At 71.2% G+C, this 56,664-nt stretch carries 48 protein-coding genes and 2 pseudogenes (2 of these 50 only partly in view); 19 read left to right on the forward strand and 31 right to left on the reverse strand.

Going from position 1 to position 56,664, the window contains the following annotated elements:
- The 8 genes from AC2XR2_RS34770 to AC2XR2_RS34805 all read right to left on the reverse strand — a co-directional run.
- Window positions 1–349: the 5' portion of an ABC transporter ATP-binding protein gene (locus tag AC2XR2_RS34770; RefSeq protein WP_330263668.1), read on the reverse strand. It extends 647 nt beyond the left edge of the window; the window shows 349 of its 996 coding nt (coding positions 1–349); it begins with the start codon at window positions 347–349; its stop codon lies beyond the left edge, outside the window.
- 139 nt (window positions 350–488) lie between these two features.
- Window positions 489–3,353 (reverse strand): glycoside hydrolase family 2 TIM barrel-domain containing protein, encoded by a 2,865-nt coding sequence (locus AC2XR2_RS34775; protein WP_491517203.1) that lies wholly within the window; start codon window positions 3,351–3,353, stop codon window positions 489–491.
- Between the two features lie 27 nt (window positions 3,354–3,380).
- Window positions 3,381–4,247, reverse strand: a complete 867-nt coding sequence (locus AC2XR2_RS34780; RefSeq protein ID WP_491517204.1) for a carbohydrate ABC transporter permease — start codon at window positions 4,245–4,247, stop codon at window positions 3,381–3,383.
- The gene (locus AC2XR2_RS34785) at window positions 4,244–5,212 is read right to left on the reverse strand and encodes a carbohydrate ABC transporter permease (RefSeq protein ID WP_381300084.1); all 969 of its coding nucleotides are present in this window, start codon (window positions 5,210–5,212) and stop codon (window positions 4,244–4,246) included. The genes AC2XR2_RS34780 and AC2XR2_RS34785 overlap by 4 nt, the downstream gene beginning before the upstream one ends.
- 20 nt (window positions 5,213–5,232) lie before the next feature.
- Window positions 5,233–6,498, reverse strand: a complete 1,266-nt coding sequence (locus tag AC2XR2_RS34790) for an ABC transporter substrate-binding protein (protein WP_449349360.1) — start codon at window positions 6,496–6,498, stop codon at window positions 5,233–5,235.
- Between the two features lie 231 nt (window positions 6,499–6,729).
- A complete protein-coding gene (locus tag AC2XR2_RS34795) occupies window positions 6,730–8,574 on the reverse strand; it encodes a glycoside hydrolase (protein ID WP_491517205.1) in 1,845 nt (614 codons plus the stop codon).
- A 35-nt stretch (window positions 8,575–8,609) separates the two neighbouring features.
- Window positions 8,610–9,860 carry an ROK family transcriptional regulator gene (locus tag AC2XR2_RS34800; protein WP_491517206.1) on the reverse strand — a complete coding sequence of 417 codons (1,251 nt, stop codon included), beginning with the start codon at window positions 9,858–9,860 and terminating at the stop codon, window positions 8,610–8,612.
- A 116-nt stretch (window positions 9,861–9,976) separates the two neighbouring features.
- The gene (locus tag AC2XR2_RS34805) at window positions 9,977–11,230 is read right to left on the reverse strand and encodes an FAD-binding protein (protein ID WP_491517207.1); all 1,254 of its coding nucleotides are present in this window, start codon (window positions 11,228–11,230) and stop codon (window positions 9,977–9,979) included.
- Window positions 11,231–11,429: 199 nt separating this feature from the next.
- Between AC2XR2_RS34805 and AC2XR2_RS34810 the strand changes: the two genes are divergently transcribed.
- The 3 genes from AC2XR2_RS34810 (at window position 11,430) to AC2XR2_RS34820 (ending at window position 15,810) form a co-directional block, all read left to right on the forward strand.
- Window positions 11,430–12,407 (forward strand): hydroxyacid dehydrogenase, encoded by a 978-nt coding sequence (locus AC2XR2_RS34810; RefSeq protein ID WP_491518554.1) that lies wholly within the window; start codon window positions 11,430–11,432, stop codon window positions 12,405–12,407.
- A 272-nt stretch (window positions 12,408–12,679) separates the two neighbouring features.
- Entirely contained in the window at window positions 12,680–14,002 is a 1,323-nt protein-coding gene (locus tag AC2XR2_RS34815; RefSeq protein WP_491517208.1) for a radical SAM protein, read from the forward strand.
- Window positions 14,003–14,331: 329 nt separating this feature from the next.
- A complete protein-coding gene (locus AC2XR2_RS34820; protein WP_491517209.1) occupies window positions 14,332–15,810 on the forward strand; it encodes a cellulose-binding domain-containing protein in 1,479 nt (492 codons plus the stop codon).
- Window positions 15,811–15,921: 111 nt separating this feature from the next.
- Here AC2XR2_RS34820 and AC2XR2_RS34825 read toward each other — a convergent pair whose 3' ends face one another.
- From AC2XR2_RS34825 to AC2XR2_RS34850, 6 genes are all read right to left on the reverse strand, one after another.
- A complete protein-coding gene (locus tag AC2XR2_RS34825) occupies window positions 15,922–16,599 on the reverse strand; it encodes a GntR family transcriptional regulator (RefSeq protein ID WP_449349356.1) in 678 nt (225 codons plus the stop codon).
- Window positions 16,600–16,702: 103 nt separating this feature from the next.
- Entirely contained in the window at window positions 16,703–17,704 is a 1,002-nt protein-coding gene (locus tag AC2XR2_RS34830) for a proline racemase family protein (RefSeq protein WP_491517210.1), read from the reverse strand.
- 13 nt (window positions 17,705–17,717) lie between these two features.
- Entirely contained in the window at window positions 17,718–18,611 is an 894-nt protein-coding gene (locus AC2XR2_RS34835) for a dihydrodipicolinate synthase family protein (RefSeq protein WP_491517211.1), read from the reverse strand.
- A gap of 30 nt (window positions 18,612–18,641) precedes the next feature.
- Window positions 18,642–20,057: an FAD-dependent oxidoreductase gene (locus tag AC2XR2_RS34840; RefSeq protein WP_491517212.1), complete on the reverse strand. Its 1,416-nt coding sequence runs from the start codon at window positions 20,055–20,057 to the stop codon at window positions 18,642–18,644.
- Window positions 20,050–20,349 (reverse strand): (2Fe-2S)-binding protein, encoded by a 300-nt coding sequence (locus tag AC2XR2_RS34845; protein WP_449349352.1) that lies wholly within the window; start codon window positions 20,347–20,349, stop codon window positions 20,050–20,052. The genes AC2XR2_RS34840 and AC2XR2_RS34845 overlap by 8 nt, the downstream gene beginning before the upstream one ends.
- Window positions 20,346–21,503, reverse strand: coding sequence for an NAD(P)/FAD-dependent oxidoreductase (locus AC2XR2_RS34850; protein WP_491517213.1), 1,158 nt, complete (start codon window positions 21,501–21,503; stop codon window positions 20,346–20,348). Before AC2XR2_RS34850 ends, AC2XR2_RS34845 begins: the two co-directional genes overlap by 4 nt.
- A gap of 126 nt (window positions 21,504–21,629) precedes the next feature.
- Between AC2XR2_RS34850 and AC2XR2_RS34855 the strand changes: the two are divergent.
- Window positions 21,630–21,911: pseudogene (locus AC2XR2_RS34855) on the forward strand (CoA transferase); the annotation flags it as partial.
- 417 nt (window positions 21,912–22,328) lie between these two features.
- Here the strand turns inward: AC2XR2_RS34855 and AC2XR2_RS34860 are convergent.
- From AC2XR2_RS34860 to AC2XR2_RS34870, 3 genes are read right to left on the reverse strand one after another with little or no spacing between them, the layout of a single operon-like run.
- The gene (locus AC2XR2_RS34860; RefSeq protein ID WP_491517214.1) at window positions 22,329–23,828 is read right to left on the reverse strand and encodes an MFS transporter; all 1,500 of its coding nucleotides are present in this window, start codon (window positions 23,826–23,828) and stop codon (window positions 22,329–22,331) included.
- A 36-nt stretch (window positions 23,829–23,864) separates the two neighbouring features.
- On the reverse strand, window positions 23,865–24,887 hold the full coding sequence (locus AC2XR2_RS34865) for an NAD(P)/FAD-dependent oxidoreductase (protein WP_491517215.1): 1,023 nt from the start codon (window positions 24,885–24,887) through the stop codon (window positions 23,865–23,867).
- A gap of 40 nt (window positions 24,888–24,927) precedes the next feature.
- Window positions 24,928–25,863, reverse strand: a complete 936-nt coding sequence (locus tag AC2XR2_RS34870; protein WP_491517216.1) for an alpha/beta fold hydrolase — start codon at window positions 25,861–25,863, stop codon at window positions 24,928–24,930.
- A 314-nt stretch (window positions 25,864–26,177) separates the two neighbouring features.
- On the opposite strand from AC2XR2_RS34870, the pseudogene AC2XR2_RS34875 reads away from it, so the two are divergent.
- Both AC2XR2_RS34875 and AC2XR2_RS34880 read left to right on the forward strand, forming a co-directional pair.
- Window positions 26,178–26,303 (forward strand): annotated as a pseudogene (locus AC2XR2_RS34875) (TetR/AcrR family transcriptional regulator); the annotation flags it as partial.
- A gap of 158 nt (window positions 26,304–26,461) precedes the next feature.
- Window positions 26,462–27,256, forward strand: coding sequence for a maleylpyruvate isomerase family mycothiol-dependent enzyme (locus AC2XR2_RS34880; RefSeq protein WP_491517217.1), 795 nt, complete (start codon window positions 26,462–26,464; stop codon window positions 27,254–27,256).
- Window positions 27,257–27,621: 365 nt separating this feature from the next.
- On the opposite strand, the gene AC2XR2_RS34885 is transcribed toward AC2XR2_RS34880, so the two are convergent.
- The 6 genes from AC2XR2_RS34885 to AC2XR2_RS34910 all read right to left on the reverse strand — a co-directional run bounded on the left by AC2XR2_RS34885 (window position 27,622) and on the right by AC2XR2_RS34910 (window position 33,569).
- Window positions 27,622–28,137 (reverse strand): DUF302 domain-containing protein, encoded by a 516-nt coding sequence (locus AC2XR2_RS34885; protein ID WP_381303002.1) that lies wholly within the window; start codon window positions 28,135–28,137, stop codon window positions 27,622–27,624.
- Between the two features lie 53 nt (window positions 28,138–28,190).
- The gene (locus tag AC2XR2_RS34890) at window positions 28,191–29,069 is read right to left on the reverse strand and encodes an alpha/beta fold hydrolase (RefSeq protein ID WP_491517218.1); all 879 of its coding nucleotides are present in this window, start codon (window positions 29,067–29,069) and stop codon (window positions 28,191–28,193) included.
- A gap of 114 nt (window positions 29,070–29,183) precedes the next feature.
- Window positions 29,184–29,534: a UBP-type zinc finger domain-containing protein gene (locus AC2XR2_RS34895; protein WP_381303000.1), complete on the reverse strand. Its 351-nt coding sequence runs from the start codon at window positions 29,532–29,534 to the stop codon at window positions 29,184–29,186.
- Complete coding sequence (locus AC2XR2_RS34900; RefSeq protein WP_491518555.1) at window positions 29,531–30,988, reverse strand: ATP-binding protein; 1,458 nt, start codon at window positions 30,986–30,988, stop codon at window positions 29,531–29,533. Before AC2XR2_RS34900 ends, AC2XR2_RS34895 begins: the two co-directional genes overlap by 4 nt.
- An 11-nt stretch (window positions 30,989–30,999) precedes the next feature.
- Entirely contained in the window at window positions 31,000–32,718 is a 1,719-nt protein-coding gene (locus AC2XR2_RS34905) for an NAD(P)/FAD-dependent oxidoreductase (RefSeq protein WP_491517219.1), read from the reverse strand.
- A gap of 35 nt (window positions 32,719–32,753) precedes the next feature.
- Window positions 32,754–33,569: an oxidoreductase gene (locus AC2XR2_RS34910; protein ID WP_491517220.1), complete on the reverse strand. Its 816-nt coding sequence runs from the start codon at window positions 33,567–33,569 to the stop codon at window positions 32,754–32,756.
- 139 nt (window positions 33,570–33,708) lie between these two features.
- Here AC2XR2_RS34910 and AC2XR2_RS34915 point away from each other — a divergent pair, with 139 nt between their 5' ends.
- Complete coding sequence (locus AC2XR2_RS34915; protein WP_449349343.1) at window positions 33,709–34,332, forward strand: TetR/AcrR family transcriptional regulator; 624 nt, start codon at window positions 33,709–33,711, stop codon at window positions 34,330–34,332.
- A gap of 195 nt (window positions 34,333–34,527) precedes the next feature.
- Here the strand turns inward: AC2XR2_RS34915 and AC2XR2_RS34920 are convergent, their stop codons facing one another.
- A complete protein-coding gene (locus AC2XR2_RS34920; RefSeq protein ID WP_449349342.1) occupies window positions 34,528–35,340 on the reverse strand; it encodes a hypothetical protein in 813 nt (270 codons plus the stop codon).
- 328 nt (window positions 35,341–35,668) lie between these two features.
- On the opposite strand from AC2XR2_RS34920, the gene rsgA reads away from it, so the two are divergent.
- The 3 genes from rsgA to AC2XR2_RS34935 all read left to right on the forward strand — a co-directional run bounded on the left by rsgA (window position 35,669) and on the right by AC2XR2_RS34935 (window position 38,806).
- Entirely contained in the window at window positions 35,669–36,760 is a 1,092-nt protein-coding gene (rsgA, locus tag AC2XR2_RS34925) for a ribosome small subunit-dependent GTPase A (protein ID WP_491517221.1), read from the forward strand.
- A 181-nt stretch (window positions 36,761–36,941) separates the two neighbouring features.
- Window positions 36,942–38,327: a DNA-3-methyladenine glycosylase 2 family protein gene (locus tag AC2XR2_RS34930; RefSeq protein WP_491518556.1), complete on the forward strand. Its 1,386-nt coding sequence runs from the start codon at window positions 36,942–36,944 to the stop codon at window positions 38,325–38,327.
- Window positions 38,324–38,806 (forward strand): methylated-DNA--[protein]-cysteine S-methyltransferase, encoded by a 483-nt coding sequence (locus AC2XR2_RS34935; protein WP_330263649.1) that lies wholly within the window; start codon window positions 38,324–38,326, stop codon window positions 38,804–38,806. The genes AC2XR2_RS34930 and AC2XR2_RS34935 overlap by 4 nt, the downstream gene beginning before the upstream one ends.
- On the opposite strand, the gene AC2XR2_RS34940 is transcribed toward AC2XR2_RS34935, so the two are convergent.
- Window positions 38,803–39,174, reverse strand: a complete 372-nt coding sequence (locus AC2XR2_RS34940; protein WP_491517222.1) for a PPOX class F420-dependent oxidoreductase — start codon at window positions 39,172–39,174, stop codon at window positions 38,803–38,805. The genes AC2XR2_RS34935 and AC2XR2_RS34940 overlap by 4 nt on opposite strands.
- Before the next feature lie 67 nt (window positions 39,175–39,241).
- Window positions 39,242–39,724, reverse strand: coding sequence for a DUF456 domain-containing protein (locus AC2XR2_RS34945; protein WP_330263647.1), 483 nt, complete (start codon window positions 39,722–39,724; stop codon window positions 39,242–39,244).
- Window positions 39,725–41,559: 1,835 nt separating this feature from the next.
- On the opposite strand from AC2XR2_RS34945, the gene AC2XR2_RS34950 reads away from it, so the two are divergent.
- Window positions 41,560–42,534 (forward strand): protein phosphatase 2C domain-containing protein, encoded by a 975-nt coding sequence (locus AC2XR2_RS34950; RefSeq protein WP_491517223.1) that lies wholly within the window; start codon window positions 41,560–41,562, stop codon window positions 42,532–42,534.
- A 54-nt stretch (window positions 42,535–42,588) separates the two neighbouring features.
- Window positions 42,589–44,331 (forward strand): pyruvate dehydrogenase, encoded by a 1,743-nt coding sequence (locus AC2XR2_RS34955; protein WP_491517224.1) that lies wholly within the window; start codon window positions 42,589–42,591, stop codon window positions 44,329–44,331.
- Here AC2XR2_RS34955 and AC2XR2_RS34960 read toward each other — a convergent pair.
- Window positions 44,328–45,704, reverse strand: coding sequence for a helix-turn-helix domain-containing protein (locus tag AC2XR2_RS34960; RefSeq protein WP_491517225.1), 1,377 nt, complete (start codon window positions 45,702–45,704; stop codon window positions 44,328–44,330). The two genes, AC2XR2_RS34955 and AC2XR2_RS34960, sit on opposite strands and share 4 nt — an antisense overlap.
- Before the next feature lie 205 nt (window positions 45,705–45,909).
- Between AC2XR2_RS34960 and AC2XR2_RS34965 the strand changes: the two genes are divergently transcribed.
- The 3 genes from AC2XR2_RS34965 (at window position 45,910) to AC2XR2_RS34975 (ending at window position 48,305) form a co-directional block, all read left to right on the forward strand.
- The gene (locus tag AC2XR2_RS34965) at window positions 45,910–46,527 is read left to right on the forward strand and encodes a hypothetical protein (protein ID WP_491517226.1); all 618 of its coding nucleotides are present in this window, start codon (window positions 45,910–45,912) and stop codon (window positions 46,525–46,527) included.
- Window positions 46,528–46,624: 97 nt separating this feature from the next.
- On the forward strand, window positions 46,625–47,089 hold the full coding sequence (locus tag AC2XR2_RS34970; RefSeq protein WP_491517227.1) for a hypothetical protein: 465 nt from the start codon (window positions 46,625–46,627) through the stop codon (window positions 47,087–47,089).
- A gap of 793 nt (window positions 47,090–47,882) precedes the next feature.
- The gene (locus AC2XR2_RS34975) at window positions 47,883–48,305 is read left to right on the forward strand and encodes an ATP-binding protein (RefSeq protein ID WP_356464877.1); all 423 of its coding nucleotides are present in this window, start codon (window positions 47,883–47,885) and stop codon (window positions 48,303–48,305) included.
- 82 nt (window positions 48,306–48,387) lie between these two features.
- On the opposite strand, the gene AC2XR2_RS34980 is transcribed toward AC2XR2_RS34975, so the two are convergent.
- On the reverse strand, window positions 48,388–49,425 hold the full coding sequence (locus AC2XR2_RS34980) for a DUF2637 domain-containing protein (protein WP_491517228.1): 1,038 nt from the start codon (window positions 49,423–49,425) through the stop codon (window positions 48,388–48,390).
- 316 nt (window positions 49,426–49,741) lie between these two features.
- On the reverse strand, window positions 49,742–50,611 hold the full coding sequence (locus AC2XR2_RS34985; protein ID WP_491517229.1) for a (2Fe-2S)-binding protein: 870 nt from the start codon (window positions 50,609–50,611) through the stop codon (window positions 49,742–49,744).
- A 154-nt stretch (window positions 50,612–50,765) separates the two neighbouring features.
- Here AC2XR2_RS34985 and AC2XR2_RS34990 point away from each other — a divergent pair, with 154 nt between their 5' ends.
- Complete coding sequence (locus AC2XR2_RS34990; protein WP_381302986.1) at window positions 50,766–51,578, forward strand: GntR family transcriptional regulator; 813 nt, start codon at window positions 50,766–50,768, stop codon at window positions 51,576–51,578.
- A 541-nt stretch (window positions 51,579–52,119) separates the two neighbouring features.
- Here the strand turns inward: AC2XR2_RS34990 and AC2XR2_RS34995 are convergent.
- A complete protein-coding gene (locus AC2XR2_RS34995; protein ID WP_330263638.1) occupies window positions 52,120–52,893 on the reverse strand; it encodes a hypothetical protein in 774 nt (257 codons plus the stop codon).
- Between the two features lie 127 nt (window positions 52,894–53,020).
- Window positions 53,021–54,694 (reverse strand): PucR family transcriptional regulator, encoded by a 1,674-nt coding sequence (locus AC2XR2_RS35000; protein ID WP_491517230.1) that lies wholly within the window; start codon window positions 54,692–54,694, stop codon window positions 53,021–53,023.
- A gap of 343 nt (window positions 54,695–55,037) precedes the next feature.
- On the opposite strand from AC2XR2_RS35000, the gene AC2XR2_RS35005 reads away from it, so the two are divergent.
- The 3 genes in view from AC2XR2_RS35005 to AC2XR2_RS35015 are tightly spaced (at most 2 nt apart) and all read left to right on the forward strand, a layout consistent with a single transcriptional unit that may run on beyond the window.
- Window positions 55,038–55,928, forward strand: coding sequence for an FAD binding domain-containing protein (locus tag AC2XR2_RS35005; RefSeq protein WP_381302984.1), 891 nt, complete (start codon window positions 55,038–55,040; stop codon window positions 55,926–55,928).
- The gene (locus AC2XR2_RS35010) at window positions 55,928–56,464 is read left to right on the forward strand and encodes a (2Fe-2S)-binding protein (protein WP_381302983.1); all 537 of its coding nucleotides are present in this window, start codon (window positions 55,928–55,930) and stop codon (window positions 56,462–56,464) included. Before AC2XR2_RS35005 ends, AC2XR2_RS35010 begins: the two co-directional genes overlap by 1 nt.
- A 2-nt stretch (window positions 56,465–56,466) precedes the next feature.
- Window positions 56,467–56,664 carry the 5' portion of a xanthine dehydrogenase family protein molybdopterin-binding subunit gene (locus AC2XR2_RS35015; protein WP_491517231.1) on the forward strand. 2,184 nt of this gene lie beyond the right edge of the window, so the window shows 198 of its 2,382 coding nt (coding positions 1–198); it begins with the start codon at window positions 56,467–56,469; its stop codon lies beyond the right edge, outside the window.

Raw genomic sequence — 56,664 nt, forward strand, 5'->3', positions numbered from 1 at the left:
GCACCGGCAGGTCCCACCACAGTTGGGTGCGCTGGCCGAAGACCGCGCCGATGTTACGGGCGTTGCGTTCCCGTTCCTGGTACGGCACCACGCCCGCCACCCGGGCCTCGCCGGAGGTGGGCGTGAGGATGCCGGTGAGCATCTTGATGGTGGTGGACTTGCCCGCGCCGTTCGGGCCCAGCAGGGCGAGGAGTTCGCCGGGCGCCACGTCGAAGGTGATGTCCGAGACCGCGTGCTTGGCGACCCGCTCGGGGTTGACCAGGGAGCGCAGGGTGCCGGCGAGGCCGGGGCGGCGGACGGTGGTGTGGAAGGTGCGGGACAGGCCGCGGACCTCGATGCTTCCGGGCATGCTGTGAACTCCGTTGCTGGGAACAAGAGTTGCGGCCGGCCGGCTTGGAGGGCCGACCGGCCGCGGGTACACCATGACCGTCCCAGAATGTCGATCAATCGGGCAATGGATTAATCGATCCTTGAATTGGACTAATCGATCACCCGGAGATCTCCGAGAAGACGAACGAGAACTCCGCCGGCTCGGCGAGCAGGTGGTACTGCGGCAGCACACCCGGACCGCAGGACGCGGTACCGATGCCGTGGTGGCGGTGGTCCAGGTTGACCCACACCGTCTCACCGGCCGTGAGGTCGGTCAGGTGCGTCGCCGCGTCCAGCTGCTCGGTCGTCCAGCGCCGGGCCGTGAAGGAGAACTCCGGGTCGCCCTCGATCCTGAGGCCGCCCAGCTCCACCCAGCGCACGTCGGCGCGGGCGCCGTTCTCCTGCGGGCGCAGGTACGGCGTCTGGAGCTCGTCCACGCTCGCGCTCCAGCGGCCGACCATGGAGGCCGCCCGGGTGTCCGGGTACGCCTCGCCGGGACCGCCGCCGTACCAGCGCACGTCGTCGGCCGCGGACAGCCCGAGCCGCACGCCGAGCCGGGGCAGCGGCACCTTCCACTCGCCCTCGGGCGTCACGGACACGGTCAGCTGCAACCGCGAGCCGTCCGAGGTCCACCGGTACTCGGCGGCCAGGCCCACCTCGCGGGCGGCGGGCGCCACCCGGGTGCGGACGACCAGCGCCTGGGACTCCAGCTCCACCCCGACCAGGCGGTGCCGCATCCGGTGCAGGCCCAGGGTCCGCCACAGCGTGCTGTAGCGCAGCCCGGACTTCCACTCGGTGCCGTCGTCGTTGTCGGTCGTCGCCCGCCACACGTCCAGCCGCGGGTTCTCGACGGCGACCCCGCCGATCGTCCGCAGCGCGCCGGTACGGGCGTCGAAGGCGGCCGGGCCGAGCGTGATCAGCTGCTCACCGCGCTCGGGCCGGGCGGAGGGTGCGACGGAGGGCCGTACCCCCGAGGAAGCGGGGAACTGTCCCCACGCGATGACGTGGTCCTTCGGCGCCCAGGCGGTGTCGCCCGCGAGGAGCGCCCGTACGGTCCACTGCGCCTCCCCGGAGGCGTGCGCGGGCGGCTCGGGCAGCTTCACCTCCGCCGACTGCCCGGGTGCCAGCGCGGGCACCGCCAGCGTGCCCGCCTCGACCGTCTCGCCGTCCACCTGGTACGACCACTCGAAGGCGAGGCCGGACAGGTCGGCGAAGTCGTACTTGTTCGTCACCCGGACCGTGCCGTCGGCGCCCTCGAAGGACACCGGCTCGATGACCTTCTTGTACTCCAGGAGGCCGGGGGAGGGCGTGCGGTCCGGGAAGATCAGGCCGTCGCAGACGAAGTTGCCGTCGTGCAGCTCCTCGCCGAAGTCGCCGCCGTAGGCGTAGCCCAGCTCCGGGTGCCTGACGCCGTGGTCGATCCACTCCCAGATGAAGCCGCCCTGGAGCCGCTCGTACTTCTCGAAGAGCTCCTGGTAGTCGGCGATGCCGCCGGGGCCGTTGCCCATGGCGTGGCCGTACTCGCACTGGATGAACGGCAGCTCGCGGCGCCCGAGGGTGCCGCCGTCCAGCTTTCTGCCGATCTGCTCGACCTCGGCGTGGTCGGCGTACATGCGGGAGTAGACGTCGGTGTCCCGGCTGTTCCAGTCGCCCTCGTAGTGCACCAGGCGGGAGGAGTCACGGCCGTGGATCCACTCGGCCATCGCGGTCAGGCCGCGGCCGGTGCCGGCCTCGTTGCCCAGGGACCAGAAGACGATCGAGGGGTGGTTCTTGTCCCGCTCGACCATGCGGGCCGCGCGGTCCAGGAGGGCCGGGGTCCAGCGGTCGTCGTCGACGGGGTTGTCCCGCCACTCCTGCTCGGTGAAGCCGTGGGTCTCCAGGTCGCACTCGTCGATGACCCACAGGCCGTACTCGTCGCACAGGTCCAGGAAGGCCGGGTGCGGCGGGTAGTGCGAGGTGCGCACGGCGTTGATGTTGTGCCGCTTCATCAGCAGCACGTCCTCGCGCATGGTCTCCAGGTCGAGCGTACGGCCCTTCTCCGGGTGCCACTCGTGCCGGTTGACGCCCTTGAACAGGACCGCCTTGCCGTTGACCTTGATCAGGCCGTCCTCGAGCGCGACCGTGCGGAAGCCGATCCTGAGCGGGATCCGCTCGCCCTCCGTGACCAGCTCGCCGTCGTAGAGCCGGGGGCTCTCGGCGCTCCACGGCGCCACCAGGGCCGTGACGGACTCACCGGTCGCGACATCGATGTCGAGGGCGGGCACCAGCACCCGCCCGTCGACGTCGGAGTCGACGCGCAGGGTGCCCTCGCCCGTGAGGTGGTCGTAGGAGGCGTGTACGAAGAAGTCCAGGGCGCTGCCCGCCGGGCGGTGCAGGAGCGTCACCTCGCGGAAGATGCCCGGCAGCCACCACTGGTCCTGGTCCTCCAGGTAGGACCCGGCCGACCACTGGTGCACCCGGACCGCGAGGACGTTGCCCTTCGGCTTCAGCAGATGGCCCACGGCGAACTCGTGCGCGAGCCGGGAGCCCTTGAACTCGCCGATGTCCGTCCCGTTGAGCCAGACCCGGGCGCACGACTCCACGCCGTCGAACCGGACGACCGCGCCGCCCTCCGAGGGCCAGTCCTCCGGCAGGTCGAAGACCCGCAGGTGGTCGCCGGTCGGGTTCTCCGTCGGCACGTGCGGCGGGTCCACCGGGAACGGGTAGAGGTGGTTGGTGTAGATCGGCAGCCCGAAGGCGCCGTCGCCCTGGAGGACCCAGTGCCCGGGGACCGCGACCTCGGCCCAGCCGGCGGCGTCGTATCCCTCCTCGGCGAAGGATTCGTCCTCGGCGTCGGCGGTCGCCGACAGGCGGAAGCGCCAGGTGCCGTCGAGGGACAGGGTCTTCGCGTCGGAGGAGGCGTACCAGGCGCGGGGCGGGAGGGCCCCGCTGCCGGGTGAGACGTCCTCGACGTAGTCGACGGCCGGGGTCGTGCGGAAAGACATCGGTCTCCAGGTCTTGAGAGAGGGGCCTCAGCCCTTGATGCCGGTCTGCGCGATCCCCTGGACCAGCCAGCGCTGGAGGAAGAGGAACACGAACACCAGGGGCAGGATGGAAATGGCCGTGGCCATGAAGATCAGGTGGAAGTTGACGGTCTGGTTGGTCATGAAGGAGGACAGCGCGATCTGTACCGTCCAGGAACTCGGGTCCTGGCCGATGACCAGGGGCCACAGGAAGGAGTTCCAGGCGCTGATGAACGTGATCGTGGCGATGGCCGCGAAGAAGTTCAGCGAGTTGGGTACGACGATCCGCCAGTACGCGCCCCAGTAACCGAGCCCGTCCACGCGTGCCGCCTCCTCCAGCTCCTTCGGGAATCCCAGGAAGTACTGCCGGAACAAGAAGCAGGTGAAACCGCTGAACAGACCCGGGATGATCAGGCCACGATACGTGTCCACCCAGCCCAGCGAGGAGACCAGCACGAAGCTCGGGACGAAGGTCACGGCCGTCGGGACCATCAGGGTGGCGAGGACGGCGTAGAAGACCTTGTTGGCGTGCTTGTAGGGGATGCGGGCCAGGCCGTAGCCGGCCAGCGAGCAGACCAGGAGGGTGCCCGCGGTGGTCGAGACGGCGACGACCAGCGAGTTCATCATGGACTTGCCGAACTCGACCGTGGGGTCGTTGAACAGCTCGGAGATGTTGCCCCACTGGAAGGAGGGCAGCACCTTCCAGTTCTCGCCGGTGATCTCCAGGTCCGTGGACAGGGCGTTGCGGAAGATCAGGTAGAACGGGATCAGGAACAGCACGGCGGCGACGCCTACGGCGATGTACAGCCCCGTGTTGCCGAAGACGCCCCGGCCCTTGTCGCGCTGCTTGCCGGCCGGAGGAGTGGTGGTGGTCACTTGGAGTCCTCCCCCCTTCCGAAGCCCATGAACTTGCCCTGGATCAGGGTGACGAGGCAGATCAGCAGCGACAGGATGACCGCGCCGGCGCTGCCCGCGCCGTAGTCCTGGCTGGTGCCGAGGGCGGTCTTGTAGAGCTCCATGAGCGGGGTCTGGGCCCAGGTCGCCTTCTGCCCGATGATGTTGAAGAACTCGTCGAACGCCTGGTAGGCCGCGATGAGCAGCAGCAGGATCACGGCGGTCGAGGTGGCGCGCAGCTGCGGCAGCGTGATGTACCGGAAGGTCTGCCAGCCCGGCTTGGCGCCGTCGATGGCGGCGGCCTCGTACAGCTCGGCCGGGATGTTCTGGAGCGCGGCCAGGAACAGGATCATGTAGAACCCGGACTGGATCCACAGTCGCAGGGTCACGATGACCAGCCAGTACCAGGGCGGGCTGGGGTTGGCCAGGTAGGCGATGTTGTCCACGCCGAACCAGCCGAGGACGGTGTTCATGAGGCCGAAGCGGACACCGCTGAAGATGGACATCTTCCAGATCAGCGCGGCGGCCACGTAGGACACGGCGGTCGGCAGGAAGAACACCGAGCGGAAGAACGCCCGCATGAACCGCAGCCGGTTGACCAGCAGCGCGAGCCCCAGCGAGAGCGCCCAGGTGGTCGGCACGATGAACGCGGCGAACACGGTGAACGTCAGCAGGGAGTCCGGGAACTCGCTGTTGGTCAGGATCTGCGTGTAGTTGTCGAAGCCGACGAACTTGCTCGGCGTCACGGTGTACCGCGCGTCGAAGAAGCTGAGCCAGATGCTCCAGAAGATCGGCACGAAGACGAAGATCACCAGGCCGATGAGGAACGGCCCGGTGAAGAGCCAGAAGTTGACGGTCGCGTTGCCCCGCAGGCCCCGCCGCGGCCGGGCCGGGGAGGCCTTGGCCGGGGCGGGCTGGGCGACCCCGCGCGTGGTGGTGGTCGACATGACGTGTACTTCCCGGCGGCCTAACCGAACAGCTTCTTGAGCTCGACGTTGACCTTCTTGTCGCAGGTGTCGAGCGCCGCCTCCGGGTCGCCGTTCTTACGGACGGAGGACGAGATCACCTCGGCGAACGCGGTCTGCATCGTCTGGTCGTAGGCGATGTTGTCGAAGTGGCCGTAGTCGGTGAAGAGCTTCACGCCCTCGGCCGGCAGGCCCGACTTCAGCTTGGTGGCGGACTCGGCGATGGAGGTGCGCGGCGGGATGTGGAAGCCGTACGAGGTCGCCCAGTCCTCCTGGTACTTCTTCTGGTCGATCCACAGCCACTTGACGTATTCCTTGGCCGCGTCGACGTTCTTGCCCTTGGCGTTGACGAAGATCGACCAGCCGCCGTTGTAGACGGACTGCTTGCCCGCGGACCCGATCTTCGGGAACGGGAAGATGCCGAGGTCGTCGCCGAGCGCCTGCTGCATGGCCGGCATGGACCACATGCCGCCCCACTGCATGGCGCACAGGCCCTGGTTGAGCGAGGACGGGTCCCAGAAGTCGGTCGGGGCGTCCAGGAGCACGTTGCCGCTGGTGAACAGCTGGCGCAGCTTCTTGAGGCCCTCGACGACGCCGTCCGTGTGGTAGGCGATCTCGTTCTTCTCGTTGATCGTGTCGGCGCCGGCGGACCAGATGATGACGTTCTGGATCGCGGTGAAGTCGTTGCCGAGGAACGCGCCCTTGACCTTGCCGGTGGTGAGCTTGGCGGCGGCCTCGATCAGCTCGTCGAGCGTGGTCGGGACCTCGACCTTGGCCTTCTCGAACATCGACTTGCGGTAGTAGAAGAACTGCGGGTCGTCGATCATCCGTATCCCGTAGATCTTCCCGTCGACCGTGTGGGACTTGATGTCGTTCGGGTTGAAGTCGTCCTTGACCGGGTCGATCAGGTCGGTCAGGTCGGCCACCTGGCCGCTCTTGACGAGCTGGAGCTGCGGGTGGAACTCGAAGACGTCGGGCGCCTTCTTGGTGAGCAGGGCCGCGAAGAGGGCGGACTCGAAGTTGTTGCCGGTGATCCAGTTGGTGCTGACGTCGGCCTTCTTGTACGCCGCCGCGTACCGCTTGATGGCCTGCTCGGTGCCCGCCTCGCCGTAGGCGTGGAAGTACTGGGTCAGGGCGGTGCCCGAACCCGAGCCGCCTCCACGGCCGTTGTTGCCGCCGCACGCGGCCAGTCCGCCGGCGGCGGCCAGACCCATCGCGGCCTGCAGAACGTTTCGACGGTTCCAGTTGATGTTGCTCGATGCCGACATGCTGACGTCCTTGTCTCGAATACGGCTTGCGGCTCTGCGCCTTGGCTCTGCGGCTCAGTGCCAGGTGGCTCAAATGCTGTAGCGGTGCGGGGACGTTAACCTTCGGCTAAGGCTTCGGCAAGGGGTTGGACGAAGTCTGTACGAAGCGTTGTAAGCGTTCGGGATACCGGACGCTCCGGGGTCACGGGCCGCCGCACCAGCGGCCCGCAACCCCTTTGCGGATGGGATGTGTTACTGCCTGGACCAGGCCTGGTTGGCCCCGCCGTTGCAGGTCCACAGGCCGACCTTGCTGCCGTCGGCGGTGGCTTGTCCGCCGACGTCCAGGCACTGGCCGGACGTCTCGCTGACGACCTGGCCGTTGGAGTTCAGCAGCCATCGCTGGCTGCCGTCACGGGTGGGCTCGGGGCTTGTCACGAGCCCCGAACTCCCCGCCGTCAGATAGCCGTTCGCGCCCTTCAGGCGGCCCTTCGCGTCGTACGACCACACCTGCTCGGCGCCGCCGGTGCAGCTGCTGATCGCCGCCCCCGAGGGGTCCGCGGTCAGGCACTTGCCGGACTGCCTGCCCTGGAGCGCGCCGGTGACCGCCGAAGTGCCGTGGCCCTTCTGGTCGAGGACGTACGTCGTGATGGACCGGGCCGGCAGGGTCGCCGACGCCGTGCCGCCCTCGACCGCGGGCTTGGCGACGTTCGCCCAGCTCTCGGTCGCCGAGGTCCGCACGGCCTTGCTCGCGCGCACCGGCGCCTTGCTGTTGAAGTGCAACTGGAGGGCCGTGTCGGTGGTGTTGTGGTTGTTGACCACCACCACCCACTTGCCGTGGTCGTCGTAGGTGGACACCTCGACGCCGGCCGGCACCCCGGTCACGTTGTGGGCGACCGAGCCGGGCCGGACGAACTTGCTGTACTGGCCCAGCGCGTAGTAGCGCTTGGTGAAGTACAGGGTCTGGTTGCCGTTGGTGGCGTAGTCCGGGTCGTAGTAGATCAGACCGTCGTTCCAGCCCTCGCTGTTGCGGGCGAGCGGATCGCTGCCGATCATCTCCGACAGGGCAACCCACCACTGGAACGCCGAGTCGTGCGCGGTCGCGAAGTCCTTGTAGATGATCCGGGACAGGTTCAGACCGCCGTCGATCGTGGGGTCGTACTCCTGCGCCCAGCCCGTGCCGCCGTTGCCGAAGCAGCAGATCTCCGTGGACCAGGACTGCTTGCCGACCGACCTGGACGTCTCGTAGATCTTCGCGCGCTGGTCGTCGCCCGGGTTGTTGTACGTGTGGTGGGCGAGCTTGTCGACGTACTGGGCGGTGCCCGGCTGCGAGATCCACTGCGGGACCTCGGTGTTGAAGTTCACCGTGGAGCTGGACTCGTCCGCGATGATCCCGGTCCGCTGGTGCCGGGCCTGCTGCTCGGCGCCCAACGCCCGCACGATGTCGTCGCGTTGGTCGACCGGGACCAGCATGCCCTCCTGGCCGCAGTCACCGAAGCTGTTGGTCGGCTCGTTGAAGGGGCTGATGTAGTCGAACTTCACGCCCTGCTCGGCGAAGTGGGCGGTGACGTCGGCGACGTACTTCGCGTAGTCCTGGGTGTTCTCCGCTTTCAGATAGCCGCCGCAGCTCAGACCGTTGGTCTTCCACTGCGCGGGCGCGCTGTTGACGAAGGCGATCAGGTCCTTGACCCCGTACTTGGCGGCCGCGTACAGGAACGTGCGGCCCGCCTTGTCCTTGCTCCAGTCGTACGACCCGTCGTCGGTCAGAAAGTCCTCGGGGGCGCGCGGCGCGTAGGTGACGCCGGTGCCGCCACCGCCGATGTTGTAGCGGTAACTGCTGAGCGCCAGGCCGTCCTTGGAGAACAGCAGCTTCGCCACCCGGGCCTGGACCTTCGGGTCGAAGTTCTTCAGGTCGTTGACCCACCAGGCGCCCGAGGCACCGATGTTGTCGATGGTCTGGGCGGCGTGCGGGGACACCTCGGCCACCGTGGGGGTGGCGGCCGAAGCGGGCGGGGCGGATATCAGGGGACCGGCGACGGCCAGCGCGGCTGCGGCTGTCAGCAGGGCCGATCTCCTGCGGTGGGGGTGAGTCACGTGCATCCCTTCCGTCGTCATGAAGGCGGTGCTGTGTACGGCTACTGGCGAGCGTTGTGAGCCTTGCTCGGCACAGGGGTGGTGCGCTTTGTTGCGGACCTCTGCCCAACCGACTGGAGCGCCCCTTCGAGCGCGAACGTCGCTGCGCCCAGGCACACCGGGTCCGTGGGGATCGGGGAGAGGACGATCTCGGTGGCGGCCATCGGCCGGGGCAGCGCGTGCCGGGCGACGGCCTCGCGCACCTCCGCGACCAGGGGCTCGCCGAGCGCGGCCGCGACCCAGCTGGCGAGCACGACCACCTCGGGGTTGAACAGGTTGACCAGGTGCGCGATGGAGGCGCCGAGGTAACGGGCGGTGTGCCGGACCACCTCGACCGCCACCGGGTCCCGGGTGAGCATCCCCCGGGCGAGCGCCGCGACGGTCGCCGTCTGGTCGCCCGGGTGCAGCAGTTCGCTGTCCGGGCTCAGCTCCCGCAGGTTCAGCATGATCCCGGGGGCGCCCACGTACGACTCCACACAGCCGTGGTTGCCGCACCGGCACAGGCGTCCGTCCAGGACGATCGTGTTGTGGCCCCACTCGCCCGCGCTGTTGGAGACACCGCGGTGCAGTGCCCCGCCCAGGATCAGTCCGGCGCCGACGCCGGTACCGAGGTTGACCACCACGGCGTTGACGCTGCCGCGCGCGGCCCCGAACCACAGCTCGGCCACCGCGGAGGCGCGCAGCGGGTTGTCCAGGTACAGCGGGTAGGCGATGTACTCGGAGAGCAGGTCGAGGAGCGGCACGTCGTGCCAGTCCCAGTTGGGCGCGTACTCGGAGATGCCGGTCGCGCGGTCCACCTGGCCCGGCACGCTGACACCGACACCGAGCACGCGGGCGCCCTCGATGCCGGCCTGCGCGACCACCGAGCCGACGGCGGCGGCGACATGCGCGACCACCTGCTCGGGCAGGCTCTCGCCGGGGCGGACGTCCTCCTCGGCGCGGGCCAGGACGTTCAGCGCGAGGTCGAACAGCTCGACATGGACGTACGTCTCCGCGATGTCCACGCCGATCAACGCGCCCCCCGACGCGTTGACGGCCACGAGCCCCCTGGGACGCCCGCCGGCCGACTCCTCGAACCCGACCTCCGTGATCATGCGCAGGTCGAGCAGCTCGCCCACGAGCGTGGCGACGGTGGCCAGGCTCAGCCCGGTGGCCGCCGCCAGCTCCTGCCGGGAGGTGGGCGACTCGGCGATGATCTGGCGCAGCACCTCGTAGCGGTTCGCGGTGCGGATGTCACGTGAAGTGCGCTTCACCAGGGCCGACCCCCATCCCTTCAGCTCGGGCCGGGACGACAGTGGCACCGGCGCGGCGCAAGGCTATGGTCTGCGGGGGACTTTGTACAAGGGGTTAGGAAAGGGGTTTTACAAAGTCAGTCGGCGAGTACGGCCCGGACGAAGGCGTTGGCGAATTTTGCCCCGGGGTCCAGCTCGCGCGCCAGCTCGCGGAAATCACCGAGCCGCGGGTAGCGCCCGCGCAGCGCGTCCGCCGGCGTGGTGAAGACCTTCCCCCAGTGCGGCCGGGCGTCGAAGGGGTCCAGAACCTCCTCCAGTCGGCGCACCACCGGGAGCACGGCCGCGGTGTCCTCGATCCACGTGAAGTGCAGGGCCACCGTGTCCCGCCCGTAGGAGGGGCTCAGCCACTGCTCGTCGGCGGCCACGGTCCGCACCTCGCAGATCTGGAGCACCCCGGCGACCGTCTCCCGGATGCCGTCGATCGCGTGCAGCGCGTGGAGGGCGTGCTCGCGCGGCAGCAGGTACTCCGACTGGAGCTCCGCCCCGCTGCTCGGCGTGAACTCGGCGCGGAAGTGCGGCAGTCGGTCGTGCCAGGGCCCCGGCACCCCGAACTGCTCGGTGCAGTTGACCGCGGGCATCCCCGGCACCGGGTGCATCTTCTCCGTGGCGGGCGCGGCCCACGGGAAGTCCGCGAGCGGCTGGTCCGTGCGCCGCTTGACCCACACCTGCCGGAAGCCGGGCGCCCGCCAGTCGGTGAACAGGCTGACGCTGTACGCCGCCGACATCACCGCCCCGAAGACCGCCGAGTCCAGCCCGGCGAGGGCGAGTTCGGTGAAGACGTACTGCTCGACGTCGAAGGCCGGAACCAGGTCCAGGGTGAGCGCGGTGACGACACCGAGGGCACCGAGGGAGGTGACGGCACCGCCGAAGCGCTCGTCGCCGCGGCCGAGGGTCAGCGTGGAGCCGTCCGCGGTGACCAGCTCCACCTCGCGCACGGCCGAGGACAGCGGGCCGTTGCCGACCCCCGAGCCGTGGGTGCCGGTCGCCACCGAGCCGGCCACCGAGATGTGCGGCAGCGACGCCATGTTGGGCAGCGCGAGGCCGTGCGCGTGCACCGCGCGGGCGAGTTCGGCGTAGCGGACGCCGCCCGAGACTCGTACGGTACGGGCCGTGCTGTCCACGTCGAGCACCGGCGGCAGGTTGGCGATCGAGAGCAGGACGCCCTCGGGGCCCGGCTCGGCGATCTCGTTGAAGGAGTGCCCGCTGCCCAGCACCCGCACCCGGGCGCTCGACGCGACCAGGGCGCGGACCGCGTCGAGCGAGTGGGGCCGGTGCAGCTCCTTGGCGGAGTAGGTGATGTTCCCCGCCCAGTTGGTGATCGTCTCCGACATGTCCGTCGTTCCTCCCGAGAGTGTGTATGCGTTGACCCTCTCATTTGTCGAGGCCTACCGTAGAGAGCGTTTTCTACAAGCTTTCTCTGCACCCTTTCGGCAGGTCTGGAGGACCACCACCTTGTCCGAGCGACCCGAGACGCCGTCGTCCGAGCGATCCGCGACGCCGTCGTCCGAGCGTCCCCAGGCGCTGTTCGCCATGACCGCCGAGAACGTGCCGCTCCTCTTCCCGCCCGAGGTGCTGGCGCGGCTGCGGGAGACCGTGGACATCGATCCCGAGCTGGTGGCCGAGGACCTCAGCGACCCGGCGTACGCCGACGTCCTGGCCCGCACCGAGATCCTCGTGACCGGCTGGGGCTGCCCCCGCCTGGACGCGGCCGTCCTCGACGCGGCGCCGAAGCTGAGGGCCGTCCTGCACTCCGCCGGCTCGGTCAAGGGCTTCGCCACGCCCGAGCTCTGGCGGCGCGGCATCGCCGTCTCCTCGGCCGCCGAGGCCAACGCGCTGCCCGTCGCCGAGTACACGCTCGCGATGATCCTGCTCGCCGGGAAGGACGTCTTCGTGCGCCGGGAGCAGCTGCGGGCCGGACGGCCGTTCCCCGGCTGGGGGATCGTGCCGGGCATCGGCAACCACGGACGGCGGGTCGGGGTGATCGGGGCGTCCCGGATCGGCCGCAAGGTGCTCGAACTCCTGCGCCCCTTCGACCTGCGGCCGGCCCTGAGCGACCCCTACGTCGACGAGGCGGGCGCCGCCGCCCTCGGCGTGCCGTTGCTGCCGCTGGACGACCTGCTCCGGGACTCCGAGATCGTCAGCGTGCACGCCCCGGAGACCCCGGAGACCCGCCATCTGCTGGGCCGCCGGGAGCTGGCCCTGATGCCCGACGGGGCCGTCCTGATCAACACCGCGCGCGGGTCCCTGGTGGACCACGACGCCCTCCTCGCGGAACTGCGCACCGGCCGCCTCTCGGCGATCCTCGACGTCACCGACCCGGAGCCGCTGCCCACCGACTCACCGCTGCTGGGCCTCCCCAACGTCTTCATCACCCCGCACCTCGCGGGCTCGCAGGGCAACGAACTGGCGCGGCTGGGCGAGGCCGTCGTAGCGGAGGCCGTCCGGGTGGCGGCGGGGGAGCGGGTGGCCCATCCGGTGGCGGAGGGGGAGCTGGGGCGGATGGCCTGAGGGCGGCAGGGGCGGGTGGGTGCCTTGCGAGCTCCGATTCGGGTCTTGTGCTGATGCCGGTGCCGGTGCCGGTGCCGGTGCCGGTGCCGGTGCTAGTGCGGGTGCCCGTGCCGGTGCGGGTGCGGGTGCCGTGCGTCACAGAATGCGCTCAGGTGACCAAAAGGTGACGAAACGCTACGAACCGCACCCCGTGCAGGCCCCCCGTTCCGCCCCCGCCTCGCCGAAGGCATAACGTGAGGAGTCGTACGTCCGATCCGGGAGGAGAACACGGGATGGGCAGCCGTACCGCGCTGGTCGAGGATCTGATGGAGCGGTTCCCGCAGGTTCCGCGGGAAGCCGTCTTCAAGGAGGACCTGTTGCGGGGTGGCGTGGCCTTCGACCCGTCCGCCCTCAGCGACAACGAGTCCGGCGAGGTGAAGCCGAAGTCGTACTTCATCTTCTCCTTCGACCACGGCACCCTGCCGGAGCTGGGCGAGGCCGCGCTGCGCCGGCCCCCGGAGGAGATCATCCTCACCGGCGGGCCGTACGACCTCAGGCGGACCGTGGTGTCGGTGCGGGTCAACCCGGCCTCGCCGTACCGGGTGGCCGCCGACGAGGAGGGCCTGCTCGGGCTCTACCTCGACGGGAAGCGGATCGCCGACGTGGGTGTGCCGCCGATGCCGGAGTACTACCGGCACAAGCTCTCCAGCGGGAAGTCCGTCATGGAGGTCGCCCCGACGATCCAGTGGGGCTACCTGATCTACCTGACCGTCTTCCGGGTCTGCCAGTACTTCGGCGCCAAGGAGGAGTGCCAGTACTGCGACATCAACCACAACTGGCGCCAGCACAAGGCGGCCGGGCGGCCCTACACCGGTGTGAAGGACGTCGACGAGGTCCTGGAAGCCCTGGAGATCATCGACCGCTACGACACGGCGAAGGCGTCGACCGCCTACACCCTCACCGGCGGCGCCATCACCTCCAAGCTCCAGGGCCGTGACGAGGCCGACTTCTACGGCATGTACGCCAAGGCCATCGAGGAGCACTTCCCGAACCGCTGGATCGGCAAGGTCGTCGCTCAGGCGCTGCCGAAGGACGACGTGCAGCGCTTCAAGGACTACGGCGTGCAGATCTACCACCCCAACTACGAGGTGTGGGACGAGTACCTCTTCAAGATGTACTGCCCGGGCAAGGAGCGGTACGTCGGCCGGGACGAGTGGCACAAGCGGATCCTGGACTCGGCCGACGTCTTCGGGGCGCGCAACGTGATCCCCAACTTCGTGGCGGGCGTGGAGATGGCCGAGCCGTTCGGCTTCAAGACGGTCGACGAGGCGATCGCGTCCACCACCGAGGGCCTGCGCTTCTTCATGTCGAACGGCATCACCCCCCGCTTCACCACGTGGTGCCCGGAGCCGACGACCCCGCTCGGCAAGGCCAACCCGCAGGGCGCGCCGCTGGAGTACCACATCCGCCTCCTCCAGGCCTACCGGCAGACGATGGACGACTTCGGCCTGTCCTCCCCGCCCGGCTACGGCCCGCCCGGACCGGGCCGCGCGGTGTTCTCCGTGAGCTCCTTCATGGACAGCCTGCCGGAGGCTCCGGAGCCTGCCGAGGTCTGACCTCCGTCGCGTACGGAACACAGGGACCCGGAACCCCGCCAGGGCTGCCGGGTCCCTGTGCGTGCGGGACCAGTTCCTCGATCTGGTCCCCTGTGACGGCTGGTTCTTGTGTGGCGGGATTGATACGTTCCGGCTTCCGGTCCGTATCAGTGGGTGCACCTTGGTGCGGCGGTGTGCCGGGGGGACTGGACCGAACCCTCGGTAACCGATTTGAATAGCCTGCTTGTCAGTTGTGTGGGAGACGTGAAAGGCTCCTGTCCTGCCGCGAGGTTCCCCCCAACTCCTTTGCCAGTATGGCGAGTTGACCTCGCTTTTGATGCAGGAGACCCATGCCCGACCTGCCGACCCCCCAGGACGCCGCCGAGGCCGCGCTGTTCTCCGAGTGCTGGGATGCCGTGCTGTCGTACGCCGATCTGTGCACGGCCGGCTCCACCGCCGCCACCGATCTGGCCACGGAGGCATTCTCCCTCGGGATGCGCGAGGCCCGTGACGCGGAGGCCGCCGTCCGCGGCGCCGGCCGCCGCCCGGCCCGGCTGCCCCGAATACCCCTGCTGCTCACCGCCGTTCGCACCACCGCGGCGGACTGGGAGACCCAGGGCCTCGGCCACCGCCTCGACCCCGACCTGCGGCTGTGGCTCAACTCCGACAAGGCCGCCCGCTACACCGGCCCGCCGCTCCAGCGCCCGATCGCCCTGCGCGGACTGCGCGACCTCCAGGCGGCGGACGCCGAACTGCTGTGGCTGGCCGAGGTGGAGGCGCTCCCGCTGCCCGCCGTGGCCCGGCGACTGGGCCTCGACCCGGCCACCGTCGGCGACGAACTCGCCCAGGTGCGGGGCCTGTTCCGGGACCGCAGTCACCGCAACCACCTCGACTCGCCGATGGACGCGCAGTGCCGCAGCTATGCCCGGCTGCTGGACGCCGTCACCCGGTCCACCTCCGGCGAGACCCCCAAGGACCTCTCCCGTCACCTCGCGCGCTGCCAGCAGTGCGCGGAGGCCGCCGCCTGTCTGCGGCTGCACGGCGGCGGACTGCCCGCGGCCCTCGCCGGCGGGGTCATCGGCTGGGGCGGTCTCGCCTATCTGGAACGCCGTCGCCGGGCCGCCGAGGTGCGCCTGGGCGCCGGTCGCCCGGAGGCGCTGGAGAGCGGGCCCCCGAACCCCGGCGCGCACAAGGCGAAGGTCCTCCGCAACGGCCTGCTGGTCGCGGCCGTCCTGGTCTCCCTGCTCGCCCTCGCCGTCTCGATGATGCCGGGCGGCGACATGGAGCACGACACCGCCAGGCCCGGCACCGGCACCCCCGCCGACGGTCAGCCGGTGGCCAACCCCACCTCCTCGATCCCCGCCGCCACCTCGCGGGCGCCCGGTTCGGCGGAGCCCTCCCCGAGCTCGACGCCGGGCCCCTCCACGTCCTCCAGCACGAAGAAGTCCGACCCGGAACCCCAGGGCACCACGTCCGGTGGCGCGGAGGGGGCGGAGCCCAGCGAGAGCGCAGCACCGTCCTGCGAGGTCGAGTACGCCCTGGTGAACCAGTGGCCCGACGGCTTCCAGGCCGCCGTGACCGTCACCACCACCGAGGCCCTCAGCGACTGGCGGGTCACCTGGTCCTTCAAGGACGGCCAGAAGGTGACGCAGATGTGGGACGCGAACTACAGCCAGAGCGGGGCGAAGGTGACCGCGACGGCGACCGACTACAACAGGTCGGTCCCCGCGGGTGGTTCCCTCTCGCTGGGCTTCCTCGCCTCCTGGCAGGGCACGAACGCGCCTGCGTACGACTTCTCTCTGAACGGCCACGCCTGCGTCAAGTCGTGACGGTCGGGGGAGCCGGGGTCGATCGTCGGCCGCGGGCCGATGGGGGCCGGTCGAGCAGTTCCGCGCGCCCCTGAGTGGGTGCAGTCGCCCGACAACCGACCCCCCCACCCCCTACCGCGCCGCCCACAACCCCCTTACGTGCCCGATGTGCCGCGTCATCACCGACCGCACCCCGTCCTCGTCGCGGGCGACCAACGCGTCCAGCAGCTCCAGGTGTTCCTCCGCCGAGGCCAGCAGACGCCCCGACTTCACCAGCGGAGTGAGCCCGTACAGACGGGACCGCTTGCGGAGATCCCGGACCACCTCCACCAGATGCGCGTTGCCCGCGAGGGCGAGCAGGCCGAGGTGGAACCGGGTGTCGGCCTCGACGTAGGCGATGAGGTCCCCCGCCACCGCCGCCTGCACGATCTCCCGGGCGGCCGGCCGCAGCGCCTCCAGGGAGACCGGGTCGGCGGTCGTGGCCAGCTCCACCACCGTGGGGATCTCGATGAGCGAGCGGATGTGGGTGTACTCGTCGAGCTGCTGCTCGGAGACCGCCGTGACCCGGAAACCCTTGTTGGGGACGGTGTCGACCAGGCCCTCCTTCGCGAGGTCCAACATGGCCTCGCGGACGGGCGTCGCCGAGACGCCGAAGCGGGTGGCGAGCGCGGGCGCCGAGTACACCTGGCCCGGCAGCAGTTCGCCCGCGATCAGCGCGGCCCGCAGGGCGTCCGCGACCCGCTCCCGGTAGCTGCTCTTCTTGCCGCCCAGGACGGGCAGGTCGGGAGCGCCGGTGCGCTGGGCTGCCATGAGCTCGTCTCCTAGGGGATGCTGCGATGGGGATGGGGCGATGAGGGTGGGGCGATGAGGGGGTGATGTGCAATGTCACGTGATACGGCTCATTGTCGCGGCCTCAGAGTACGAACCCGGCCGGGAACGGATCCGTCGGGTCGAGCAGGTACTGGGCCGTGCCGGTGATCCAGGCCCGGCCGGTGAAGCTGGGCAGGACCGCCGGGCGCCCCGCGACCTCGGTGGTGCCGAGCAGCCGGCCGGTGAACCGCGTCCCGATGAAGGACTCGTTCACGAACTCGGTGTGCAGCGGGAGTTCGCCGCGTGCGTGCAGCTGTGCCATGCGTGCGCTGGTGCCGGTGCCGCAGGGGGAGCGGTCGAACCAGCCGGGGTGGATGGCCATGGCGTGCCGTGAGTGCCGGGCGGTGGCGCCGGGGGCGATCAGATGGACGTGGTGGCAGCCGCGGATCGAGGGGTCCTCCGGGTGCACAGGTTCCACCTCGGCGTTGATCGCCTCCATGAGCGCCAGTCCCGCCGCCAGGATGTCGTCCTTGCGGGCACGGTCGAAGGGCAGCCCGAACTGCTCCAGCGGCAGGATGGCGTAGAAGTTGCCGCCGTACGCCAGGTCGTACGTCACCGTCCGCCCGTCGGCCAGGGTGGCCTTGCGGTCCAGGCCGACGGAGAAGGACGGCACGTTCTGGAGGGTGACCGTCTTCGCCCTGCCGTCCTCCACCGCGACCTCGGCGAGGACCAGGCCCGCCGGCGTGTCCAGGCGGATCGTGGTGACTGGCTCGACGACCTCGACCATGCCGGTCTCCACCAGCACGGTCGCGACCCCGATCGTGCCGTGGCCGCACATCGGCAGATAGCCGGAGACCTCGATGTAGACCACCCCCCAGTCGCAGTCCGGGCGGGTCGGCGGCTGGAGGATCGCGCCGCTCATCGCGGAGTGCCCGCGCGGCTCGTTCATCAACAGCTGCTTGATGTCGTCGCGGTGCTCACGGAAGTACAGCCGCCGCTCGTTCATGGTCGCGCCGGGGATGGTCCCGATCCCGCCGGTGATCACCCGGGTGGGCATGCCCTCGGTGTGTGAGTCGACGGCGTGCAGGACAAGTCTGCTGCGCATGTCCCGTCCTCCCTCACACCAGTCCGGCCGCGAGGGCCTTCTCGGTGGCCGCCCGGACGGCGGCCTCCTGCCCGGGGAGCAGCGGCACCCGCGGCGGGCGGCAGGCACCGCCGTGCCGGCCCGCGATGTCCATGGACAGTTTGATCGCCTGCACGAACTCGACCTGGGAGTCCCACCGCAGCAGCGGATGCAGTTGGCGGTAGAGCGGCAGGGCGGTGTCGAGGTCGCCCCGGGTCGCGGCCCGGTACAGCTCGACCGAGGACTTCGGCAGGGCGTTGGGGTAGCCGGCCACCCAGCCCTTGGCGCCCGCGATCGCGAGCTCCAGCAGGACGTCGTCCGCACCGATCAACAGGTCGAGTTCCGGGGCGAGTTCGGCGAGCCGGTAGGCCCGGCGGACGTCTCCCGAGAACTCCTTCACCCCCTGGATGAACCCCTCCCCGTGCAGCGTGGCGAGCAGTTCCGGCACGAGGTCGACCTTGGTGTCGATGGGGTTGTTGTACGCGACGACCGGCAGTCCGGCCTTCGCGACCTCGGCGTAGTGGGCGAGCACGGCCCGCTCGTCGGCGCGGTAGGCGTTGGGCGGCAGCAGCATCACCGACGCGCAGCCCGCGTCGCGCGCCTGCTCGGCCCAGCGACGCGACTCCGCCGAGCCGTACGCGGCCACGCCCGGCATGACCCGCTCACCGCCGATGGCGGCCACGGCCGTCTCGACGACCTTGGCGCGCTCCTCGGGGGTGAGCACCTGGTACTCGCCGAGCGAGCCGTTCGGTACGACACCGTCGCAGCCGTTCTCCACGAGCCAGGCGCAGTGTTCGGCGTACTTGCCGTAGTTGACGGACAGGTCGTCGTTCAGGGGGAGCGCGGTGGCGACGAGGACACCGCGCCAGGGGCGAAGGTCGGTGGTCATGCGGTTTCCCTCTCCGTAGGGTGTGACATCTCACTGATCCCGTTCTTCCGGCAGATCCCCGTGCTCCCCGGGCCGCGCCAGCACCCCCAGCGGTACCGGCCGCGCGAAGGGTCTGCGTCCCGTGGTCTCCGCGCACCCGGCGACTCCAGCGACCCCGGGTCCGCACATCCGGCCCTGGCACCAGCCCATCCCGGCCCGCGTCAGCAGCTTCACGGTCCGCAGGTCACCGGCCCCCAGCTCGCGGACCGCCGCTCGCACCGCCCCGGCAGGTACCTCCTCGCAACGGCACACCACCGTCTCGTCGGTGACCTGCTCGGCCCAGTGCGCGGGCGGCGCGTACACGGAGTCGACGGCGACGAAGAACGCGCGCAGCTTCTCCCGGGCCCGCGCGGCGGCCGCCCACCCGCTCGGATCCGGTTCCTGGCCGGTGAGCCGCGCCGCGATCGAGCGCCCGGCGATGTGCCCCTCGGCGAGCGCGAGGGCGGAGCCGCCGATCCCGGTGGTCTCGCCCGCCGCCCACACGCCCGGCACATCGGTGCGCTGCTCCTCGTCGACGTACACGTCACTCCCGTCGACCCGGCAGCCCAGCACGTCGGCGAGATCGGTGTGCGGCAGCATGCCGTGGCCCACGGCGAGGGTGTCGCAGACCAGGCGCCGTCGCGTGGCGGGGCGCACCCGCCCGTCCTGGTCGAGCGCCGCGACCGTGACCGCCTCCAGCCGCTCGGTGCCGTGCGCCTCCACGACGGTGTGGTGGAGGAGGCTGCGGACCCGGTGCCGGGCCAACCGCCCCGCGTACCGGGCTCCTTCGGCGACCTTGCCGGGCTGGGCCGCCAGCGCCCGGGACCGTCGTAGAAACGCTCCGGGATCGGCCGAGTCCACCAGGGCGGCGACCGTCGCGCCCGCGGTGGCGAGTCCGGCGGCGACGGGCAGCAGCAGTGGTCCGGTCCCCGCGACGACGACGGTACGGCCGGGCAGCACGAGTCCGCCCTTGAGCATGGCCTGCGCCCCGCCCGCCGTGACGACACCGGGCAGGGTCCAGCCGGGGAAGGGCAGCACCTTCTCGTAGCCGCCGGTGGCGAGGAGGACGGCGTCGGCGCGTACCTCGGCCGGCTCCTCCTGTTCGGGACCGAGCAGGGCGTGCACGGTGAAGTCGGCGGCGCCCCGGCGTTCGACGAACCACACGTGATGATCCGTCAAGTGCCGTACTCGGCCCGCCTGCACGTGGCTTCGCAGCCCGTCCCGCAGGCGCTCCCAGGTGCGCCACTGGTGGTGCAGTGCCTGTGGGCGACGGGCGCCCAGGCCGGGCGCGGGCTGCCGGTAGAACTGCCCGCCCGCCTCCATGGCCGAGTCGATCAGGGTGACGTGGATGCCGCGCGCGGCTGCCGCGAGGCCGGCGGCGAGTCCCGCCGGGCCCGCGCCGATCACCGCGAGGGTCGGTTCACTCATCGTGGCCCGTCCCCTCCTGGGTGCGGATCGCGTCGCCCGGGCGCAGGGGCAGCAGACAAGCCCGTTGGTTCGGGCGGTCGTTGACGGTCACCAGGCAGTCGAAGCAGACGCCGATGCCGCAGAAGAGCCCGCGCGGGCGGCCCTCGCCCCGGGTGCCGCGCCAGGAGGTGACGCCCGCCGTCCACAGCGCGGCGGCGACCGTCTGGCCGGGCAGGGCCTCGATCTCCCGCCCGTCGAGCGTGACGGTGAAGGCGGGTCCGGGTTCGGCACGCACGAGCCTGAGCGGGTTCACGAGGCCTCCTCGGAGTCGGAGAACCGGGCGGGACGGAAGGGTGCGAGATCGAGGTCGGGTGTCCGGCCGGTGAGTACCTGGGCGATCAACTGCCCTGTGCCCGTGGACAGTCCGATGCCCGCGCCCTCGTGCCCGCAGGCGTGGAACAGCCCCGGCACCCGCGGATCGGGCCCGATCGCCGGCAGGTGGTCCGGCATGTACGGCCGGAAACCCAGGTAGGTCCGCATCGCGCGCACCCGCTGGAGGAAGGGGAACAGCCGGGTCGCACCGGCGGCCAGCGCCCGCAGTGCGGGCAGCGACAACGACCGGTCGAAGCCGACCCGTTCCCGGCTGGCCCCGATGAGCACCGGTCCGGCCGTCGTCCCCTCGACCACCGGCGAGGTCTGCAGGGCCGCGGAGTCGCTGGCCACGTCGGCCACGTAGTCGGCGGCGTACACCTTGTGGCGGACCAGGCGGGGGAGCGGCTCGGTGACGAGGACGAAGCCGCGCCGGGGGAGCACGGGGAGGCGAACTCCCGCCAGCGCGGCCAGCTCCGCTCCCCAGGTCCCGGCGGCGTTGACGACGTACGGGGCGTGGATCTCGCCCCGGCCGGTCCGCACCCCGCGCACGGCACCGCCCGCGTCGCGCCGCACCTCGGTCACGGTCGCGCCGGTGAGCAGACGGGCACCCGACGCCCGTACGAGATGGGCGGCGGCCAGCGTCGGCATGACCTGGGCGTCCTGGGGATACAGCACACCGCCCGCGAGGCCGGATGCCAGGTGGGGCTCCAGGTCGCGGAGTTGGTCCGCGGCCACCGGCACCGCCTCGACTCCGGCGGACCGCTGCCCGATCGCGAGTTTCTCCAGGGCTCCGAGACCGTCGGGGGTGGCGGCGACGACCACGCCACCCTTGCGCTCGTACTCGACGGCCCCGCCGACCTCTGCCGCCAGCTCGGTCCACAACTCGCTCGACAGCAGAGCGAGTTGTAGCTCGGGACCCGGTTCCTTGTCGGACACCAGAAGATTGCCCTCACCGGCGCCGGTCGTGCCCCCGGCCACTGGACCGCGGTCGACGACGATCACGTCGAGCCCCGCCCGGGCGGCGTACAGAGCACAGGCCGCACCCACCATCCCGGCTCCGACGACCACGACATCGCAGGTCAGTCGCTTGCTCACGGCAGTACTATGTCACATATTGCTGGACTGGAGAACACACCCGGGCAAACCCGCGCTGCTCTGCTGCCGCGGCTGCTCCTTCTGCCCCGAGGCACCGTGGAGGCGGCCGGCAAAGCCGGTCGACGGCGTCCCGGGGGCACCGAGCGCCTGGCCCTGGGCCCGGACACCTGTCGCGCGCGCAACCCCCGGCTCGTCTACGGCCGTATGACGGTCTGGGGCCAGACCGGACCGCTGGGCCACGCCGCTGGTCACGACCTGACGTACATCGCGATCACCGGTGTGCTGCACGGCCTCGGGCAGACGGCGGACAGGCCGCAGGTTCCCGTCAACCCGCTCGGGGACCTCGGCGGCGGATCCACCTTCCTCGTCATCGGCGTGCTGTCGGCTCTCCTGAGCGCCCGTCCTCACGCCGGCCGAGGCGGCACGACACGCCCACCTCCGTGCGCGCGACACCTACGTCGTCATCGACGACGTCACGCAGCCCGCACCTGCACCTAGGTTCAGCGGTACCCCCACGGCGATGCCGACGGCCACTCGCCCGCTGGACCGCTGGCTCTAGCGGGTCATGACCAGCGAACATCCGAGTATGCGGAGTTCGCCGTGCGAGCCCAGAACTAGGTTCGCTGCCTGAGGCGTCAAGCGGCGAAAGTGCGCTGATCGTGCGCTGGAAGGTGCCCATGGAGCTCGCTGACTCCATCGCCGGCGGCCCGAGGCCGGACAGCGGTTCTCCGGTGCGCGACAGATGCCCCGCCTTCCTGCGCTGACTCGTGTCCTGAGGACAGCAGTCATCGCAGGTGGCAGGGCATCTCCGGAGTGGGGCCAGGCTCAGTGGGCCATCACGGGCTCTCCCTCGGACGGCTCCAGGGCCCGGTTCGGGATCAGGAGCGCCGCGAGCACCGCACCGACGACGAAGAACCCGGAGCCCCACGCGAGGGTGGCCGTGTAGCCCTCGACGCCGGCCTGTGCCGCGGCCAGCGCGCTGGGCTTGTGCGAGGTGAGGTAGTCGGTCGCGGCCGACGAGGCAATGGTGGTCAGCAGCGCGGTGCTGATCGAACCGCCCACCTGCTGACCGGTGTTGATCAGCGCAGAGGCGACACCCGAGTCCTCGTGATGCAGGCCTGAGGTCGCCCCCTGGAACGCGGTGGTCATCACCGCGCCGATGCCGAGACCCATCAGGATCATGCCGGGCATGATGTGGGTGACGTAGGTGCTGTCCAGCTCGATCCGGGTCAGCAGGGCCATACCGGCCGCGGCGAACAGGAAGCCGGCGGTGATCACCGTCTTCGGGCCGACCCTGGGCAGCACCAGCACCGGCATGGTGGTCGACGAAGCGACGACGGCCGCGACCATCGGCAGGTACACCAGACCGGTCTTGATCGGCGAGTAGCCCAGGCTGGCCGCGAAGTAGTAGGTCAGGAACAGGAAGATCGAGAACATTCCCATGCCGATGACGAACACCGCCATGAACGAACCACCGCGGGTCCGGTCCAGCACGACCCGCAGCGGCAGCAGCGGATGCGCGACCCTGGACTCCAGCCGGACGAACACCGCGAGCAGCACCGCGCCGGTGATCATGGAGCCGAGGGCGACCGGGTCGGTCCAGCTGGTGGACTCGACGTGCGCGAACCCGTAGACGACGGCGAACAGCGCGGCGCTCACCACGACGATGCCCGGGATGTCGAGTTCGGGCTTCTTGGTGATCACGGGCTTGGCCAGCAGCAGCAACGCACCGATCAGGGCGGGGACCGCGAAGACGACGTTCACGTACATCACCCAGCGCCACGACGCCCATTCGGTGAGCATGCCGCCGACCAGCAGCCCGACCGCGCCGCCCGCGCCGCCCAGCGCACTGAAGATGCCGAAGGCCTTCGCCCTCTCGGACGGTTCGGTGAAGGTCACGCTGAGCAGCGAGAGCGCCGCGGGTGCGAGCAGCGCGGCGAACAGGCCCTGGGCCACGCGAGCCGCGACGAGGATCTCGAAGCTGCCGGCCGCGCCGCCGAGAACGGACGCGGCCCCGAAACCCGCCAAGCCGATCACGAAGAGGGTGCGTCGGCCCAGCAGGTCACCGAGTCGGCCGCCGAGCAGCAGCAGGCTGCCGAACGCCAGCGCGTACCCCGTGATGACCCACTGCCGGCTGCCGTCACTGAAGCCGAGATCCTGCTGCGCCTCGGGCAGCGCGATGTTCACGACGGTCGCGTCGAGCATGACCATGAGCTGCGCCAGGCCGATGACGGCCAGCACCCACCAACGCACGGCATGGGAGCCGCGAAGGCCCGAGTCTTTCTTTCCGGAGGCGGGCGCCCCGCGGTCGATGCTGGTAGTCATTGGTTTCCCTTGCTCGGTCGTGTCTGACGGGTTCTGTCACCGGTGAAGGTGAGGCTGGAGGGCCGCGTCGGTGTCGGCGACGGCCAGTTTCTTGTTGATGTCGATGCCGGCGAGTGCGCCGGCTGCTGCGGAGGCCCCGACCTGGGCGGCCGGGTCGGTGACGTTGCCGGCCACCCACACGCCCGGCACTTCGGTGGTGCCGTCGGTGCCGGAGGCGAAAGTGCGGCCCGTGGGCAGGTCCTGCACCGGCAGGTTCAGCCCTTCCAGGCCCTTTGCGCGGGCCTGCATCTGCGGGACGACCCCGAGGACGCGGCGGGCCACGACCTGACCGTCGGCCAGGCGCACCCCGGCCAGGGCACCGTCCTCATCGCTGACGACCTCGGTGACCGGGGTGTCGATGACGCGGATGCCGCGGGCGGCGAAGCGGGTGCGGGTGTCTTCGTCGAGGTCGGTTTCGTTGGTGAAGTAGGTGAGGTCTTCGGTGAGTTGGCGGAACAACAGTGCGGGGCCGACGGAGGCGGGGCCGGTGGCGAGGATGCCGATGGGCTCGTCGCGCACCTCCCAGCCGTGGCAGTACGGGCAGTGCACCACGCTGTGTCCCCAGTGCTGGGCGAGACCGGGCACCTCAGGGAGTACGTCCTTCACGCCGGTGGCGACCAGGATGCGGCGGGCGGTGAGGTGGCGGCCGTCGGCCAGGGTGACGGTGAACCGCAGGTCGCCGTCCGCCGACGGGGCGGCGGGCTCGGCGGAGACCACCTGGCCGTGGATGACGTGTCCGCCGTACTGGCGTACCTGCTCGCGGCCCCGTCGCAGGAGTTCGGAGGGCGGGGTGCCGTCCAGGGCGAGGAGGCCGTGCACGGCCTCGGCGGGCGCGTTGCGGGGGGAGCCGCTGTCGATCACGACGACCGAGCGGCGGGAACGGGCGAGGATGAGTGCGCCGTTCAGTCCCGCGGCGCCCCCGCCGATCACCACCGCGTCGACGGTCCCCTCGGCCAGAGCGTCGCTCGCGTACGGAGAAGTCGTCACAGCCGCGGTCTCCTGCTTTTCCTTGTCGTTCATGGTTCGGTCAGTCCTTCGAGTTCCGGGTGGTTGCAGGAGGTCAGCTGTTCAGGAAGCCCAGGATGTGATCGGCGACCGCCTTGGGCTGTTCGACGTGCGGGAAGTGCCCCACGCCGGGTATGGCGATGCGTTCGAGGCCGTTCGTGAACAGGTCGTCCATGCCGTCGCTCAACTGCACGGAGAAGCAGTTGTCGTCGGCACCGTGGAGGTAGAGCGACGGGACGGTGATGGCGCCGAAGGCCCGGGCCTGCAGGGACTGGGCCGCCTCGTCCGCGGGGAGCGTGAACAGCTGGCGGTAGTAGCCGAGGATCTCGGTCAGTACTCCTGGAGCACCCAGGGTCTCCTTGAGCGCGGCACGCTCCGCGTCCGGCAGTTCGTAACCGGGTGACCATTCCCGCCAGAGCCGATCGACGAGGGCGAAGTCGTCGAACTCGACGGCCCCCTCTGCCAGGGCTGTCTGGAAGAAGAACATGTACCAGCTGCGTCTCTGCTGGTCACCGTCGGTGACCAAGGCGTTCATCAGTTGACGGCCATGGGGACCCGACATGGTGACCAGCTTGCGGACACGGCTCGGGTCGAGGGTCGCAGCCCCGTACGCCGCCGCGGCTCCGAAGTCGTGGCCGATGAGATCCGCCTGTTCGCGCCCGAGCGCTTCGATCAGGGTCAGGACGTCCTGGCCGGTCGAGGCGATGCGGTAGGAGCCGTCGGGGGCCGCGCCGCCGGGCCAGTATCCGCGCTGTGCGGGCGCGACCGCCCAGTACCCTTCCTGCGCAAGGCGGTCGAGGATCCCTGCCCAGCTGGCGGCGTGGTCGGGAAACCCGTGGAGGCACACCACGAGCGGCCCGCTGCCGGCCTCGAGGATCGGAACCTCCAGTCCGCCTGCCTGAACCGTCCGACGGCGGACGCCGTCGGACGCCTGGGACCCCTTGGTCGGGGAGTCGTCGCCAAAGGGCGGTCGCTGGCTCACGTGTGTCATGAGTTCAACCTCCAAGCCGCCTTCGCGGCGTCGCGATCCGGCAAGCCCGGACCAAGGAGCAAGTAAGTGGCGTAGGGGATCGCGTACGCGCTGAGCATCCGGCTCAGGTTCGACAGCGAGGACTCGTGGACACCGCGGCCTGCAAGGCGTCGCAATGCCGGGCGGCGCGGGGGAGCATGGGTTGCTCTCCATCGCACCAGGCGTGCACGCACCCTGTCCGGGGAGTTCAGGGCGGTTGTGGACTGAACAGTCCGAAACCTAGTGGGTTCTGTACTGTCTTGTCAAATACGGCAGGGTGGCTTTACCTTCGGTCTATGGCGAGACCTCGAAGCTTCGACCGCGAACACGTCCTGCCTGCCGTCGAGCGGCAGTTCCCGGGCTGCGACGGCACGAGCGTCGACGACATCAGCGCCGCGACCGGCCTGGTCCGCGGCAGCCTCTCGCCGGAACCATGCCGGACGGCGAACCGGTCCACCAGCACTCCGTCGTTCCAGACCGCCGTGTGACACCGACCGCCGTGTGACACCGACCGCCGTGTGACGCCGACCGCCGTCTGACGCCAACACCGCATCAGATCAACTTCATTGGGGAAACGAACATGACGGAAGCCGCAGACCGGATCATCGAGGCCCTGCGCAGCGGGCACGACCACCTCGCCGCTGTGGTGCACAGACTCACCGCGGCCGATCTCACCCGCCCGTCCGGCGCGTCGGAGTGGGACGTCTCCCAGGTGCTCAGCCATCTGGGCAGCGGCGCCGAAATAGGCCTGGCCGCACTGGAGGGCGCGACGGGCGGTACGGGTGCCCCCGACGGCGACTTCAACAAGTCGGTGTGGGCCCGCTGGGACGCGATGACCCCGGCCGAGCGCGCCGAGGGCTTCGTCACCGCCAACCAGGCGCTGGTCGAACGCTACGAGGGCCTCGACGCGGGGGCCCGCAGCGACCTCCGGATCGACCTCGGCTTCCTGCCCGCGCCGGTGGACGTCGCGACCGCGGCGGGGCTCCGGCTCAGTGAGTTCACCCACCACTCATGGGACGTCGAGGTGGCCTTCGACCCGTCGACGACCCTGGCGTCCGCCGCGACCGGGCCGCTCCTCGACCAGGCCGGTTTGTTGCTGGGCTTCATCGGCAAGGCGGACGCCCTGGAGAACCGCCCCGTCGCCGTCGCGGTGCACACCACCGCCCCCGACCGCACCTTCGGTCTCTCGGTCGGCGAGACGGTCGCGCTCACCGGCGAACCCGAGAACGCCGACGCCGTCCTGACGGCCCCCGCCGAGTGGTGGCTGCGACTCGTCACCGGCCGGCACGCCCCCGTCCACACCCCGCCCTCCGTGACCCTCACCGGTGACACCGTCACCCTCGACGACCTGCGCAGGGTCTTCCCCGGGTTCTGAGCCAGGCGGCGCGGCAACGGGCACGGAAAGATGCCCTGGCCTGCGCGTTTCACTCGGGGTCGTGTCCGGATCACTGGCGAGGAAGAGAAAGTGCCTTCTGCCGTCGGTCCGCAACGGGATCAGGTGCCCGGTGATGGCACGCAGGACCGTCGATCTGCGGCAGAGGGGGCGGCGTGATCGGGTGTGTTCGGCAAAGGTCACCTCGACCTCGACGATCGGCGTCCCCAACTCACGCTCCTGTACTGCCCGTCCGTCCGGGCCGGCCGCCTCCGGGCCCTGAACGCCCACGTACGGAAGCTCATCCACGAGTGGGCAACGCGCTGGCGGCCGCCGCCTCAGCGAAACACTGCTGCGAGTGCCAAGGGTCAGGCCGTGATCAGCTCCGGTGGTACCGGCAGTGCCATGAGGCGGAGCAGTTCAGCGACCTTGGCGTCGAGTTGTGCTCCGACCTCGGCGATGCGGGGATCGCCGAAGCCGGCGAATTTGGTCGACGGCTGGTCGATGCTGAACCGTACGGGGCCGGAGGCGGTCTCGTGGATCGCGGTGCGCAGCGGGGCGTACAGGATGGTGCCGGGGTCGTGCCGGAACATGGTTTCCGCGATGACGTTGTTGCCCATCATGTACGTCACGGCGCGCAGCCGGTGTCCCGACAGCCGCATCACCGGCATCGGATCCAGCGTCCAGTAGATGGCGAACGAATGAGGTGTGTGTGCGGCGACGTAGGCCTGCAACGCCGCGAGGTCGCCTGTGCCGACCACCTCGGTGAGTTCGGCGAAGTCGATGGCGGGTACCAGCGATTCGTAGCGCCGGCGAACGTCGTCGAAGGAGTCCTCAGCGTCGATGACGAGGCGGTTGACGAGGTGGGGGACGGCCTGGGTCATGGCTCTTTCCCATGTCTGGATGGGGAGGGGTGGGGGTTGCCGGTCGTTCGGAGTCAGGCCGCGTCGAGCAGGATGCGTGCCATCTCGTCGGGGCGCTCCAGGGCGGAGAAGTGGCCGGTGCGGGGCACGGTGATGCGGTGGACGTCGGTCAGCGCGTTGGCGACCCGGTCCCGCTCGGCGGGCTTGGACCAGTCGTTCTCGCTGTAGACGAGGGTGACGGGTGCCGACACGCGCGGGTAGCGCTCGCGGGCCCGGTCGAATCCCTTGAGGCTGCGGAAGATCCCTCGGGCCACCTTGTCGTAGCCCTTGCGACGGCCGCTCCTCAGCAACTCGGTGATGAAGTCCTCGGGCAGCTTGGTCTTGTCGACGTAGCCGCCCTGCAGGATGGCCCGGAAGACGGGCCGCGGCTCCTGGGTGGCGAAGAAGGGGCCCAGCACGGGCATCCGCACGCTGGAGATGATGACGCGGGCGATCAAGTTTCCGCGTTCGCCGCCCTGGGGGTAGTCGTAGCCGTTGAACGCCACGACCCGGCTGACCCGGTCCTTCAGGTCGATCGATGCCTGCAGGGACAGGGCACCCCCGAGCGATTCGCCCGACAGGGTGACGTCGTGAAGGTCCAGTCCGCGGACGAACTCGACGACCGCGGCCCGCAGTTGCGGCTCCTCGTACTGTGCGCCGGGGACGATGTCGGACCATCCCATCCCGGGCAGATCCAGCGCGTAGACGGTGTAGTGGTCCCACAACAGCGGGATCACCCGCTGGAAGTAGTCGAGCTGGCCGCGCACGGTGTGCATCAGCACGAGGGCGGTGCCGGTGCCCACGGTGTAGTAGCGCAGCCGCGAGCCATCGGCCCGGGTGAAGAACCGCACCTCGCCGCGGCCGTTGCTCCAGGTTCTCGCGTACGTCGAGTCGGGTGACTCGTTGTGTTCCATGGTTCTGTCCTTTCAGGTGAGGAGGATGCCTCGATGCGGGCTTTTTCCCCATTTCGCTGATCCGGGCCCGCAGCCCGGCACGGGTGTTCCGCAGGAAGCCCTGGTCGGCCGGGCTCAGCGCAGCGTGTCCGCCCAGTTCGCCGGCACGCGTCCCGCCGGTCCCGGGGAGGGCTGGTCGGCGGGGTGGGCGTCCGGGGGAGCCAGGGCCGGACCGGAGTCGTACATCTCGGACGTCTCGTAGTTCCAGAACCAGGTCTCGCCCGGCTCGTAACTGCGGATCACCGGATGGCCGGTGTCCCGGAAGTGGGCGGTGGCGTGCTTGGCGGGGGAGTCGTCGCAGCAGCCGATGTGGCCGCACTGGGCGCAGCGCCGCAGATGGAACCACCAGCCGCCGTCGGCGTCGCACTCGACGCAGCCGGCACCGCTGGGCGGGACGCTGGGGTCGATTCCGGTGTCCATGGTCATGAGGGCTCCTGGGCCGGGTCGGAGACGGTGCCGGGGGCGGTGGCTGTGAGGGGGAGGAGCACCTGGAAGCGGGTGTCGCCGGGTACGGACTCGACTTTCAGGTCACCGTGGTGCTTGTTGACCACGATCCGCCAGGAGATGTCCAGCCCCAGCCCGGTGCCCTCGCCCACCGGTTTGGTGGTGAAGAACGGGTCGAAGATCCGGCCGAGGATCTCGGCCGGCACTCCCGGGCCCGTGTCGCGGAACTCCACCAGCAGCCGGTCGTGCACCACAGCAGTGCGTACGGTCAACGTGCCTTCGCCGCCCGCACTGTTGATGGCGAAGACGGCGTTGTCGATCAGGTTGGTCCACACCTGGTTCAGTTCGGCCGGGTAGGCCGGAATCCTCGGCACCGAACGGTCGTACTCCTTGACGACCTTGACCTGTGGCCCGATCTTGCCCGACAGCATCAGCAGTGTGCTGTCGAGGAGTTCGTGGACATCGGTGACCTGGTAGGGGGCGCGGTCCAGCTGCGAGTACTGCTTGGCGGCGTCGACGAGGTGCGAGATACGGGTGGTGGAGTCCTCGATCTCGGACATCAACAGCTCGGTCTCGACCGTGTAGGTGAGCCACTCGACGGCAATCTGCAGGATCTCCTGCTCGTCGACGACCGTCACGATCTGCTCCAGCCAGTCGGCGTCGATACCGCCCTGCACGAAGGTCGGTGCGATCTGCCAGCCGTTCGGGACGCCGTGGTCGTCGAGCCAGTCGCTGAGCACGTCCTCCCGGTCGGATGCTTCGAGCGGGCTCAGTGCCGGCGCCTTGGAGACCCGCTCGGCCGTACGCTCCTGGAGGTCGACCAGGGCCTTCAGCGCGTCGCCTTGGTCGGGGCCCGAGGCGATCACGCCGAGCTTGTTGCGCATGTGCGCGACCCGGTCCCGGAGCGACGCGGTGGCCCGTACGGCCGCCGCGGCCGGGTTGTTGAGCTCATGGGTGAGGCCTGCGGACAACGAGCCCAGCGCGAGCAGCCGTTCGCGCTGACCGACGGCCCGCTGAAAGGTCTGCGAACCGAGGGCGAGCCCCTCCAGGAGGTGGACCGCCATCGGGAACCACTCGTGCATGAAGTTCGCGAACGCTTCGGCGGGCAGCACGAAGAACCGCGTCGGCTCCGACACCCGCAGCGAGTTGACGTACCGCTGCGGTTTCCCGTCCCCCAGGTACGCCATCACGGCCCCCGCGTACACCCCCTGCTGGGACGTGCGGCTCACCTCGATGTCGTCGCTGCCCACCCGGCGCGACATGACGACCGTGCCCTCGATCATCACGTAGAAGCAGGCCGCCGGGTCACCTTCGATGAACACCGGCCCGGGGTCGAACAGTTCGACCCGGCCCGCGGCGCACAGCCTGTCGAGCTGCTCGGCGCTGAGCTTCTCGAACAGGAACAGCGAACTGATCTCCGCCGGGTCGCACGGCATCAGCCGCCCGCTCACGACTGCTCCCGATACCGGTGCACGAGCATCACGGCCATGGCTCCTTCTCCGACAGCGGACGCGACCCGCTTCGCGGACTCGGCGCGCGCGTCACCCGCGACGAACACGCCCGGAATGTTGGTCTCCAGGTGGTACGGCGGCCGGTCCAGCTCCCAGTCCGCCGGCGGCCGCCCGTCCGGGGTGAGGTCCGGCCCGGCCAGGATGAACCCGCGATCGTCCCGCGACACCGTGCCCTCCAGCCAGCCGGTCAGCGGGGCCGCCCCGATGAACACGAACAGCCACTGCGCGTCGACGAGTTCGGTGTGACCGCTCGTCGTGTCGCGCAACGTCAGCTGTTCCAGTTGGTTTTCGCCGTGTGCGGCCTCGACGACCGTGTGGGCCCGCACCGAGATGTTCGGCGACTCGGCGATCTGCTGGATGAGGTAGTGCGACATCGACGCGGTGAGGTCGGCTCCGCGCACCAGCAGGGTGACCGACTTGGCGCCCCTGGACAGGTACATCGCCGCCTGCCCGGCCGAGTTGGCGCCGCCGACGATGTACACGTCGTGGCCCTGGCAGGCGGCGGCCTCGGTGAGCGCGGACCCGTAGAACACCCCGCGGCCCGACAACTCGTCGGCACCCGGAGCCTCCAACTGCCGGTACGAGACACCGGTCGCCAGGATCACGCTGTGCGCCGCGATCTGCGACCCGTCCGCGAACCGCACGAGCCGCGCCGCCCCGCTGCTCTCCAGTCCGGTCACCTCCCGCGTGGTGAGGATCTCGGCGCCGAACTTGGTCGCCTGACGCCGGGCCCGGTCGGTGAGCTGGCCGCCGGACACGCCGTCGGGGAAGCCCAGGTAGTTCTCGATCCGTGAACTCTGCCCGGCCTGCCCGCCGGTCGCCGACCGCTCCACGAGCACGGTCCGCAGGCCCTCCGAGGCCCCGTAGACGGCCGCGCCCAGCCCGGCCGGACCGCCGCCGATGACGACCAGGTCGTAGAAGTCCGCGGCCGGAGTCGTCGACAGCCCCACGTGCGCGGCCAGTTCGGGCATCTCCGGCTCGACGAGCGCCGTACCGTCCGCCGTGATCACCACCGGGAGTCGCTGTCCGTCCGCACCCGCGGCGGTCAGCAGCCGCTGCCCCTCGGGCTCCTCGGTGGAGTACCAGCGGTAGGGCACCTGGTTGCGGGCCAGGAACTCCCGTACGTCCGAGGAGCGCGCCGACCAGCGGTGTCCGATCACCTTGGTGGCGGGCACCGGCCGGTAGTCACTGCACCGCCACGCCTCCAGCAGGTCGTCCAGGACCGGGTAGAGCTTCTCCTCAGGTGGGTCCCAGGGCTTGAGGAGGTAGTGGTCGAGGTCGACGACGTTGATCGCGTCGATCGCCGCGTTGGTGTCCGCGTACGCGGTCAGCAGCACGCGCCGGGCCCCCGGATACACGTCCAGGGCCTGTTCGAGGAACTCGATGCCGTTCAGCTGCGGCATGCGGTAGTCGGCCAGGATCACCGCCACGAGGTCACCGCGCAGCTTCAGCTCCCGCAGCGCCTCCAGCGCGGACTCACCGGACTCCGCGCGCACGATCCGGTACGAACCGCCGTAGCGCCGCCGCAGATCGCGGGCGACGGCGCGGGAGACCCCCGGGTCGTCGTCCACGGTCAGGATGACGGTCCGCGCAGCGTCCACGTGCGGTCGGACGGGCGACGCTGATGCCGGCTTCGGTGTCTCTGGTGTGGACATATGCGTCTCCTCGGGCGCCGCCCCGTACCGCGGGGTCAGCCGGCCAGTCGGTTGAGCTTGCGGATCTGTCCGTCGAAGGCGCTCGAGGGCACGATCCGGCGCAGGAGGCTGACGCGTCTGGCCATCGGGCCGGCGGTGTACCGGAGCTTGGGCTTGGCGTCGGTGGCGGCCGCGACGATCGCCTTCGCCACCACGTCCGGGCCGTCGGCGTTGCGCACGGCCGTGGCCAGCACGTCCCGGGAGACCTCCCGCTGTGCGGCGTAGAGGGGCAGGGGCGCGTCGGGTGCCATGCTGCTCGCCTCGAAACTCGTGCTGGTGTAGGCCGGTTCGACCAGCAGCATCCGCACGCCGTGCTCGCGGAGTTCGTGGTCGACGGACTCGGAGTAGCCCTCGACCGCGTGCTTGGTGGCGGCGTAGACGGCCATGAAGGGCGCCGGGATCAGGCCCAGGACCGAGGAGACGTTGACCACGCGGCCACTGCCCTGGGCGCGCATGTGGGGCAGCACGGCGTTGGTCATCCGCATCACGCCGAAGACGTTGATGTCGAAGACCTCCTTGGCCTGGTCGATCGAGCTCTCCTCGCCGGCGCCGACCGCGCCCACGCCCGCGTTGTTGACCAGGACGTCGATCCGGCCGAACCGCTCGATCACCTCCCCGACCAGGGAGCGGACCGACTCGTCGCTCGACACGTCGAGATCGAGGAACGTCACCCCGGCGAGCGGCTCGGCGTTCGCCGCGTTGCGGCTCGTGCCGACCACCGCGAAGCCGGCGCCCACGAGGGCGAGGGCCGCCGCCCGCCCGATCCCGGAGGAGGCGCCCGTCACGAGGGCCACTCGGGGAACTGTCTGCATGGTGGTTCCTTGGGTTGTGGGCATGGCTCCGTGGGGCGATGTCCGGTGAGTTCAGGACGTTTGTTTACTGAACAGTCCGAAACCTAGGCAGTTCTGTACTGAGTTGTCAAGAAGGGTGGATCGGCTTTACCGTCTCTGTATGGCCAGACCACGAAGCTTTGACCGCGACCACGTCCTGCATGCCGCCGAGCGGCAGTTCCGCGCCTCGGGCTACAACGGCACGAGCGTCGACGACATCAGCGCCGCCACCGGCCTGGGCCGCGGCAGCCTCTACGCCGCGTTCGACGGCAAGCACGGCGTGCTGCTGGAGGCGATGGGCGGCTACTTCGCCCGGCTGGCGCAGGGGCCGCGCAAGATGCTCGACGGACCGGACGAGGGCGCTTTGGAACGACTGCACGCATACCTGCTGCGCGCCGTCCACGGAGTGCCACTCGCCGCCGACGTGCCCCCCGCCTCCGACCGGGCGGGGTCGGCCTGCTTCGCCGCCAAGATGGCCCTGGAGATCGGCGCCTCCGACGCCGAGGTGAAGCGCCTGGCCGGCGAATGCTTCTCCGTGGTCCGGGCGGCGGTGGCCGACTGTGTGCGAGCGGCGCAGCGCAACGGGGACATCGACCCCGACGCGGACCCCGACGACCTCGCCTACCTTCTGCTGACCGTCATCCGCGGGAGCGATGTCGTGGGCGCGTACGGCCACAGCGCTGAACGCCTGACCTCGATCGCGGAGACCGCGTTCGCCTTGCTGCCCCGCCCGCGCCGGCACTGACCGGGGCACGGCCGACCTCGTCGCACAGACATCTTCTGCGGTGGTGGGCACTGCTCGGCGCTCGGTGTCCCGTGGGAGTCGACGAGTTCCGCGAACGGACGGAGGTCGCGGCCGGCGGGTCTCCGGGCGTCTCTATGAGCGCAGGTCAGGGGTTGTGCCAACGCTCGTTTTCAGCGGCCGCCCTCACCCGTGCCGTCACTCGATCTCGCTCGGGTCGCCGGACGGGGTCCGGCCCGCCTGCACGTCCTGAAGACGAGCCGTTCCCAGCTTCACGGCGGTCTCCGTGCTGTCGTGGTCCGCGCCTCCGAGGCCGCCGTTGGTGACGGTGATCGCGTCCGTGCCGACCCGCACGGCAGCGACGTCGAGGGTGAGGGTGGTGGGCGTACCGCCCGACGTGCCCTGGACCGTGACCTGCAACCCCTGCCGGGCGTCGCCCTCCTTGGGCAGCGAGGCCGCGACCACCTGGACCGTGCGCTTACCGGCCGAACTGTCCGTGGCCGTGAACTGGTCGCACTTGTCCGGCAGGCTCTTCAGCCAGGCGAAGGAGGAGTCCAGCGTGCTCTTGTCGTAGGCGGCGACCTGGTACAGCAACCGGGACTCGCCCTCCTGGAAGCCGGTGAGCGCGCTCGCGCCCGACGGCTTGCCCAGGAGGTCGTCGTCGTAGAGCGCGTCGAGGAGCTTCTGGCAGTCGGCCGCGTTCGCCTTCGCGGAGAGGAAGTCGGCCACGTCGACCTTGCCGACCAGCAGGCTGTCGTGCCAGGTGGACGCGTTCTTCACCTGGTCCCAGTCGCCCTCCAGATCCGCCTCCGTCACCAGGGCGGCCCGCGCCCCGGCCGGGGTGAGCGCGGCCGGCGACTCCTGGGCGAGCGGGGAGGAGGAGATCCGGGTGGTGTCCGCGCTCTCCGCCCCGCTGTCGTCACCGTCCGAGCAGGCGGCTGTCGTCAACAGGGCACCCGCCGCCAGGGCGGAGGCGAGCACACGGACGGGGCGGGGCGGACGCTGGGTCATCACGAGGTCTCCTGGAAGTGGGCGATGCCTTCCGATGCCTTCCATGCCACAACCGCCGCCGCCGTACGACCAGCGCACCGGGCTGTTCGAGTGAGTGCGGGGGGTGAGGGAAAACCGGTGGCGGGCGCGACGCCGGCCCCCTAGGGTGAAGACCGCTTCGCACGACGGCGCACGGCTGTCGTGCCCTACGAGCTGGGACGAGAGGAGGTGTCGACCGATGGCTGTCTTTGCGATGAGCGCTGCCCGCATCCAGATCATCAAGTCCACCTCCGTGGCCGTCGGCTGACCTCGATTCCCCGTGCCGGGCCACCCTTGTGAAGGGTCTCCCTTGACTTCCACCTCCGTTTTCACCGCTCTCGCTCCCTACGGCTGGGACGAGGCATGGGCGGACGCGTTCGCCCCCTACGAGCCCGAGGGGCTCATCCCCGGCCGCGTGGTCCGGGTCGACCGCGGGCAGTGCGACATCGTCACCGCCGACGGCATGCTCCGGGCCGACACGGCCTTCGTCACCCCGCACGACCCGATGCGGGTCCTGTGCACCGGCGACTGGGCCGTCGTCGAGCCCGGGGGCAACCCGCGCTACGTACGGACGTATCTGTCGCGCCGTACCGCCTTCGTACGCTCCACCTCCTCCAAGCGGTCCGAGGGGCAGATCCTCGCGGCCAACGTCGACCACGCGATCGTCGCCGTGTCGCTCGCCGTCGAACTCGACCTCGGCCGTATCGAACGCTTCCTGGCCCTGGCCTGGGAGTCCGGGGCGCAGCCCGTCGTCGTGCTCACCAAGGCCGACCTGGTGCCGGACGCGGTCACGCTCTCGCATCTCGTGCAGGACGTGGAGACGACGGCTCCCGGGGTGCCGGTGCTGACCGTCAGCGCGCTGGACGGGGAAGGGCTCGACGTCCTCGTCGCGGTCGTCTCCGGCGGTACGACCGTGCTGCTCGGACAGTCCGGCGCGGGGAAGTCCACGCTGGCCAACGTGCTCGTGGGCGAGGACGTGATGCAGGTGCACACCACGCGGGACGTCGACGGGAAGGGCCGTCATACGACCACCACCCGCAACCTGCTCGCCCTGCCGGGCGGGGGCGTGCTGATCGACACACCCGGCCTCAGGGGCGTGGGGCTGTGGGACGCCGAGGTCGGGGTCGGACAGGTGTTCTCGGAGATCGAGGAACTGGCCGAACGGTGCCGGTTCCACGACTGTGCCCACGAGAGCGAGCCGGGGTGCGCGGTCCTGGCCGCGATCGCCTCCGGCGAGCTGGCGGAACGGCGGCTGGAGAGCTACCGGAAGCTGATCCGCGAGAACCAGCGGATCGTGGCCAAGACCGACGCGCGGCTCCGTTCGGAGATCCGGAAGGAGTGGAAGAAGCGGGGGGCGCAGGGGAAGGCGGCGATGGAGGCGAAGCGGGGGCGCTGGGCGTAGTCGTCCGGGTGCGGCCGGGTCCTGCCTGGCTGCACCCGCCTGCTTGGGGGCGCGGGGAACTGCGCGACCAGCCACGACGCACCGGCACTCGGCCACGTACCCGTCCCCCCCACCTCCCCGCACCGCGCTGTCCGATTTCCGCCAGCGGCACCCCCGCGCACGGCGGACACTGGAACGCGTGATGGACGAAGACACCAGGTACGAAGCCGTCCGCAGTCGGGACGCCCGGTTCGACGGGGAGTTCTTCTTCGCTGTCCAGACGACCGGCATCTACTGCCGGCCCAGCTGCCCCGCGGTGACCCCGAAGCGTCACAACGTCCGCTTCTACCCGACGGCCGCCGCCGCGCAGGGCTCGGGATTCCGGGCCTGCCGACGGTGCCGTCCGGACGCCGTGCCCGGCTCAGCCGACTGGAACGTCCGGGCCGACGTCGTGGGCCGGGCGATGCGCCTGATCGGCGACGGGGTCGTCGACCGGGAGGGCGTCGCCGGGCTCGCCGACCGCCTCGGCTACAGCGCACGGCAGGTCCAGCGCCAGCTCACCGCGGAGCTCGGCGCCGGCCCCGTCGCCCTGGCCCGCGCCCAGCGCGCCCACACCGCCCGCGTGCTGCTCCAGACCACCGGCCTGCCGGTCACGGAGATCGCCTTCGCGTCGGGCTTCGCCAGCGTGCGGCAGTTCAACGACACGGTCCGGGAGATCTACGCCACCACACCCACCGCCCTCCGGGCCGCCGCCCGGACCGCCCGCCGCGCGGCCACCCCCACGGCGGGCATTCCGCTACGGCTCGCCCACCGCGGCCCCTACCGGTCCGCCGCCGTCTTCGACCTGCTGGCGAGCGAGGCCGTCCCCGGCGTCGAGGAGGTCACCGGAACACCGGGCCGGCGCACCTACCGCCGTACCCTCCGCCTCCCGCACGGCACCGGAATCGTCGCCGTCCTCGAACGCCCCGGCACACTCCGGACCACCTCCGGCGCCCACCCCGGCGGCTGGCTCGACGCCCACCTGCACCTGACCGACCCCCGCGACCTGACCACCGCCGTCGGACGGCTGCGGCGCCTGTTCGACCTCGACGCCGATCCCTACGCCGTCGACGAACGCCTCGGCGCGGACACCCGGCTCGCCCCGCTGGTCGCCGCCCGCCCGGGACTCCGCTCGCCCGGCGCCGCCGACCCCGAGGAGCTCGCCGTACGGGCCCTGGTGGGCCGGGACGAAACCGAACGGCTCGTCCAGCGCCACGGCAAGACCCTGGACGCCCCCTGCGGCAGCCTCACCCACCTCTTCCCCGAGCCCGCCGCCCTCACGGAGACCGCCGGTCCCCTGCGCGCGCTCGCCACCGCCCTCGCCGACGGTGCCGTACGACTGGACCCGGGCGCCGACCGCGACGAGGCGCAGCACGCGCTGCTCGCCCTGCCCGGCCTGGACGCCCGTACCGTCGCCGTCATCCGCAGACGCGCGCTCGGCGACCCCGACGTCGCCCCACCCGGCCTCGACACCCCCGACACCTGGCGCCCCTGGCGCTCCTACGCCTGGCAACACCTGCGCGCAGCAGGAGAGTTGGAGTCATCATGACCACCCGCTGGACCCGCCTCGACAGCCCCGTCGGCGAGCTGCTCCTCACCGCCGACGAGACCGGCGCACTGACCTCGCTCTCCGTGCCCGGGCAGAAGAACGGCCGTACCGTCCAGGAGAGTTGGCGGCACGACCCCGGCCCCTTCCGGGCGGCCCGCGAGCAGCTCGCCGCCTACTTCGCCGGTGAACTCAAGGAGTTCCAGCTGGAGTTGCGCCCCGAGGGCACCGAGTTCCGCACCCGGGTCTGGGACGCCCTCGACGACGTGCCGTACGGGGCGACCACGACGTACGGCGAGATCGCCGCCCGTGTCGGTGCCTCCCGGGTCGCCGTCCGGGCCGTCGGCGGCGCGATCGGCGCCAACCCGCTGCTGATCCTCCGCCCGTGCCACCGCGTGATCGGCGCGAACGGCTCCCTGACCGGATACGCGGGCGGCCTGGAGCGCAAGACGACCCTGCTCACCCTGGAGGGCTCGCTCTAGGACTCCTCCAGTCCCCAGCTGTGGATGCGGCGCGGATGGATGCGGATCAGCTCCTCGCTGAAGTGAGGGCCCAACTCGTGCGGCCCGGTGAGGAGTTCCGCCTCCCCGCGGATGTCGATGCCGCGCACCGTCCACGGCTTCAGGCTGACGATGTCGTCGACGACCAGCGCGACCTTCGGGTTCTTCTGGAGGTTGCGCCACTTCTTGGTCCGGCCCAGCGCGTAGCCGCCGATCAGGATGGTGCCGTCGTCCCGCGGGAAGAAGCCGACCGGGTTCGCCTGCGGCTGCCCGTGCTGATCGACGGTGGCCAGCCGTCCCAGCCGCTGTGACGTCAGGTACGCGCGCTCGGCCTCGCTGAATGCGGTCATGGCAGACACCCAAACACGCGCGCGACCACCGCACATCGGAATCCCGGCCCAGGACCGCGGTCCTACGTCAGCCCCACAGCACCGTCCCCAGCCACGCGCCCATGATGAGCAGACAGGTGAACAGCTCCGCCAGCACGCTGGAGCCGCCCGAGCGCATCGCCTGCCGCAGGGCGGCCCGCGCCTCGCCGTGCCGGCCCAGGCGCAGGCGTTCCGAGACGTAGATGCCGGCCATGAAACCGGGGATCGCGCCGAGCACGGGGATCAGGAAGAACCCGAGGAAGGCGCCGAGACCGGCGTACACCGCCATGCGCGGGGTGGCTCCGCTCTCCCGCAGTCGGCGGGGTGGCAGCGCCCAGCGCACCACCTGGGACAGGAACAGGGCGACGGTGGCCGACACGAGCACGAACCAGGCGACCGGCTGCGGATCCTTCAGCGCCCACCACAGGACCGCTGCCCACACCAGCCACGACCCCGGCACGCCGGGCACCAGAACGCCGACCAGGCCGAACAGCATGACCAGGCCGACCAGCAGGAGGTCCCACACTCCCATTCGTCCAGGGTGCAGGAGGGGGTGGGGAAGCGCAGGTCAGCGACGTCACCTCTCCGGCCGTCTCTTTCGCCACACGTGTTCGACGGCTCACTCGACACGCCGTTCGAGGCACCCGGTCGTGCCCCATTTTTGCGGATGCCCCGTTTTCATACGGCTCCCGCGGTGGACAATTGGGGGCATGAGCCAGCAGGGGGGTAGGCCCACGGGTCACGAGGACGACTGGTGGGGGCAGCTGTACGACTCCACGGGCGACACGGGCCCCACACCGGCCCCGGACACCCTGGACGACCGCTTCGCCTCGGCGGCGGGGGCGGTGGAGGACGAGGGCGGGGGCGACGGCGGGGCGAGCCGCCGGGCCACTGCCGGTGTTCCGGCGCCGCGGGGTCCTGAGCGGCGGGTTCCCGAGCGGAGCTTTCCTGAGCGGCGGGTTCCCGAGCCGACGGATGTGCCGCCCGGCCGCGGCGTCGACCGTGCCGTCCCGGAGTCGCCGTCCGACCCCGTCCAGGGCCCGGTGGCCTTTCCACCCGGCCCCACACCCCCCGGCTTCGACGAGCGCGCCCCGTCGGACCCGCCCCCATCGCTCTCCGTCCCCCGCACGTCCACGGAGACACCCCCCGTCACGAACGTCCCGGCGTCCCGCCGTCCCCCTGACGCTCCCAGCCCACCCACGACAGCACCCCCACCCCCCACGACACCGCCTCCGGGGGACGGGGGCCGGGGTGGGGTAGGCGCTTCCGCACAGGGGGGCGGCCGCTTTGCTTCCGAGGATCAGGGCGACGGCGTCTCCGGCCGGGCGGGTTCGCGGGGCGAGGGCGGTGCCGCACCGGGCGACGACCGGATCGGTCGCAGCAACCCCGGTGACTTCGGCGACGTTGATCTGAGCGCCGGTGCGGACTTGCGCGAGGGGGCCGCGGGCGGCAGGCGAGACACCTCCGCGCAGGTCGGCCCTCACGGCCCCGGAAGCCCATCCGGCCGACGCGACGAACGCAGCACCCACCACGTCGAAGGGGACTGGTGGGCCACCCCGGCTCCCAAGGCCAACGCCCCGACCCCGGGCTCCGAAGCCAACGCCCCGACCCCGGGCTCCGAGATCGGCGCCGCAGCCTGGGGCGCCGAGGCCACCGACCCCGCCCCGGAGCCCCCTGGGACCTCCGCCCACACGGGCCCAGGCTCCACCCAGCCCAACCCGACGCCCGCCCAGGACCCCCACTCGAACCCTGGCGCGTCCGCCTCCCCACAGCCCGGCGAAACCGCAGCCAACCGCGATCCCGAGCCGGGCCCCTACCCGGCGCCGGGCCCCACTCCCGCATCCGGTCCCCGCCGCCCAGCCGTCTCCGATCCTCGGCCGGACTCCACTCCCGGCCCCGGTTTCCATCCGGCGCCGGGCCCCACTCCCGCATCCGGTCCCCGCCCCCCAGCCGTCTCCGATCCTCGGCCGGACTCCACCCCCGACCCCGGTTTCCATCCGGCGCCGGGCCCCCCGGCCGTCTCCGATCCTCGGCCGGACTCCACCCCCGACCCCGGTCTCCATTCGGGGCTCGGCCCCACCCCCGCATCCGTTCCCCGTCCCACAGCCGCCCCCGACCCGACCTCACCCCCCGGATTCGTCCCGGCCCCCGCAGCCGATCCGTACTCCGCGCAGGGTTCCGGCAGCGCAGCGGATTCCGCCTCCACCCCCCGTTTCCATTCGGCCTCCGGCCCCACCCCCCGCATCCGTTCCCCCTCCCACAGCCGCCCCCGACAGCGCGCCCGACCCGACCTCAGCCCCTGGCCCCGCCCCCAACCCCGCAGCCGCCCCTCACCCCCTCCGCACAGCCACCCGAGTAGATCTCCCCATGCTCCCTCCCGTCCCCGTCGGGTTCGTCGGGTCCGGGCCTCCTACCTACGACGCCGAGCCCACCGCGCTCCCGCCCGCGGACCCCGATGAGCTCGACGATCTCGTGGCGGACACCGTGCTGGACGGGGCCAGGTACGGGGCGTGCACCTTGCGGGCGGTGTCCGTGCGGGGGGACTCCGCGCGGTTCCGGGGGGAGCCGCGGAGGGACTCGCTGCTCACCGCCCGTTTCGGGACCGGCGAGCAGGCGCTGGTCCTCGTCGCCATGGCCACCGGCGCCCGCGCCACCCCCGGTGCGCACCGGGCCGCCGCCGAGGCCTGTCAGTGGATCGCGCGGGCCGTAGGACGAAGTCATGCCCGGCTCGCCCAGGACATCGGTGCCGCCAGACGCGGTGACCTGAAGTCCGGCCTGCACCGCCTCACCGACCGCAGCCTCGGCAAGCTGCGGGCCAGCGCCGCCGAGCAGGGCATCGACCCGGAGGAGTACGCGGCCACCCTGCGCTGTCTGCTGCTGCCCGCCGACCCCGACTGCCGGGTCCGGGTGTTCTTCGGCGTCGGCGACGGCGGCCTCTTCCGGCTCCGCGACGGCGAGTGGCACGACATCGAACCCCTGGTCACCGACGCCACCGGCGAACCCGTCGTCGGCTTCGGCTCGCTGCCCGCCGAGACCCCCGAGGGCGACCGCCTCACCATGGACCTCGGCATCCCCACACCCCCGAGCCCCTACGAACCCGCCCCGGAACCGCCCCGCGCACCCTTCCGCTTCCGTGCCTCCGTCGCCCGCCCGGGTGACACCCTCCTGATGTGCACCGGCGGCCTCGCCGAACCCCTGCGCGGCGAACCCGGACTGTGCGAGTACCTCACGGGACGGTGGTCGGGACCCCCGCCCGGCCTCGCCGCGTTCCTCGCCGACTCCCAAGTCCGGGTCAAGGGATACGCCGACGACCGTACGGCCGCGGCGGTTTGGGAGGCGTGATCGCGGCCATTGTGGATTGATGGACCCAAGGAGACCGAAGGGGTGCATGGATCCATGGCCAAACAGAACGTCGCCGAGCAGTTCGTGGACATCCTCGTCAAGGCCGGAGTGAAGCGCCTCTACGGCGTCGTCGGCGACAGCCTCAACCCGGTCGTGGACGCCGTACGGCGCAACGCGGCCATCGACTGGGTGCACGTACGGCACGAGGAGACCGCCGCCTTCGCCGCGGGCGCCGAGGCCCAGATTACCGGCAGGCTCACCGCCTGTGCCGGCTCCTGCGGGCCCGGCAACCTGCACCTCATCAACGGCCTCTACGACGCCCACCGCTCCATGGCCCCGGTCCTCGCCCTCGCCTCGCACATCCCCTCCAGCGAGATCGGCCTCGGCTACTTCCAGGAGACCCACCCCGACCGCCTCTTCCAGGAGTGCAGTCACTACAGCGAGCTGATCTCCAGCCCCCAGCAGATGCCGCGGCTGCTCCAGACCGCCATCCAGAACGCCGTCGGCCGCTCCGGCGTCAGCGTCGTCTCCCTGCCCGGCGACATCGCCGACCAGCCCGCCCCCGAGAAGTCCGCCGAGACCGCCCTCGTCACCTCACGGCCCTCCGTCCGCCCCGGCGACGCCGAGATCGACAAGCTCGTCGAGATGATCGACAAGGCCCAGAAGATCACCCTCTTCTGCGGCAGCGGCACCGCGGGCGCGCACGCCGAGGTCATGGAGTTCGCGGAGAAGGTCAAGTCGCCCGTGGGACACGCCCTTCGGGGCAAGGAGTGGATCCAGTACGACAACCCCTTCGACGTCGGCATGAGCGGCCTCCTCGGCTACGGCGCCGCCTACGAGGCCACCCACGAGTGCGACCTGCTGATCCTGCTCGGCACCGACTTCCCGTACAACGCGTTCCTCCCCGACGACGTCCAGATCGCCCAGGTCGACGTACGGCCCGAACACCTCGGCCGCCGCTCCAAGTTGGACCTCGCGGTCTGGGGTGACGTGAAGGAGACCCTGCGGTGCCTGACGCCCCGGGTGAAGGAGAAGACCAACCGGCGCTTCCTCGACAAGATGCTCAAGAAGCACGCCGACGCGCTCGAAGGGGTGGTGAAGGCGTACACGCGCAAGGTCGAGAAGCACGTCCCGATCCATCCCGAGTACGTGGCCTCGGTGCTCGACGAACTCGCCTCCGACGACGCGGTGTTCACCGTCGACACCGGTATGTGCAATGTGTGGGCCGCGCGGTACATCACACCCAACGGCCGCCGCCGCGTGATCGGTTCGTTCTCCCACGGGTCGATGGCGAACGCGCTGCCGATGGCGATCGGGGCGCAGTTCACCGACCGCGGGCGGCAGGTCGTGTCGATGTCCGGCGACGGCGGGTTCTCCATGCTGATGGGCGACTTCCTGACCCTCGTGCAGTACGACCTCCCCGTGAAGGTCGTCCTCTTCAACAACTCCTCGCTCGGCATGGTCGAGTTGGAGATGCTGGTCGCGGGACTGCCCTCCTACGGCACCACCAACAAGAACCCCGACTTCGCCGCCGTGGCCCGCGCCTGCGGTGCCTACGGCGAGCGCGTCGAGAAGCCCAAGGATCTCGCCGGGGCGCTGAAGGCGGCGTTCAAGCACAAGGGTCCGGCCCTCGTCGACATCGTCACCGACCCCAACGCCCTGTCCATCCCGCCGAAGATCAGCGCCGAGATGGTCACCGGCTTCGCCCTGTCCGCCTCGAAGATCGTCCTGGATGGCGGAGTGGGCCGCATGCTCCAGATGGCCCGCTCCAACCTCCGGAACGTGCCCCGGCCCTAGCTGTCGTAGTCCACCCAGGCCCGTTGGCCGGCGGTGTTCGTGCCGTACCAGTAGCGGGGCAGGCCCTTGATGCCGGTCGTGCGGAACGGCTCGCCCCGGTCGTCGACGCGGACCGTGCCGGTGCGGCCCTGGGAGGACCAGTCCAGTTCGAGGTACCAAGCGCAGTCGCAGGTGACGGTCTCCGCGGTCACCAGCAGGATCTCCGGGTCGGTAGCGGAGACCCGGTAGGGCATCTTGACGGCCGGGATGACGTTCTCGCCGTCGTTGCCGGACATCGACCGGGCGATCGGGCGGTCCTTGTCGAGGTCGACAGAGAAGTAGCGCGGGGTGAGCGCACCGCCGCACCCCTGGTCCATGGCGTACGAGTTGCCCTGGGCCGGGGCGCCGCGGGAGACGACCCGGACGCGGAGATCCTCCAGGACGACCGCCGTGGAGCTGCGGCCCTGCACCGAGATCTGCACCATGGTCTGCCGGCCGTGGATCGCGCCCTGGGTCGCCGCCCACGGCGCCGCGTCCTGCGAGACCGGAGGCGGCGGGACCTCGGCCGGGGGCTTGTCGATGACGTAGTCGTGGCCGCAGCCCGCGAACCAGACGTGGGAGTTGGCGGTCCAGGTGAGCGGGGTGCCGGTCGCGGTGCCCTGCTTCCCGGCCTTGCCGGTGCCCTTGGCGGCCGTACTCCCGCCCGGCGCCGACGCGGAAGGGCTCCTGCCGTTGCCCTCGGGGGTCGGGGAGCCGGACGTGGCGGAGGGACTCGGCGACCGGGACGGGGAGCGGTCGGGTGTGCTCGACGCCGAGGTCCGGGACGACGGGTCCGGCGCCTGGGCGACCGCGTCCGACCCGGGACGTCCCGAGGGCAGCGCCGACAGACTGCCCAGCGTGGCGAGCAGCGCCACGGCGGCGGCCGCGGTGACGCCGACGCGCCGCCGGCGGTACCAGGGACGGGGCGGGGGAACACCGGGACCCGACAGCAGGCCGCCGTCCGTGTCCTCGCCCGCCGCGTCACCGACGGCCGGCTCCGGCGCCGTGTCGCCGACCGGCTCCGCGGCCGTATCGCCGACCTCACCCGTGTCGGCCTCCGCCACCGCTTCCGTGGCCTCGCCCGCCCGCGGCCGCTGCCTCGCCGCCACCGCCGACAGCCACAGCCGGTGCAGATCCATCCGCTCCTCGGCCGAGGCCCCGCACAGCGCGGCGAAGCGTTCCACCGGTGCGAAGTCGACGGGTACCGCGTCGCCCGCGCAGTAGCGGTGCAGGGTCGAGGTGTTCATGTTCAGGCGTCGGGCCAGCTGACCGTAACTGCGGTCCGTCCGCTCCTTCAGTCGCCGCAGCCGGGCCGCGAACTCCTGGACCTCGTCCTGCGGTTGCGGTGCGGACAACGATTCCCCCCTGATCCGGTATCCCAGGCCCACCATATACCTGCACGTCAGACGGGCTGGGATGGTTCCACCACACCGAAAAGGCCGTCAGTCGTTGCGCTGACCTCCTGTGACAGCCGATGCTCTTGGTGTCGCACCGACCAGGGCCGGACCGACCACCGGCGGCGGGCGTCATTCCATCACGCACTCATCACGGGGGACACCCATGTTCATGCGCACCCGAGTCGGCGCTCTCGCCGCTCTCGCCGTCACCGGTCTCGCCCTCGGCGCGACGCTCGCCACCCCGGCGGAGGCGGCACCCAAGGCGCCCGGCTTCCTCGCGGCCGCCGACCTGCCGCCGCACCCGAGTTCGCCGTGGACGGCCGGCAAGGTCACCCGCGGGGCGGGCGAGCCCGGGCTCGGCGTCTGTGCGAAGACGGCCGTTCCGGCCCACTCCGCCGCCTGGAACCGGGACTTCCGCACCGAGCTGGAGACCGGCGCCCGCCAGGTCACCGTCGTGCTGCCCGACACCGCGTCGGCGAAGACCCTCGTCTCCCGGCTGAACCGGGACTTCAAGACCTGCGCGACCCGGATCGAACAGGCCGACCCGGGGACGAAGGCCGACGGCAAGGACTACGGGACGCTGTCCGTCGAGGAGGGCGCCCATGTGTACGGCGTGCAGAGCGAGACCTCCTTCGGCGCGCTCGACGTCAACCTCATGTCGGTCGGACGGGACGGCCGGACCGTGACCGTCGTCGACTGGGGCCAGATGGGCCGCCTCGCCGACGCCCCGGTGAAGGCCTTCAAGAAGACGACCGTCACCGCGGTCGACAAGCTCCACTGACCAGCGGGGCCGCCCTCCCGCACGGGGGTCGGGCGGGCGGCCCCGCACCGGACCACGGCACAGCTCTCAGCTCAGCACCGGAAAACGGGGAACAGACATGACCAGCAGCAAGACGACCCGCCGCACCACCCTGGCGGTGGGCCTCGCCCTGGCCCTCGGCCTCGGCGCCACCGCCCAGGCCTCCGCCGGGTCGCCGCGCAGCGTCAGCGGGAAGCCGTCCGACAACATCACCCGCATCGCCGACTTCTACGGCACCTACATCGACGCGGTGACCGACGAGGGCGGCGGTGAACTCCGGGACGCCCTGCGCGCCCACTACCTCACGCCCGCCTTCCGGAAGCAACTGGACGCCTGGGAGGAGAAGGAGCACGCCGACGGGGTCCTGCGCGCCCAGAACGTCCCGCTCGCCTGGAAGGTCACCGACAACGGAACCGCGGAGTACACCGAGGCCGTCGTCACCCTCACCTGGAGCGCCGGTCAGACCAGCACGCTGGTCGTCGACATGACCCGCGGCAGCCACAAGATCTTCCACATCGGCACCAAGGGCATCGGGGGCACGTGACAGCACATTCCGGCCAGTTTCCCGGCTGTCACAGCTCCTCGTCGGCTACGCCGGGAACAGCAGCGGGGCATGGGCGGATCGGCCCAGGCCCGGTGGTCCCGGTGTCCCGGGGCCGCGTGGGCCGAAAGCCGTGCGACAGCGCGGGACCGGCCGTCGTCGCCGGGCCGGATGAACCGGCGCACCTCCGCTCGCCGGGCCCCGGTCGTCGGGTGCCGGCGGCGGAGGCGCACGCCGTCACGGGGGGTGTGCGAGATGTCGTACGACAGTCCCCCGACCCGTGAGTGCTGACGGCGCACTCGTGGTTCCGGGCCGTACCGGCGACCCGCGCGTTCCTCGGGCCCGTGTGCGACGTCCCTCGGCCGACGCTCCGAGCAGGGGCTTTGCCGCGTGACCGGGGGTGGGAAGGGTGTGCCGCGCGGTTCTGCGGGCCGAAGCGCCGGTATCGGTCCGCCGGGCACATGCCACACGGTGGGACCAGTGGCACCGGCGCCGACCGCCGGGGGGCGCGCAGGCCCCACGGTCGGGGCGCGGATCGGGTGGGGCCGGTCGTCGTGGACGGCGGCCGGGAAGCCGCGGTCCGTGAATCCGCAGCTCCGCGGGCCGCCTCCGCAACCGTGGCCGAACACCTGGTCGTTGATGATTCGACATGACTGCCGCCTGAACTATCGGGCATGGATCCCCGTGAACGTGTTCGAGCAGGAGGGGAACCGACATCGGCACGCGGGCGGGGGTCATGAAGAGGCAGGCACGAGGAGGCGGTCCCACGGCAGCAGGGGCCTTCTCGGCACAGACCATGGAGGAGAAGACCGACGGCACCCCGGAGCAGGCGCGGTCGCCACAGCTCCGGCGGAGACTGGAGCGGGCCGACCTGGGGGCCGTACCGGAGACACGCAGGGCCCTGCGCGAGCTGTTACGGCACTGGGGCAGGCCCGGACGATCGGAGATAGCCGAACTGCTCACCAGCGAACTGGTCACCAACGCACTCGTCCACACCGATCGCGACGCGGTCGTCACGGCCACCGTGGGGCCGCGGGCCCTGCGGGTGGAGGTACGGGACTTCGTCGCCCACCGTCCCAGGATGCGCGTACCCGAAGCGGGCGAGGGTACGCACGGCCGGGGCCTGGTCCTGGTGCAGTCCCTCGCGGACGCCTGGGGCGTACGGGCTCACGGGGTGGGCAAGGCCGTCTGGTTCGAACTGGACGCCGGAGCGGCGTGAAAGACGGGAACGGGAAGGGGGCGTGACCGCGTCGGTCACGCCCCCTTCCCATGGTGCCTCGGCTGTTCAGCCGGCCTGCTGTCTAGCCGAACTGCTGCTCAAGATCCTTGAGCTTGCGCTCCAGCGAGTCGAGACGCGGCAGCGCCATTGTGTCGTCCTCCGCAGTGAGGTCGACGGAGGAGTCAGCCCCATGGCGAACGGGCTGGAGCGAAGGACGCTGCCGTACGGGCAGCGGCTGGGGCTCCGGCGTCGATATGGCAGGCTCCGCGGATGCGCGCTCGAGAGCCGCGGCCTGCGGTGCCTGCTCCAACTGCCGTCCCCGGCCGACGAATCCACGGTGGCCGCGGCTGATGGCCTTCAGCTGCGCACGCTCGACGCGCTGCTGCTCCCGGCGCCGTATGCGGGCCGCTTCCTTCTGGCGCTGGTCCTCGCGGACCTCGTCGACCGCCTCGTCGAGGCTGCGGACGTTCTCGAGGAGCATCAGCGACCAGGCCTTGTACGTCTCGCGGGGCGCCCTCAGCCAGCGCACCACGCGGATCTGCGGCAGCGGCCGGGGCACCAGGCCCTGCTCACGGAGCGCGGCGCGACGGGTCTGCTTGAGCGCGCGGTCGAACAGCACGGCCGCCGAGAGGGACATGCCGGAGAAGAACTGGGGGGCGCCGTCGTGGCCGAAGCCGCGCGGTGCGTGCACCCAGTTGAACCAGGCCGCCGCGCCCGCGAACGTCCACACCAGTATCCGGGAGCCGAGGGCCGCGTCACCGTGACTGGCCTCGCGCACGGCGAGCACGGAACAGAACATCGCCGCGCCGTCCAGGCCGAACGGCACCAGGTACTGCCAGCCGCCCGAGAGGCTCAGGTTCTCCTCACCGAAGCCGACCAGGCCGCGGAAGGAGAGGGCCGCGGCGACCGCCGCACAGCAGAACAGAAGGACATAGGAGGCGGTGCCGTATATGGCCTCCTTGCGCCTACGGCGCTCCTCGCTCCGCTCCCACGAGTCGTCTTTCGCGTGCTCCCCGCCGGACCGCTTGCTCCGCGCGAGCACCGCCACCGCCGCCAGCATGCCCAGGAGCAGTACGGCGCCCGGAAGCAGCCAGTTCAGCGATATGTCGGTCAGTCTCATCTGGGGTCCCTTGCATTGGGATAGGGCGTAACGCCCGCCATAGTGGCCCACTCCCACCGGCCCTCAGGGGGTTTCGGGGCAAGAGGCCGCCAAGGAAGTGCAAGGGAATTGCCCAGGGCAGCGTTTTGCTCGAACTGCCGCTTGAGGGGCGGGAGTTGAGTTCGAATAAGACTACCCGTACGGGTGGTTCCACGGAAAGTTCCTGCGCCGAGTGAGGAAGTTGTGAATTGCCTGTAACCGAACGGGCGTCTCAGTCGGCGTTGATCTTACGGGACGGGTCGGCGGGGTCCGCGCCGGGGGTCTCCCTGAGGGGGCCTCAACTCGCGGCGGCCACGGTGAGCTTGGCGATCCGGTCCGTGTCGCAGGTGCGCGGGCAGGTGACGCAGGTGTCGTCCGGTGCCAGCGTGTAGTACATGCAGCAGCTCACCCGGTCCCGGGTGGGCAGGGCCGCGCCGTCCGGGCCGGCGAGCACCCGGAAGGCCGGGGAGCCGACGTACGGCTTGGCGGTACCGGGCAGGAGCTGCTCGAGCTCGCGCTCGGCCCGGCGCTTCTCGCCCTCGCCGAGGAGTTCGGCGACGTACCAGATCCCCTCGACGATCTCGTCGGTCACCATGCCCCACAGGGCCCTGCCGCGGCGGCGCATGCGGGGGCCGAAGGCGGTGAGCAGCGGTGCCATGTGCTCGGCGATGGCGTCCCGCAGCTCGGCGCGCAGGGACTCCTCGTCCGGGACCGTGTACGCGCCCGGGAGCGCGGCCGCGGGGTCGTCGGGCAGGCAGGCGAAGGCGCCCGGGTGGACCGCGAGGGCCATCGGGCCCCGGGTGCGGTCGTACGAGACGTGGGTCACGGGGTAGCGGGGGACCCTGCGGTGCAGGAACCAGGGCGCGGTGAAGAGGAGGGCGGCCGGCCAGGCGTAGCGGTGCAGACCGAAGCCGGCGATCACGTCCGGGCGGCCCTGCTGCCGGTGGTCCCTGAGGACCTGCTCGTCGTCCCAGGCGAGGAAGGCGTCCAGGGCGGTGGCGTTCTCCGCGAGGTCCGCGGCGCGGATCCAGCCGTCGGTGGCGGGGAGGGGGGTGTGGGGCGGCAGCTCGGTCACGGTGAGGGCCGGGAGGGCCTCGGTCAGGCGGGCGTAGGAGGCGGTGACGGCCGAGACGACGGCCTGGCGGGGGGCGGGCAGCGGTGTGGGCATGCGGGGCCTCCGGTTCGCGTTCGCGGTCGTCTGGGGTGGGGTCGCCTGATGGGCTGTCGTGTAGAGGTAAGGCTTACCTTACCAATCGATCAGGGATTTGAACTGAGGCGTTCTGCGCCTAAGGTGCTTGACGGGTGAGTAACAACCCGTCGTAATGACCCCAAGTACTGACACGTCCGGAGGAGGGCCCGTGAAGGGTGTGGGGCGGGACGTGGACCAGGCTGTGGGGGAGGCTCGGGTGCCGCCGCAGACGCGGGCGTCGTCCGATGGACCCCGGTCCCGGGACGAGGCCGCCTTCGGGGTGCGGGGTGAGCACACGCACGGCGAGGTGCCGATTCCGCGGCCGGTCGTGCAGCGGGCGTCCGTGCGGGGGCAGATCCTCGACGCCCTGCGGAAGGCGCTGGTGGCGGGGGAGTTGCGTCCCGGGGACGTGTACTCGGCGCCCGCGCTGGGGGAGCGTTTCGGGGTGTCCGCGACGCCGGTTCGGGAGGCCATGCAGCAGCTCGCGCTGGAGGGGGCCGTCGAGGTCGTTCCCAACCGGGGGTTCCGGGTGGTGGAGCGGGGCGCCCGGGAGCTGGCGGAGCTGGCCGAGGTGCGGGCGCTGATCGAGGTGCCGGTGATGGTGCGGTTGGCGCGGACCGTGTCGGTGGAGCGGTGGGCGGAGCTGCGGCCGCTGGCGGAGGCGACGGTGCGGGCGGCGGCGTCGGGGTGCCGGGCGACTTATGCGGAGACCGATCGGGCGTTTCACCGGGGGGTGTTGGGGCTGTCGGGGAACGAGCAGTTGGTGCAGATCGCGGAGGACCTGCATCGGCGGTCGCAGTGGCCGTTGGTGGGTGGGGGTTCGTCGCGGGGGCGGGTGGATCTTCTTGCGGATGCGGCGGAGCATGTCGCGTTGCTGGATGCGTTGATTGCTCGGGATGTGGATGGGGTGCGGGGGTTGGTCGGGGGGCATTTCGGGGGGCGGTGAGGGGGGCGGTGCGGCTTGGTGGGGGCGGGCGTTTTTGCGCAGTTCCCCGCGCCCCTGAGAGGCCTGCGGCGGCCCGTTGCTGCCCGGTGGGGGCGTGTGTAGCGCGTGCGGTTCGGTGGGTGGGTCGGTGCCGGGGTGGGGGGTATCCGTCCTCGGTCCGGCGGCTCGGCCCCTTGAGATGTCCTCGGTTCTTGACGCCGGCCGCTGCGGGCGGACACCCCCCACCCCGTCCCCTGCGCGCCGTACGCGGCGAACGGTGCGTGGGGGCGGACGCGGGCGACTAACGGCCCGTGGGGCGGGCATGGGCGGCTGACGGTCCCGTCGTGGCGCAGGCCAACTGCAACCCCCTAGGGGCGCGGGGAACTGCGCGACCAGCCACAACGCACCCGCACCCGCCCCAAAGCCGGACCCGGCACCCCCGTAGGCGCCCGGCCCAAGCCCAGCGCAGCGGGGGCGCGGGGAACTGCGCGACCAGCCACAACGCACCCGTACCCGCCCGACAACCCCACCCGGCACCCTCTTAGGCGACTCACCCGCACCCTCACGCTGTCGCAGCCGGCGGAGCCAACTGGTGGGAGAGCCATGTCGGTACGCCGCCCAGCAACCGGTACAGCCGGCGGGCCTCCTCGCGGAGGCGGGTTGCCTCTGGTTCGACCTCCGCGTCCGCCAGGGAGGCAAGCGCGGGGGCCGTGCCGACCAGGTAGCCCAGTTCCTCTCGGATCCGGAGGGATTCGGCGAAGCCGTGGCGGGCCTCGGCCAACTCGCCGTCGCGGAGGGCCAGTCCGGCGAGGTGGCGCCACGTGCAGGACAGCAGGAGCGGGTCCGACTGGGCCGTCGCGCCGGCGTGGGCGCGGCGGTAGGCCGCTCGGGCCGACTGGGGGGAGTGGGCGAGGTTCTCCGCAAGGAGGCCCCGGCGGAAGTCGAGGAGAGCCCTTCCCTCCGCGCCCGGGGCGATCAGCGCGGCGGCCCGGCCCAGCGCCGCCCTCGCCTCGTCCGCGCGGTCACGGACCCCGTGCAGCGTCGCGGCGTACGCAAGGTGCCCCCGTTCACAAGCGGCCGCGCCCCGCTCGTCGTCGCTGTGGGCCAGCGCCTCGGCGGTGCGCAACGCGTCCTCCGCCTCCGCCCAGCCCTGCTCGGTGTACAGGCAGCGCTCCACCAGCAGTGCTGTCCGTTGGAGGGCCGCCTGCGCGGTGACCGGCTGGAGCAGGGCGGCCGCGTCGGCCCAGCAGGCCCTTGAGCGCAGCCGCCATACCGCGGTCTGGAGTGGATCGTCACCGGCGGTCGTTCCGTTACCAGACATGGCGGTATGCGCCACGTTGCCCTCCCCGAGCGCGCCATCGAGCTATGAGTGGTGGGCGCAGTTCAGCATGAATCCGCGGGCCCGGCCAAGGGGGTGGGTGAAGGAATTCACAAAGTCGTGGGAGTCCGGGGGCTCCCAGGTCTCAGCTCATCCGCAGTGCCAGGAAGAAATCCAGCTTGTCCTCGAGGCGGGAGAGGTCACGGCTCGTCAACTGCTCGATCCGGCCGACGCGGTAGCGCAGCGTGTTGACGTGCAGGTGGAGGCGGGTCGCGCAGCGGGTCCAGGAGCCGTCGCAGTCCAGGAAGGCCTCCAGGGTCGGGATGAGTTCGGCCCGGTGGCGGCGGTCGTAGTCGCGCAGCGGGTCGAGGAGGCGGGCCGTGAAGGCGCGGCGCACGTCGTCGGGGACGAAGGGCAGCAGGAGGACGTGGGAGGCCAGTTCCTGGTGGCCGGCCGCGCAGACCCGGCCGGGGCGGGCCGCGGCCACTCTGCGGGCGTGCCGCGCCTCCTCCAGGGCGCCGCGCAGGCCCTCCGCCGAGTGGACCGCCGCGCTGACGCCCAGGGTGACCCTGCCGTCGTCGTCCAGGCCGGAGGAGAGCGGGTCCCGGACGGAGTCCAGGAGGGCGTCCGCCAGGATGCCGGTCTCCGTGCCGTCGCGCTCGGCGGAGACCGCGGGCAGGGGGACCAGGGCGATCGCCTCGTCGCCGGTGTGGGCCACGGCGATGCGGTCCGAGGGTTCGGGGCCCATGGCCGAGGGGTCCACCAGGATCTCCTCCAGCAGGGACTGGGCCACCGGGCCGCCCTCCAGGCCGGTGTCCTGCCACTCGACCCGCGCCACGACCACCTGCCAGTGGGGGGCCGCTCCGAGACCGGGCAGGAGGACCGGGGCGGCCACCCGGAGGCGGGCGGCGATCTCCGCCGGGGCGGCGCCCGTCTGGACCAGCTCCAGGACCTCCTGGGCGAGCCGGCGGCGGACCGTGCGGGCCGCGTCCCTGCGGTCGCGCTCCACCGCGATCAGCTGCGTGACGCCCTGGAGGAGGTCCAGGCGCTCCTCGGGCCAGTCGCCCGCGTCCGCCTCCACCGCCAGCAGCCAGTCGGACAGGACCGTCTCGCGTACATCCCTGGAGGCCTGCGGGGAGCGGCCCGAGCTGCGGACCGGGAAGAGGGAGTACACCGACGAGCCGAGCGTGACCCGGTGCGGGCCGCGGCGGCCGGTTCGGACCGCGGCCAGGTGTTCCGCCGCGAGCTTCGCGCAGGTGTCCGCGGGCAGGCCGGGGCCCGCCGTCTTCGGGCCCGCGATCAGGCGGCCGGTGGGGGACAGGACCCAGGCGCGCAGGTCCAGGTCGGAGCCGAGGAGGTCGAGGACCACGTCCGGGCCCCCGCCCGCGGGGCCCGAGGTCATCATGCGTCGGTGGCGGTCCACCACGGCCGCCAGGTCGCCCGCGCGTTCACCCGACACCTGCCGTACGACATGCTCGGTGATCGTCGCGAACGCCACCGACTCGTGCACGGCGAAAAGCGGGAGGCGGTGCCGGGCGCAGGCCACGACCAGGTCCTCCGGGACGTTGCCCAGCTCCGCCTCGCCGGCCGCCAGCGCGACGACCCCGGCCTGCACGAGGAGTCGTACGAAAGGCTCCGAGTCGGCGGCGTCCCGGCGCCAGGCGAGGCCGGTCAGGACCAGCTCACCGCCCGAGAGGTAGCGGCTCGGGTCGCGCAGGTCGGTGGTCATCACCCCGCGCACGGTGCGATCCAGTTCGCCCTCGCCACCGAGCAGCCGCAGGCCCAGCGCGTCGGTGTCCAGCAGTGCGCGCAGCCGCATTCTCGTCGCCGCCGTTCTTTGTCTCGAAATCTACGATGGGGGAGGGGTCCGGTGGAGCGGGGAGCGGCTTCTGCCGCCTCCGGGGCTGTGTCCCAGGTCACGTGGGCTGTGCCGCACGTTTCCGCAGCAAAACGCAGAGGTTACCGAGGACCTCCGTTCATACGAATCTACAAGATGAGGGCCCCGACCAGCCAACTCCTTCATGGTTTCCGTGACTGACCCGGTCGGAGTACCGCGCTGTGTACTGGCTCCACTCCACGTAAACAGCACATGAACGAGCCGGGCCCGCCGCACACGATCTGGCTCGATCCGTACGATCACGAGACGAAGAAGAGAGCCGGTCATGGACTTCCTTCGCCCCGCCAGCTGGGAGGAGGCGCTCGCCGCGAAGGCCGAGCACCCCACCGCTGTGCCCATCGCGGGCGGCACCGACGTGATGGTCGAGATCAACTTCGACCACCGGCGGCCCGAGTACCTGCTCGACCTGAACCGGGTCACCGAGCTGACCGAATGGGAGGTCGGGGAGGACTCCGTGCGGCTGGGCGCCTCCGTGCCGTACACGCACATCATGGAGCACCTGCGCGGCGAGCTCCCGGGCCTGGCCCTCGCCTCGCACACCGTGGCCTCCCCGCAGATCCGCAACCGCGGTGGCGTCGGCGGCAACCTCGGCACCGCCTCCCCGGCCGGTGACGCCCACCCCGCCCTGCTCGCGGCCGGCGCCGAGGTCGAGGTGGAGTCCGTACGGGGATCGCGGCGCATCCCGATCGACGAGTTCTACACCGGTGTGAAGCGCAACGCGCTGGCCGCCGACGAGCTCATCCGGGCCGTTCATGTGAAGAAGGCCGACGGGCCCCAGCAGTACAGCAAGGTGGGCACCAGGAACGCCATGGTCATCGCCGTGTGCGCGTTCGGGCTCGCCCTTCACCCCGAGACGCGCACCGTGCGGACCGGGATCGGGTCGGCCGCCCCCACGCCCGTGCGGGCCAAGGCCGCCGAGGAGTTCCTGAACGCGGCCCTGGAAGAGGGCGGGTTCTGGGACAACGGCAAGATCATCACCCCGTCGCTCGCCAAGCAGTTCGCGGACCTGTGCGCCGCCTCCTGCAACCCGATCGACGACGTCCGGGGCACGGCGAGCTACCGCCGCCACGCGGTCGGCATCATGGCCCGCCGCACGCTGACCTGGACCTGGGAGTCGTACCGCGGTACCCGCCGCGCCACGGAGGGAGCTGCGTAATGCGCGTCAACTTCACTGTCAACGGCCGTCCGCAGGAAGCCGACGACGTCTGGGAGGGCGAGTCCCTTCTGTACGTGCTGCGGGAGCGGCTCGGGCTGCCGGGTTCCAAGAACGCCTGTGAGCAGGGCGAGTGCGGGTCGTGCACCGTACGGCTCGACGGTGTGCCGGTGTGCTCGTGCCTCGTCGCCGCCGGGCAGGTCGAGGGGCGTGAGGTGGTGACCGTGGAAGGGCTCGCGGACTACGCCAAGCAGCGCTCCTGCGGACAGCACGCCGGCCAGGGGCAGGACTCCCAGACCGGTGAGGGCATCGAACTCTCCCCGGTCCAGCAGGCGTTCATCGACGCCGGTGCCGTCCAGTGCGGCTTCTGCACGCCGGGGCTGCTGGTCGCCGCCGACGAGATGCTGGAGCGCAACCCCAACCCGAGCGACGCGGACATCCGCGAGGCGCTGTCGGGCAACCTGTGCCGCTGCACGGGCTACGAGAAGATCATGGACGCGGTCCGCCTCGCGGCCGCCCGGCAATCCCAGGAGGTCTGACCGTGGCTGCCAACGGCGCTCCCACCAAGATCACCCAGGGTTCGCAGACCAAGGGTGGCATCGGCGAGTCCACGCTCCGCCCGGACGGCACCCTCAAGGTCACCGGAGAGTTCGCGTACTCCTCGGACATGTGGCACGAGGACATGCTCTGGGGGCAGATCCTGCGCTCGACCGTCGCGCACGCCGAGATCGTGTCCATC

The sequence above is a fragment of the Streptomyces sp. LS-MS-L19 genome, assembly GCF_058382285.1.

Coding starts and splice junctions, on each gene's coding strand:
- AC2XR2_RS34775 (WP_491517203.1), bottom strand. CDS start 3,353: ATGTCTTTCCGCACGACCCCGGCCGTCGACTACGTCGAGGACGTCTCA.
- AC2XR2_RS34785 (WP_381300084.1), bottom strand. CDS start 5,212: ATGTCGACCACCACCACGCGCGGGGTCGCCCAGCCCGCCCCGGCCAAG.
- AC2XR2_RS34790 (WP_449349360.1), bottom strand. CDS start 6,498: ATGTCGGCATCGAGCAACATCAACTGGAACCGTCGAAACGTTCTGCAG.
- AC2XR2_RS34795 (WP_491517205.1), bottom strand. CDS start 8,574: ATGCACGTGACTCACCCCCACCGCAGGAGATCGGCCCTGCTGACAGCC.
- AC2XR2_RS34805 (WP_491517207.1), bottom strand. CDS start 11,230: ATGTCGGAGACGATCACCAACTGGGCGGGGAACATCACCTACTCCGCC.
- AC2XR2_RS34810 (WP_491518554.1), top strand. CDS start 11,430: ATGACCGCCGAGAACGTGCCGCTCCTCTTCCCGCCCGAGGTGCTGGCG.
- AC2XR2_RS34815 (WP_491517208.1), top strand. CDS start 12,680: ATGGGCAGCCGTACCGCGCTGGTCGAGGATCTGATGGAGCGGTTCCCG.
- AC2XR2_RS34820 (WP_491517209.1), top strand. CDS start 14,332: ATGCCCGACCTGCCGACCCCCCAGGACGCCGCCGAGGCCGCGCTGTTC.
- AC2XR2_RS34825 (WP_449349356.1), bottom strand. CDS start 16,599: ATGGCAGCCCAGCGCACCGGCGCTCCCGACCTGCCCGTCCTGGGCGGC.
- AC2XR2_RS34830 (WP_491517210.1), bottom strand. CDS start 17,704: ATGCGCAGCAGACTTGTCCTGCACGCCGTCGACTCACACACCGAGGGC.
- AC2XR2_RS34835 (WP_491517211.1), bottom strand. CDS start 18,611: ATGACCACCGACCTTCGCCCCTGGCGCGGTGTCCTCGTCGCCACCGCG.
- AC2XR2_RS34840 (WP_491517212.1), bottom strand. CDS start 20,057: ATGAGTGAACCGACCCTCGCGGTGATCGGCGCGGGCCCGGCGGGACTC.
- AC2XR2_RS34860 (WP_491517214.1), bottom strand. CDS start 23,828: ATGACTACCAGCATCGACCGCGGGGCGCCCGCCTCCGGAAAGAAAGAC.
- AC2XR2_RS34865 (WP_491517215.1), bottom strand. CDS start 24,887: ATGAACGACAAGGAAAAGCAGGAGACCGCGGCTGTGACGACTTCTCCG.
- AC2XR2_RS34870 (WP_491517216.1), bottom strand. CDS start 25,863: ATGACACACGTGAGCCAGCGACCGCCCTTTGGCGACGACTCCCCGACC.
- AC2XR2_RS34880 (WP_491517217.1), top strand. CDS start 26,462: ATGACGGAAGCCGCAGACCGGATCATCGAGGCCCTGCGCAGCGGGCAC.
- AC2XR2_RS34885 (WP_381303002.1), bottom strand. CDS start 28,137: ATGACCCAGGCCGTCCCCCACCTCGTCAACCGCCTCGTCATCGACGCT.
- AC2XR2_RS34890 (WP_491517218.1), bottom strand. CDS start 29,069: ATGGAACACAACGAGTCACCCGACTCGACGTACGCGAGAACCTGGAGC.
- AC2XR2_RS34895 (WP_381303000.1), bottom strand. CDS start 29,534: ATGACCATGGACACCGGAATCGACCCCAGCGTCCCGCCCAGCGGTGCC.
- AC2XR2_RS34900 (WP_491518555.1), bottom strand. CDS start 30,988: ATGCCGTGCGACCCGGCGGAGATCAGTTCGCTGTTCCTGTTCGAGAAG.
- AC2XR2_RS34905 (WP_491517219.1), bottom strand. CDS start 32,718: ATGTCCACACCAGAGACACCGAAGCCGGCATCAGCGTCGCCCGTCCGA.
- AC2XR2_RS34910 (WP_491517220.1), bottom strand. CDS start 33,569: ATGCAGACAGTTCCCCGAGTGGCCCTCGTGACGGGCGCCTCCTCCGGG.
- AC2XR2_RS34915 (WP_449349343.1), top strand. CDS start 33,709: ATGGCCAGACCACGAAGCTTTGACCGCGACCACGTCCTGCATGCCGCC.
- AC2XR2_RS34920 (WP_449349342.1), bottom strand. CDS start 35,340: ATGACCCAGCGTCCGCCCCGCCCCGTCCGTGTGCTCGCCTCCGCCCTG.
- AC2XR2_RS34930 (WP_491518556.1), top strand. CDS start 36,942: ATGGACGAAGACACCAGGTACGAAGCCGTCCGCAGTCGGGACGCCCGG.
- AC2XR2_RS34935 (WP_330263649.1), top strand. CDS start 38,324: ATGACCACCCGCTGGACCCGCCTCGACAGCCCCGTCGGCGAGCTGCTC.
- AC2XR2_RS34940 (WP_491517222.1), bottom strand. CDS start 39,174: ATGACCGCATTCAGCGAGGCCGAGCGCGCGTACCTGACGTCACAGCGG.
- AC2XR2_RS34945 (WP_330263647.1), bottom strand. CDS start 39,724: ATGGGAGTGTGGGACCTCCTGCTGGTCGGCCTGGTCATGCTGTTCGGC.
- AC2XR2_RS34950 (WP_491517223.1), top strand. CDS start 41,560: ATGCTCCCTCCCGTCCCCGTCGGGTTCGTCGGGTCCGGGCCTCCTACC.
- AC2XR2_RS34955 (WP_491517224.1), top strand. CDS start 42,589: ATGGCCAAACAGAACGTCGCCGAGCAGTTCGTGGACATCCTCGTCAAG.
- AC2XR2_RS34965 (WP_491517226.1), top strand. CDS start 45,910: ATGTTCATGCGCACCCGAGTCGGCGCTCTCGCCGCTCTCGCCGTCACC.
- AC2XR2_RS34970 (WP_491517227.1), top strand. CDS start 46,625: ATGACCAGCAGCAAGACGACCCGCCGCACCACCCTGGCGGTGGGCCTC.
- AC2XR2_RS34975 (WP_356464877.1), top strand. CDS start 47,883: ATGGAGGAGAAGACCGACGGCACCCCGGAGCAGGCGCGGTCGCCACAG.
- AC2XR2_RS34980 (WP_491517228.1), bottom strand. CDS start 49,425: ATGAGACTGACCGACATATCGCTGAACTGGCTGCTTCCGGGCGCCGTA.
- AC2XR2_RS34985 (WP_491517229.1), bottom strand. CDS start 50,611: ATGCCCACACCGCTGCCCGCCCCCCGCCAGGCCGTCGTCTCGGCCGTC.
- AC2XR2_RS34990 (WP_381302986.1), top strand. CDS start 50,766: ATGACCCCAAGTACTGACACGTCCGGAGGAGGGCCCGTGAAGGGTGTG.
- AC2XR2_RS35000 (WP_491517230.1), bottom strand. CDS start 54,694: ATGCGGCTGCGCGCACTGCTGGACACCGACGCGCTGGGCCTGCGGCTG.
- AC2XR2_RS35005 (WP_381302984.1), top strand. CDS start 55,038: ATGGACTTCCTTCGCCCCGCCAGCTGGGAGGAGGCGCTCGCCGCGAAG.
- AC2XR2_RS35010 (WP_381302983.1), top strand. CDS start 55,928: ATGCGCGTCAACTTCACTGTCAACGGCCGTCCGCAGGAAGCCGACGAC.